Origin of the sequence: Phenylobacterium sp. (assembly GCF_030693405.1) — a bacterium.
Taxonomy (GTDB): Bacteria; Pseudomonadota; Alphaproteobacteria; order Caulobacterales; family Caulobacteraceae; genus Phenylobacterium.
Genome location: NZ_JAUYAW010000029.1, coordinates 1 through 40767 on the forward strand (window position 1 = coordinate 1; position 40767 = coordinate 40767).

Below are 40767 nucleotides of genomic sequence, written 5' to 3' on the forward strand. Positions count from 1 at the left end.
ACCGTAGAAAAAGTCGGCGCGGTACATGCCGTAGTCACCGGCCTGGAGCTTGATTACGCCCTCAGGCGTCGGACCGGCCTGCTTGGTGATGAAGTTGACCACGCCGCCCGGGGCGTTTGAGGCGAAGATCGACGAGGGACCGCCGCGAACGGCTTCCACGCGACCGATGGTCTCGTCCAGGCGGAAGGACTGGTCGGCATTGAGCCAGCCAAGGCCGCCATCATGCTGGATCGTCAGCCCATCTTCCTGGATCGTCACCGATGAATAGCCATCGGTCGGGATCCCGCGGCTGCGGACGTTGTTGGAGGCCTCGCCCCCCGACGCCTCGACCCAGAAGCCTGGGATCGCCTTGAAGGCCTCGGCGGTGGAGATCGGCGCCTGCAGACGCAGCTGCGTCTCGGTTATCGCCGACACGGCGTAGCTGGCCTCAACCCGACGGCGCTCGTTGGCGCCTGCGCGGGCGGTGACGACGACTTCGCCGACAGTCGCCACGTCTTGATCCTGCTCCTGCGCAAGAACAGACGGCGCTGAAAGTAGTAAAGTCGAAATAGAAGCGCTAGCGGCTAGAATACGCATCGCATTCATGTTTATCCCCCGTGGATTTATTCCAACTTTTGCATAAAGCTGGCGCGCCAGGGATAAACTAGCATTTCTACAGTATTATGAAATCGACCTACTTTTCTTCGATGTATACTGGGCTACCGATCAGAACGAGTTCGCCCTCTTGGTTTCTAATATTTGCTCGAACCCAGTAGGGCCGGCCGACACCTGTCAGGGTGACGGTTTGTCGACGCGAACCGTCTAGTTGCGCCAGCTCCTGAGAAGAAAGACGCAAGGCCGGCGCATTCGCGCCAGCGACCCATTCGATTTCCGCATTCTCTACGCCGTGAGTTTCGACGGTCAGGCTTGCGGTCTCCCCCTGAGCCAGCCGTAGCACCCCGCCCATTCTCACCTCGGCGTCCATACTTTTGGCCGTGAGATCCAGATGGCGACCCGGGATGGCTTCCAGATCAACGAAGACCCGGCCAGCCCGAACCGCGTCAAACAGGGCGCGTTGGGAGAGATTGGCCGCATAGACGACGGTTGTTGGTCGACCCACCGGTGATTGGCGGCCCAAATTGTCGGGGTCGTGGTTATCGCTCCCGGCGATTGCGGCGAGGCGATGCCCCTGATCGAGGAGGCCTTCCCAGAACGGGATGTGGCTGAGGGGCCCCTCCGGCGACCGCGTGAGGAGCATGCTCCCCCCGTTGACGACCTCGACCGCGGCGACTTGGCTGAAATCGATGTCTCCAACGATCCAGCCGCACCCCATGCAGGCCTCGCCTGAGGGCATTCCCGGATGGTTGATGGAGGAAAAGCCCCCCCTGCCCTCGACCTCTTTGAGCATCTGCTCGAGGCTTGGAAGGCGCGGGCTTCCAAGCTGGAAGTCCAGCTCGCCTAGGGGCCCAAACACGTTCAAGTGCCCCTTGAACGTCGTGATTTCGCGGCCGGGGATAATCAGGATGGTGTCGTAGTAGGGCTGTAGCTCGCGCAACGGCCCATGGTGCGACACCGTATTGTGCTCTGTGACCGCCACAAAATCGAGGCCGGCCCGTCGCGCCGCCTCCAAAGTCCGAAAGGCCGGACATGGAACCCGGCGCCCGGCCAGACTTTCGCATGAGCCGTCGGAGTGGCCGGTATGAGTGTGAAAGTCCCCCCTGTACCAGGCTGGGCCGGCGCGAATGGGGCCATCGAAGAAGGCGCTTTCGGGAACTTGCTCTCCCTCCGGCGTCAGGGTGATCTCCGCGCGGTAGGCTGAGCGTGACGACGCCCGAACATTGGGCGCGCCCAAGATCAGCCGCCAGGTTCCAGGGATGATCGGGCCAGGGGTGTAGGACGGCGTCGCCTCAGACGCCGAGAGCGTGAAACTCCGTCTGGCCCCGCCGCTCCAACCGCGCAAGCCGTTCGGGTCCCGAAGACCCATGTCGATGACGGTCCTATTGTCCTGGTCATAGTCGAGAGAGACGCTCACCCGCTCGATCCCCGGCGGCACCTCGAAGGGGAGCTCCAGATAGGTCTCGTGAAGCTCTCCGGTCAGCTCGCCTTCCAGGACAATGGGCGCTGGCCTTGGCCGATCATCGCTGGCCCAGGCGGGAGCGACAGTCACGGCCAGGGCCAACAGTGCAAGGCGCCAGCCCAGCAGGGTGGAGTTTCTCATGGCGTTTGGGGCTCTCGTCTGAGGATCGGGAGGTCAGAAGCTGACGGCGATAGCGGCGCGTATCGTGCGGCCGAAGATGGGGCGGGCGGTAAAGAGGCCCTGTTGGGCGTCGGCGCTCACCAGCTGCCCCGCCCGAGGATTGCCTTCGGTGAGCCCCAAGGTGTCGGTGAGATTGGCGCCTGTGAACGTCAGTCGCACCCGCTCAGACAGGGCGAGGCTGTAGTGCCCAGACAGCACGGTATAGGGCGGCAGTCGGGCGGTGTTGGCCGCATCGGAAAACCGTTCCCCAAAGTGCTCGACGACAAGGCCGGCTTCGCCGCGATGGGGGAGCGTCACGGTCGAGGCCAGGCGCAGCATGAGCTTGGGAACACGAATGAGCTGTCGACCTGAAAAATCCTGCACTTCTGGCAGCCCGTCTCGGACCACCCGCGCCTCAAACTGGTCGAAGACCGGGTTCTGAAGCGTCAGGCTCCCATCGAGCGCCAGCCAGGGCGTGGGCTCAAATCTCGCCTCCAACTCCAAACCCGTCGTCATTGATGTGGCGAAAGATGTGGTGGCTTCCACAAAGCCGGTCACTGGATTGACGAGGGTTTCGTTGAATGGAAAGCCGTTGAACGCCGTGCGAAACACCACGGCGTAAAGCGCCAGTCTGGGCCGCTCAAGCGAGAGGCCTATGTCCATTCCAACGGTCGGGGCCTTGCGAACGCTAAGTCCGCTGGGGTCTCCGTAGAACTGGGACACACTCGGCAGGCGCTCAGAGCGCGAAACTCTGGCGAACAGGTGCGTGTCGTCCGTCAGCCTTCGACGAAGGCCAAGCGTTGCGTTGAGCGTCGCGTGACGCGCGTCAAACCCACGCCGTTCACCGGTTCCTCGCAGTATGGCGTCATCGGCCACCGTGGGTCCGCCAAGATTTGCTGGCGCGGCCAATTCGACCGATCCCCACTGGTGTTGCCCCTCCCAGCGGGCGCCGAAGTCGAGCGTCCAGGCCGAGCCAAGAATAACGTCCCAGGCGCCAAAGGCGGCGAAGGTCGCCTGGCTCGCCTCGGCATTGTCATACTGAACGCCATAGCGAACCACGCCGCCCTCGGTGAGCGATCCGAGAACCGCGCCGCTGGCGTCAAGAACCACGAGGTCAAGACGGCGGGCATTCTCCTGGGCTTCCAGGAGAACCGCCGACGAGAGCCGCCGGAAGCCATAGTCGCCGTACGCGCCATAGACTCCCACGTTCCATCGAAAGTCGGCCCCCAGCGCCGCGCCCTGTCCAGAGAGGTTGAAAGACGAGAGAATTTCATCAAGCGGCGCCGAAACGGTGGAGGCGAGCCCCTGGATGACGGCCGCGCCTGGGGTCACAGGCGCATGGGACGGGCTCGAGGCGAGGCGATAACTGACCCGATCAGCCGTTGGGAACTGGACCTTGGCCTGGTCCAGAGCCGCAGATGCGCGCGTCGCCGCCGGCTGCAACCCACTCGGAAAGAGCCCGTGGCGGGCGGTGTCGGCGGTGCGCGCGCTCAGACGGAATTCGGCTAGACCATCCAGCCCCGGGTCCCAACTCGCCTTGAGGGTTGCTTGCGTCAGCTGAACCCGTGTCCCATCGGCGATGGTGAAAGGCGGAGCCTGAGGGTCTTGCCGGGCGTTCGGATCAAACCTGATGAGATCAGGACCAAGCAGCGTGCCGCGCCGAGCATCAAAGCCCTCAATCGACTCAATTCCCCCTCCGGGCCCCTGGCGCATGGGGACCGGGAGGAAAAAGGCGACGCGGTCATCAATACGCTTGAGCGCAATCTCTACATCCGCGCGCCCCCACTGGCGGCTAAAGGCCAACCGCGCGGCGCCGCCGCGATTGGCGGCGAAATTGGTGCCACGGACGCCTTCATCCTCCCGCCAGAATCCGTCAAGGCTCACCCGCGCCTCACCCCACGGGGCGCCGGCGAAGCCCTCGAACCGGATGCCGCCATAGTTGGCCGTCTGAACCCTAATCTGCGCCTCTGGCGAGTCTGGGGGTGCCCGATTGATCGCATTGATCAACCCACCAGGCGCCTGGGACGCCAAGACCGCCGCCGGACCGCCGCGGAGCACCTCGATGCGCGCCAGCCCCATGCTCGGTCGAAAGAGCTGGTCGGGATTTAAGAAGCCGACGCCTGCGTCGTGCTGCACAGGCAGTCCGTCTTCCAGAACGGCCACGGACGAGTAGCCGTCCAAAGGCACGCCCCTGGCGCGGATATTGTTGCTGGCCTCGCCACCGGATGACTCAACCCAGTAGCCTGGGGTCAACGCCACCACCCCGGCGAGGGAACTGGCGTCCATGGAGCTAAGCCGACCTTCGCTGATCACTGTCACGGCATAGGCGGTTTCGGCCTTGCGGGTGACCTCACCCGCATGCGCCCCTGTGACGACCAGTTCCGCCAAGGGCGTCGGCGTCAGAGCCGGCGGCTCTGGGCGGGTGGCTTGGGTGGTCTGGCGGCGCAGGCCAGGCTGCGGAACACCCCTCAAGGCATACGCGTTGGGCCCGACCTCAGTTACCTGGAGCCTATGGTCCCGGATGGCGCGCTCGAGGGCCTGCCGAGGCGACATCTGCCCTCGGACAGCGCTCGACCTGAGGCCCGCCACGGCCTGCGGCGTAAATAGGATCTGGACGCCTGAGATCTGCGCCACGCGCCTGAGCGCCTGATCAAGGCGTTGGGCGGGCACGTCATAATCTCTGGTTTGGGCGACAGCGGGCGAAGCGGCCAGGCAGAGGGCCACCAGCATGGAAGCCGCTACAACAGCGCGCCAGCCGAACGCTTGCCTGAATGGCCTGTTCTGCCGACTGGCCATCGCCCCCACCTCGATCTGCTCGGGGCGGCTCGCTGTCGGCTAGCTCACCTCACGACGCCCTTCCCTTAAGAACGTCAGCTTGGTGACGGCACGCCAGACGTCGCTAAAAGTTCACGGACGGGTCGGCCTCGGTCGGGGCGTGCAGCACCCAGACACGCCCTCGGCGTTCGACCCGAACGAGACCGATCGACTGCAGGGCCCGGGCGAAGGTTGCGGCGTCATCATCGGCGAATACGCCGCTAATCGGCAGGCCCGACAGGGACGGATCGGCCAGGGCGAGGGTCTCGGAACTCTGGCGATTGATGCTGGCCACCGCTTCGCCGAGTGGCGTGGCTGAGAAGTGGAGGCGCGATCCCTGGTCGGCTGGAAGCGCCTGAAGATCGGCGGCTGACAGTCTCCGGATCCCCTGGCGATCCACCAGCACCCGCTCGCCGGCGACGACATCCTCAGGGGCGTCGTTTTCGACACGCACGCGTCCCTCCCGCACCGTGAGCTCCAGTCGGTCGTCATCCAAACGGACATCGAAGATGGTGCCCACGACCTTGAGACGGGCGGCGTCCGTCAGAACATAGAAGGGTCGTGCCTGATCGCCCGTCACCTCAAAGGAAGCCTGGCCCTCCACAAGCCGCACATCGCGGCGGTGTCGTGTCATGCGCACCTTGACTTCCGAACCCGGCTCCAAAGCCAATTGCGACCCATCAGCCAGCGTAATGGAGCGCTCTGCCTCCTCGGTCACATAGTGGAGCGAGCGAGGAAGGCTTGCAGCGACGGCGACAGCCACGACCACGGCCGCCGCCATCGCCCCGGCGATCAACCCCACGGGCCAAGCCGAGGTGCGAGGCCATGATCGGCGCATCTCGGCGTTGAGGTCGGGGTCACCCCTCAGGCCATCCAGATCAGCCCATAGCGCCTCAATGGCGCGATATTCGTCCAGCGCCTGCGGCGTCCGCCGCAGCCAGATAAAGAAGGGCCGGCGGTCTGCGTCGCCCCGACTTTGGAAGCGGACGAACCAGCGGGCGGCCTCATGAACACGTCGATGATGCCCCCTCATTGATCAGACCACCCACGCTGATCGAGGTGAAGACGGCAATTGGCCAAAGCATTCATCATCTGGCGCTGCACCGTCCTCAGCGGCACACCCATCTCACGTGAAATGTCGGCCAGGCTCATGTCTTCAAACCGGTGCATTGTCAGGACGCGCCGCTGTAGCGGCGGCAGGTTCAGTATGGCGTCTTTGAGATGGTTCAGCCTCTGACGCTCTCGGGCATGGTCAAAGGGCGTTGGCGCATCCGCCGGCGTCTCGGGATCCAACTCCACACTGTCGCGGGTTCGCCGGGTGCGCCTGCGCCGCAGGATGTCAAAGACAACGGACTCAGCTGCGCGCTTGAGATAGCCCAGGCTGAAGGCGTCTGGTCCGCCGTTGCGAGCCACATGCAACAGCCGCGCATATAGCTCCTGGACCGCATCATCGGCGCCATCGACACCCAGCAATTGGGCGAAGTAGCGGCGCAATCGGCGATCATGGGCTTCCATGGCGGCCTCGACCGCAGCGGCCGCACGCGGATCGCCGAACTTCCCCCGCTCGGTCTGAGCGATCTCCAGCCGTTGTTCAGATCTCACCGGCGCGGTTCCTGACGATCAGTTACGACACCTATAGACGGTTTAGCCGTCCTCGCGCGCCATGGGGCCAGGTGGATTTCTCAGACCCTGATCGCCGCAGCCAGGCCGGACTTGAGAAAGGCGAGCGCCGCCTCGCGGGTGGTTTCGGGCGGACGGCCCACCAGCTCGGCGAGCGAGCGGCCGATCAGGCCGACCCCCATGGCCAGCGATACGGCCACCAGGATCAGATTGGTGGCCCGCTCCGGGTCGACGCCCTTTTGGGCCATAGGACCGGAGATCACCTCGGCGACGGCTTCGCGCACCAGGGTCAGACGGCGGGTTTCGCCGGTCAGTTCCAGCCAGGCGGCCAGGCGGGCGCCGCCGGCGGACTCAAACGCGTCGAACAGCACCTGCCCCACCCCCTCCAGTTGCGCCTCGGGATCATCGGGCCGCTCGGCCGCCAGGACGCGGGCGACCAACTGGCGGATCATCGCCTCGGCCAGAGCGGTCTGAACGCCGTCAATCGAGCCGAAATGGTGCAGCACCGTGGCGTGGGAGACGCCAGCGCCCTGGGCCACCTCCACCAGCTTCAAGCCCTGCGGCCCCCGCTCCAGCAGCAGGCGCTCGGCCGACTGCAGGATGTTCTCGCGGGCCGCCTCAGGCGACCGGCGAACACGGCGGGCAGGTTCTATTGACATTTTTGTCGGTAACTCTAGATTGGAGACAGGACAAGCCCCGGGGATCAGACGCCCCCGTTCCACAGGATCATGCCATGACGCGCAAGACCACGCCCGCCGATGTCGAGGTAAGCCCCCGGGACATCCATTTTGACGCCAGCCTCACCAATTCCGGCCATTGGCTGGACGGCGACCCAGTGGCCACGGCGGTGTTCAACGCCTTGTCGCTGACCTTCCCCGACGGGGAGCGCCTGTTCATGGACGCCGTGCGGCACTATCGCGACCGGGTCTCGGGCAAGCTGGCCGAGGATGTCCGGGGCTTCATCGCCCAGGAGGCGATCCATTCGCGCGAGCATCACAGCCTCAACCAGCTGATCGACCGGGACCGCTATCCCGTGGCCGAGATCGAGGCCCAGGTGCGCGAACGGGTGGCCTTCAGCCGCGGGCGCGGACCCATGGCCATGCTGATCTCCACCATCGCCCTCGAGCACTTCACCGCCATGATGGCCGAGGTGCACATCCGCCACCGGGACGAGCTGTTCCAGAAGACCGATCCGGCCATCGAGCGGCTCTGGCGCTGGCATGCGCTTGAGGAGACCGAGCACAAGGCGGTGGCCTATGACGTCTTCATGGAAGCGACCAAGGACTGGTCGCCCTTCCTGCGCTATCGCCGCCGCTGTATCGCCATGGCGCTGATCACCCTGATGTTCACCCGCAACATCAGCCGCTACGCCGCCCGCCTGCTGGAGGCTGATGGCTACTCGCCCGACGCGGCGCGCAAGGCGGTCAAGCAGTTCGTCTGGGTGAAGCCTGGCCTCTTCCGGCGCGGCTGGAAGACCTATTTCGCCTGGTACCGGCCGGGCTTCCATCCCTGGGATCAGACCTCGACCTCCCCGACCCTGGCGGCCTGGAAGGCGGAGTTCGACGCCGCGGCGCTCAAGCCCGCCTAGTCAGCCGTGACAGGCGCGCGCGCCAGCGCCGCGCTGGCGATCACCCGTTTCACCGCCGCGACGATCTCGGCGTTGTGGGCGTGGGACAGGATGGTGGCGTGGCCCGCCTCGGTGACGGCGGCATAGCTGCCGTGGTCGGAGGCCTCCACGGGGGCCAGCCGCGCCCGGCCCCATTCGCCATTGCGATCGGCTGCGGCGCCGGCCGTGACGACGGCGACGGGCCAGGCTGGATCCAGGGCGCCTGCGGCGCGCGCCATGGCGGCGCTGCCCAGCCAGTGCGAAGCTTCATTGGCCGCGTTACGGGCGTGACGCCCCGAGACGAAGGCCGCCTGTTTCTCGCGCACGGCCGGACCGGTGAGGCCGATCCGGTCGCCGAGGAAGAACAGCGGCTTGGCCAGACCCAGGCTGATGGCCACCGCCGTGCCCTGGGAGAGATTGCCAAAGGTGGTGACGAACCGGCGGACAAGGGGGATCTGCACCGCTTCGGGCGTGGCGGCGTCCACCAAGACAATGCCTGCGACCCGCTCAGGATGACGGGTGGCGAACAGGCGGACATGCTGGCCGCCCATGGAATGTCCCAACAAGACCACGGGTGCGTTCACCCCGGCGGCGGTCATCAACCGCTCGAGGTCGGTGACAATGGCCGCGCTATCGCGAGGGCTTGGGCCTGGATCGGAATAGCCGAGGCCTGCCCGGTCGTAGGCGCAGCTGCGCACCCCCTCGGCCGCCAGACCGTCCTGCAGGTCGGCGAAATCAGCGGAGAACCCGAAGGCGCCGGCCTCCAGCCAGACCAGAGGACCATCGGATGGTCCAGCGCAGACCAGTCTCAGGCGGCGGTCGCCCAGCTCGACCATCTGGCCACGGACATCCCTGGGGGCGAACAGGGCCTCAATCACCAGGCCCGCCCCGATCCACAGGATCAGAAGGGCCCCCAGCGACAGAGCGACAACCTTCAGCATGGACTCGCTCCGCAGGAACGCATGGCGTCTCTTAGCCGCCGGGTCTAGGCCGCGGAACCCACCAGTTTAAGCGCGCCCTCCAGGGCGGCGTCCAGGTTGCGCGCTACGGTCGACAGGAAGGTCTCAGGATGGATCGGCTTGGAGACGAAGTCTGTCATGCCCGCGGCGTAGCAGGCGTCCTGGTCCGACTGCATGGCGTTGGCGGTCATGGCGACAATGGGAACCTGCGAGGCGGCGCCGCCGAGGGCGCGGATCCGGCGCGTGGCCTCCAGGCCGTCCATGACCGGCATCTGCATGTCCATGAGGACCAGATCGAACAGCCCGTCTGTCATGGCCTGCACCGCCAGGGCGCCGTTGACGACGCAGACCACCTCACACCCCATGCCCTCCAGCAGGGTGCAGGTCAGCAGGGTGTTGATCTCATTGTCCTCGGCCAGAAGGATACGCACGCTCTGGGGCTCCACCGGCGCGGTCGTCTCCTGGGAGCCGGCGGAACCGACCTCAAAGGCCTGCTGATCCAGCCCAGACCATGGGCAGCGGCTGCCAAGCTGGCTCAGGGTCTCTGTCAGGACGTGTTGGCGCACGGGCTTGGTGAGAAAGCCGTCGAGGGCCGGCCAGGCCTGAAGCTCATGACCACAGGGGGCGCCCATGGATGAGGCGATCACAATACGCGGCTGCTGATGGGCTCCTAGAGCGCGGATCCGCCGCGCCACCTCATCTCCGGCCATGCCCGGCATCATGTGGTCGAGGAGCACGATGTCGAAGGGCCGCTCGGCGTCATGGGCGCAGGCCAGCTGGTCCAGCGCCGTGGGACCGTCGGCGGACTCGACCACCATCGCGCCCTCGGCCTCCAGCTGCCGTCGGAAGATGTCGCGGTTGAGGGGGATGTCGTCGACCACCAGGATACGGGCGCCGCGCAGACCATTGGGGTTCTTGGGGGCCGGACGCGCCTGGGCGAGCTCGGCGACCGGCAGCTCAAGCTCCAGCCAGAAAATGCAGCCCCCGCCGGGCCGATCATTGACGCCGATCTGGCCGCCCATCAGCTCAGCGAGCTGGCGGCAGATCGAGAGCCCAAGACCCGTGCCGCCGAACCTGCGGGTGATCGACCCGTCCGCCTGATGGAACTTCTGGAACAGGCCAAGCTTGGCCTCGGCGCTGAGGCCAGGCCCGGTGTCGGCCACCTCGATCCGCAGGGTCCTGCGGCCCTTGCCGGCGGGCTGAGACTTGACCTCGATGGCCACGAAGCCCCGCTCGGTGAACTTGACGGCGTTGGAGACCAGATTGAGCAGAATCTGGCGCAGCCGTGTGGGATCGCCCGTGAAGCCGCCCTGGGCCCCGTCATCGAGGTAGCAGGCCACTTCCAGGTTCTTTTCGGCCGCCCGCGGCGCCATCAACTCAGCCACATCCTCCACGAGGCCCGTCAGGCTGAAACCGATGGACTCAAGATCGACCTTTCCGGCCTCCAGCTTGGAGACGTCGAGGATGTCATTGATGATCGACAGGAGGCTTTCGGCTGAGCTTTGGACCGCCTCGGCGTACTTGCGCTGGTCGGGCGACAGGTCGGTGCGCAGCAGAAGGGCGTTCATCCCGATCACCCCGTTCATGGGGGTGCGGATCTCGTGGCTCATATTGGCGAGGAATTCGCTCTTGGCGCGGTTGGCCGCCTCGGCGGCGTCCCGGGCCTGAGCCATCTCCACCTCGGCGCGCTTGCGGCTGGTGATGTTCTGCAGCGCGCCCACCAGACGCAGGGGACGGCCGTTCTCGTCGGTGATCAGCTCGGAGGTGGAGTAGGCCCAGACCTCCTGGCCATCATCGCGCGCCACCCGGTATTCGACGCGATAGGGCTCGCCCGTGGCCTGATGATGCTCCCAGGCGGCCTGGGCCATGGCGCGATCATCGGGGTGCACCGAGACCCAGATGTTTCGATAGAGGTCTTCGTAGTTCAGGCGCTGGTTGAAGAAGGTGTCCTCGGCGCCGATGCTGAGCAGCTGGCGAGCCCTGTAGTCCAGCTCGTACACATGGATTTCCGACAGCTCGGTGGCCAGCCGCATCCGCCCCTCGGAGCGCTGGGCGCGGTCCAGGGCGTCCACCAGGTCTGAGATGTCCTGAGAGAGCAGCATCAGGCCGCCGATGGCGCCGTCCGGGGTCCGCCAGGGTCCGACCTCGACCCGGGCCCAGATCTGCCGGCCATCAGCGGTCTGGAATCTCACCCGCTCCCCCCTCAGGGTCTCGCCGTCCAGACAGGCGCGGACCCGCTCTCCCCACCGGACGAAGATGTCCGGCAAGAGGTCGCTCAGCGACTCCCCGTGAAGCTCCCGGCCGGCCAGGCCGAACTCCTCGCGCCAGCGGGGGCTTGAGTGCATCAGCCTCAGGTCGCAGTCGGTCACCGCCAGGGCCACCGGCGCCGAGGCCATCAGGTTGAACAGCAGCTGTTCGGCCGCGTCAGCCTCGGCCCGGGCATAGTCGCTGGCGCGGTCTGAATAGAGCCGCTCGGCGGCGGTGGCCACGCCATCGGCCAGGTCAGAGAGGATCTCCGCCAGATCGGTCTCAGCCGCAGGCGCAGAGGCGCAGGTGACGGTCAGCCGCCCCCGCCTGCCCTGCCCGCCAAACGCCACCGGGGCGCTGGCCACAAAGGGCGCCGCGCCAAAGCCAAGCTCGGCGTTCCGGTCTTTCGAACAGGACCAGAGCGGGGCCGAAAACAGGTCTTCCGAGCCGGCGTCCAGCACCAGCTCCAGAACGCCGTCGGCCCCGCAACGGAACGCATCGTCCCCATCGTGGAGGACGATCTCGACCTGATCAGCATTGAAATGCGCCCGCGCAGCCTGCGCCATGCGCCGAAGCACGGGGCGCAGGGCCAGGGCGTCAAACTTCGGGGAGGCTGCGCCGCCCCACAGCTGTACTGTCCCGAACATTCGAAAACCCACCCAACCCGATTTGGGTAAGGGTCAACCTGCGGGGGTTAACGGGACGTCAAATGCCGCTTTGATGAGCTTGTTCAGCCTAATCGGGGGGCGCCAGCGGCGCGTCAGGGCAGATCTTCGGCCAGGATCGCCATTTCGAACATGTAGGAGCCGGCCTCGTCCTCGTCTTCGAAGACCACGCCGATGAACTCATCGGCGATATAGACCTCGGCGGAGTCCTTCTGCTTGGGGCGGGGCACCAGGGTGATCCTGGCGTTGGCGAAGGCGCCGCGCAGGTGGCCTTCGACTTTACGCATGGCGCGTTCGTCCACGGGGGGCTCCTTTGGAATCTGAAGAGGCCGCGAACCTAGACGTTCGCGGCCTCCTGTAAAACCTCGATCGGACTGATTTCCGTTCAGATGACGTAGTCGTACACAGCCTCGGCCAGGGTGTGGTCCATGCTGCGGGCCGGTTCCTCGCAGGTCGGGCAGTTGACCAGACGGGCCGGCACGCCGGCCGCCGTGCAGTGGGCCGGCACAGGCTTCAGCACCACAGACCCTGAAGCCACCTTGGCGTAGTCGCCGATGGTGATATTGCCCAGCACCTTGGCGCCGGCGCCCAGCAGGACGCCGCGGCCGATCTTGGGGTGGCGGTCGCCGCGCTCGGCGCCCGTGCCCCCAAGGGTCACGCCCTGGAGCAGGGACACGTCATCGCCGATGACCGCGGTCTCGCCGATGACGATGCCGGTGCCGTGGTCGATGAAGACGCCAGACCCGATGCGGGTGGCGGGATGGATGTCCACCTGGAAAACCTCGGACATGCGGCTCTGCAGATAGAAGGCCATGGTGTCGCGGCCCTGGCTCCAAAGCCAGTGGGCGACCCGCTGGGTTTGCAGGGCGAGGAAGCCTTTGAAGAACAGGAAGGGCTGCACATAGCCCTTGCAGGCGGGGTCGCGTTCGAAGACCGCCCGCAGATCGGCCTCGGCCACATCCACCAGGCCTGGGGCGGCGGCATAGGCCTGTTCGGCGATGTCGCGCAGGCTCATGGCCCGCAGCTCCTGGTCGCCGAGCTTACGCGCCAGCTGGTAGGAGAGCGCGTCGCCCAGGCTGTGATGGCTGAGGATCACCGCGTTCAGCAGCGAGGCGAGCGCGGCCTCGTCGCGGGCGGCCCGCTCGGCCTCATTGCGCAGGGCGGCCCAGACCGGCGGGGCGTGTCCCGGATCGATAACTTCCAGCCTTGCGGCGTCTTCCCGTCCCATGGGCTCTCTCCCTAGCTTAGCAGACGGCGTGCGAGCGCCGACGGCAAGGCCCCTTCCCGAGCCATATGGTAAGCTCGAAGCAGCATCGCCACCGTGAGCATATCAGGCATATGGCCGGCAAGCGCGGTTTCGAGGGCCTCCTTGAAGGGAATCTGCGCCACAGCCAGATCCTCAGTCTCGTCCGGAGCCTGCGCCACGGGGCGAAGATCCATGGCGATGAAGCCCACGGCCCGCTCATCGGTCACCGAGTTGGACAGCTGCGCGCGCAACACCTCGCGCCAGTCGGCGGCCTCCAGTCCCACCTCTTCGCGCAGCTCGCGCCGGGCGTGCTCCAGAGGGTCGCCGTCCAGCGGCCCCCCGCCCTCAGGGATCTCCCAGCTGTAGTCGGCATGGGGATAGCGGTTCTGTCCCACCAGGGTTATGGTCCCGTCCTCATGCAGGGGCAGGATGGCCAGGGCGAGGTTCTTGAACCGCACCACCCCGTAGAGCGCCGAAGCCCCTGTCGGCGCGACCGCGTCATACTCTTCCAGGGCGATCCAGGGATTGTCATAGAGGCGACGGGCTGGACCAGCGCGCCAGGGCTGACCATGGGGCTTAAGCCAGGGCGGTTTCTGCGACATGTCTGCACCTGATGGGGTCAAGGCGGTGAGCCCGCGACAGGCTCAAGGTCGCCACTTCCATAGTCCTTCCCTTAAGCCGAGCACCACTGCGGACTGGAAGGGCTGACGCCCGCAGGTCGCTGGCGCAGGCGCTGTGCGCACCCGTCAGGCCGAGCGTTGCGCGATGGCGGCCAGGGCCCAGTCTCGCACCCAGGGTGTGAACCGGACCGCGACATTGGGGACGCCTTCGGCGGCGTGCGTGGTGATGTCGCCGTGGGCGTGTACGCCCAACAATCGGATCTTGTCCGGGGTGACCCGGAACAGGGGCGCGCCGCTCTGGGCCTTGTTGGTGTCAACCTGGTGTTCGATCAGCTGGGGCGTATGGCCGACCAACGGGCCTGCGCCCCACATCAGCTTTCCGGCGCCGTCGAGGGGATAGCCCGCCGCACGCGCCTCAGCCTTCGTCTCCACGAGCACCTGAAGCTCGTCATCACTGAAGACGTCGCTCAGGAACCTGAAGCCCGGCGCGTCCTGATCAAGACGCAGCAGGGCGACATCGTCCGCCCGCGCCCGTGTCCGCCGGTAGTCCGGATGCAGGATGTAGTGGGCTGAAATCAGCCGGCCGTCCGCCAGACGCAGCCTTGGCCGGGGACTGGCCCCAGCCTTGAAAACCACATGCGCCGCCGTCATCGCCCAGCGCTCGGAGATCAGGAAGGCCGTGCCATGGCTGACGCCCATGGCGCCGCTCACCGATAGCCGCCCGATCCCCGACCATGGCGCCGCGGTGGGATCGTTCACGGCCCTGCGGGTGTCCGTCCCAATGATCGACTTGATCGTCATGCCAGCCGACTCAGCCAGGTCTACTGGCCCGGCGGCGGCGTCAGGTGGCGCGGCATAGACCGGCTGCGACAGCTCAAAATCTGGTTCAGGACCTTCGGCGTCATCAACCGGCATCTGAGCCTCCTGTCGTTGTCTGCCGGGGTTCAGCGAGACCGGCCGGCCGCCGCCGAGACCTCGGGCTGTGGCAACTCCTGCCCGTCGCCGCCGCCCGCATCGCCTGCGTCGTTCTCGTCTTCCCCGAGCAGCGCCTTCTGCAGGGCGCCTTCACAGCTCAGCCCTATGGTGCAGGCCGCAAACCACAGCTGCGGCGCCGGCGGTGCTGGGCGCTCAGGCTTGGGGGCCGGATCCGTCTTGGCCGGGGCCGCCGGGGCCGCTGCAGGGGCCGTGGCGGCGGCAGCCGGGGCCGCCGGGGCCGCAGGCGTGGGCGGCTTGGGCGGCGTCGCGCCGCCGCTGGAACTGGCGCTTGCGGTGGTCTGGGTGGTCTGGGTGCTCTGAGCGCCCGTGGCGGCGCCCGCCGCCGGCGCAGCCGTCGTCTGGGTGGAGGTTGTGGCCGTGGTCTCAGCCTTGGCCTCTGGATAGCGCAGGTTCCGATATTCCACCCGCAGGGGGATGATCCCGCTGATCGCCTGGGTCGTCTTGCCCAGGGAGTCGATGAAGGCGTCGACCACCACCTTTGGCGCTCCAGCGACGGCAAGCGCCTGGCTGGTCTGGCTGATGGACCGGTCGCCCGCAAAGCCGTGCTCGAAATCGACCTTGTAGGTCTTGGTGGCGAACATGGCCCGCTCGACATTCAGGAGGTATTCGTCGCCGGCGACCGGAAGGTGGGCTCCTTGCCAGAGGATGGGACCGCCCGGCGCCTGCAACGCCAGCCGCCAGGCCTTTGCGACCCGCACACAGACCCCGGAGCCGTTCTGGCTGAAGTCGCACTGATTGGAGCGAGGGGCGGTCGCTGTCTCGGGCAAGAGAATAAACGGCCGGTCGCGAGCCAGGGCCGCCGCCAACGCCTTGGTGTCCACCGGGACCTTGCCCGCCGGAACCAGCGCGGCCAGGGTCGGCCCGCCCTGGCAGGTCGAGCCTTCCACCGCCGCCTCGTCGTCGCCTCCCCGAGCGTCGCGGGCGCAGTCGATCGCCTGGCGCCAACGGAGGCTGTCGAGCGTCTGGGACCAGAGGGTGAGGTTGGCCTTTTCGACCTCGACCTGACTGGTCGGATCAAGGATCGTCGTGGCCACCAGGATGGGCGCTACCCGGCGTGGAGGCTCGACCAGAGACTCCGCTGTGTCGGCCCGTGGCGCCAGGAAGCCGGGATTGAAGGCGTAGACCGCGCCAATGGAGGCGGCGAGCGCCCTCGCCGTTTCAACGCTTCGATCTTCCAGATTTAGGCTGATCTGCTGAAGAAACCCGGTCGCAGGATCGACCTTCACCTCGAACCGGTCTTCCGACGCCGCGCTGAACAACGCACCCAATGGGATGGATTCGCCCGAGGTGATCCGCGGGGTTTCAGCCGCCACCATCAGGCCGTCGGTCCCCGCCGCTTGCGCATAGTAGACCTGAACGCCCATCTCGGCCCGCGGCAGGCTGTAATAGCCCAGCGCGTTGCTTCTGACCGACTGGCTCTGCAGTGTGTTTGTCGCGCAACCGGCCAGCAGCGCGCATGCGGCGGTCGCCGCAATCGCCTTATGCAACATGATTTTCCCCGACGCAGACGCGTGTCCAGGGGACCTGCAAGGCCGCCACCTCACGCTTAAGCTTGACCATAACACACGCTTGACGGGAGTCCAGGCTGAGCGATCGTCGTTCTCTCAATCGCCCAGCGCTCGCCGCGCGGCGGGGGCCTCACCCATCAGAGGCAGGGGGCTGGCGTCAGGGCAGTTTCTGCAACATATTCTCAACTAGCGGCCGGTCGAACTGAACTCCGGCGTCAGAGCCCCTGACGCGTCCACGAAAAGGTATCCCTTGCCCCTGTCCCTGCCCGATCCCGTCCCCATGGGCGTGCCCATGCCCCAGACCGCCCGGCCCGAGGTCCTCGACTTCCTGGCCACCCGCCGCTCGGCCTCGGCCCTGACCCTGACGGCGCCGGGTCCTTCACCTGAGGACCTGAGCGTCCTGGTCCGTGTGGCCTGTCGCGTGCCGGACCATGGGAAGCTCACGCCCTGGCGGCTGATCGTCCTGGAGACCGCGCCCAAGGCGGAGTTTGCGGCGCGTCTGGAAGCCCTCGCCCTGGCCCGCGAAGACGCCAAGGCGGCCGCCAAGCTCGCCAAGTTGAAAACCCCACCCCTGTGCGTGGCGGTGGTCGCCCGGCCGCAGCTGAGCGACATTCCGGAATGGGAGCAGTTGCTGTCGGCTGCGGTGGTCTGCACCAACCTGCTCTATGGCGCCACGGCCATGGGCTACGGCGCCAACTGGATCACCGACTGGTACGCCTACGACCCTGACGCCCTGAAGATCCTGGGCCTGGAGGCCGGAGAACGGGTGGCCGGCTACATCCTGATGGGGTCGGCCAAAGAAGCGCCCCTGGAACGGGTCAGGCCAGACCCGGAAAGTCTCGTCACGCCCTGGAGCGGCTAAGCCCCATCAAAAAGACCGGCCAGCGCAGGCGCCGACCGGTCTCCGTGACACGCCCGAGGAGAGTTGGGCCCAATCTATATAGCAGTTTTACGCCCTGACCGCCAGACGGGGCCCGTATTGCCGTGCCTCGGCGTCGCCCCAGCCTGGGATGAACAAGGGAACTTCTCAACAAGCTTGGCCGTAGTCAGGGCGTTCAACTGTCGCCTGAAAGCACAAGGACTGGCCAAGACCGAAGCCCTTGAGCTAACCCCGCCCCCGATAGGGCGCGACGCCCTGATCAGGCAGCCATAGATCGGCGGGCGCAGGCCCCGACTGCCAGAACACATCTATGGGGATGCCGCCGCGCGGATACCAATAGCCGCCGATCCGCAGCCAGCGGGGCTCGGCGACGGCCATGATCTTGCGGCCGATCGACACCGTGCAGTCCTCGTGAAAGGCCCCATGGTTGCGGAACGAGGCCAAGTAGAGCTTCAGCGACTTGGATTCGATGAGCCAGCGATCGGGCGCGTAGTCGATCACCAGGTGGGCGAAGTCCGGCTGGGCGGTCACCGGGCAGAGGGATGTGAACTCCGGCGCCGTGAATCGCGCCAGATAAAGCGTGTCGGCCTGCGGGTTGGCGACTCGCTCCAAGACAGCCGCCTCGGGGCTGTCGAAGCCTCGGACATCCTGGCCAAGTTGCGTCAGATGGGTCTCTTCCATGAGCGGGCTTTAGCCGCGACGCCGCGGCTGGGCAACTGGCGCCCCCGCGACATGTGAGCCAGGCCTGGCTATGACTGAGCCCCGAGAAGAACCCGCAGGCGATGATCCTGCGCCAGGAGGAACAGCCCATGAGCGGACAGGACTTCAAGGACTATGTGGTGGTGGTGACGGGCGCCTCCACAGGGCTTGGCCGAGCCATTGCGGTGGAGACGGCGTCGCGTGGCGCAGCCGCCGTGATCATCAACTATGCCCGCAGCCGGGACGAGGCCGAGGAGACCGCCCGTCTGGTGGCCGCCCACGGCGCTCAAGGGCTGCTGGTGCAGGGTGATGTGGGCGAGGATGAGGACTGCCGGAAGATCGCCGCGGCGGCCGCGCCGTTCGGGCGGGTCGACGCCCTCTTTAACAATGCCGGGGTGACCAAGTTCGCCCCCAATCACGCCGATCTCGACGCAGTCCAGGCCCAGGATTTTCTCGACCTCTACCGGATCAATGTGGTGGGCGCCTATCAGACCCTGCGCGCCTGCCGCACCCTGCTGGAATCGGCGCCCCAGCCCGGCGCGGTGGTGAACACCTCGTCGATCGCAGGCGTCATGGGGATCGGCTCTTCGGTGCCCTATGCGGCGTCCAAGGGGGCTCTGACCACCATGACCCTGTCGCTGGCGCGGGCGCTGGCGCCCAAGATTCGGGTTAACGCCGTCTGCCCGGGCTTCATTGACACCCCCTGGTTCGAAAAGGGCCTGCCGGCTGGACGAGCGGAGAAGATGCGCCAGGGGGCTGAAGCCTCGACGCCGCTCAAGGCCGCTTCAACCGCTGAAGACGTGGCCGGCGCCACGGTGTTCCTCGCCTCTCCGGCGGCCCGCCACATTACAGGCGAGACCCTGCTGGTGGACGCCGGGACTCACCTTGGAGCGGCCCCGCTCAGTATGCGCTAGCCCTGTGGCGCAAGCGTGACAGTAGCCAGCCTTTTTTTTGGGCGCTGCCATCGAGGGGTGCTGAAATATTGGCCACGGTCTATGCAGGCGCATCTGAGCAGACAGCCCCCGTTGATCTAAGCGCCTTCACCATGAGGATGCAGAACGTCGGTCGGGCAAGGCCAGATCGGGAACTCAAGGGGATAACGAATGAAAACTCTCAAGCTTACGCTTCTCGCCGCCGCTGCGACTCTGGCCATGGGCGGCGCCGCCGCTGCGCAGGAATCGCCGGTCAGCTTCAACCTCGGCGTTGCGTCCGACTATGTTTACCGTGGCGTCAGCCAGACCGATGAAGGCCCGCAGGTCTTCGGTGGCGTCGACCTCGCCATCGGCGAAATGGGCTATGCCGGCATCTGGGCGTCCAACGTCGATTTCGGCGACGACACTGTGGGTGAAGTCGACTTCTACGCTGGTGTGACCCCGACGCTCGGCATCGCGTCGATGGACTTCGGCGTCATCTACTACTCCTACATCGACGCCCCCTCGGGCTCGGACTACAACTTCTGGGAATTCTCCGCCGCCGGCACGATCCCGGCTGGTCCGGCTGAAATCGGCGCGGCCGTCTACTATTCGCCTGACTTCTTCGGCGGCACGGGCGACGCCTTCTATTATGAAGTGAACGCCGCGGCGCCCCTGACCGAGCGCCTCAGCGTGAGCGGTGCGGTGGGTCGTCAGGAAGTCGACACCGGCCTCGACTACACCACCTGGAACGTCGGCCTCGGCTTCGCGATCAACGACACCATCGGCGTCGACGTCCGCTGGCACGACACCGATGAGTCGGGCCTGGGCAAGATCGGCGAAGGCCGTCTGGCCGCGAGCCTCACCGCCGCTTTCTAAGCGACGCTGATCTCAAATCTGAAAGGCCGTCGCCCCCTGGCGGCGGCCTTTCTCATTTTGACCAAATTCGACCGCCAAACCCTCCGACGTTGAATCGCCCGGCCAGTCTGGGTGCGCCGCCGGGGGATCGCTTCTTCCCTCAATTGAGTTTGGTTGGACGTGGGTCAGGCCCCGTCTATGTTGTCGGCTCGCAGGGAGTCGCGGAGAGCAGCCCATGATGCGGATGGCCTTCCGAGCGCAAACCGTCGTCGTCGATGTCGCCATCGCCGCTCTGGCCTTCGTATGCGCCTACCTTCTTTCGCCCTCCGCCATCCCTGATCTTGGATTTGACGGCGCCCCCTCTCTGAACATCCTCCAGCTGGCGGCGATCTACGCGGCCTTCGCCGCGGTCTTCACCAGCCTTTTCCGCGGGGAGCTGTCGCCCTGGCGCTATGCGTCGATCCCTGACGCCCTGGTGATCGCCCGCATCGCGGCCCTGACGGCAGGGCTCTTCCTGCTCACGGTCTGGATCGTCGACCGCGCCTCTACCCTGCCCCGTTCAGCGCTCGCCATGGCCGCTGTCTTCCATGTGACCGGTTGCCTGGGCCTGCGGGTATTCCGTCGGGCCATCCATGAACATGCCCTGGTCAAGATCGCGCCCCTGCGCGGCGCCGCAGGGACTCAGGCCCCGCCCCTGCGGCTGATCGGCCCGCCGGCGCTCGCCGCCACCAATTCGCGGGACGCCGCGCGGGCCAATGACCGACGCTATACGCCGGTGGGCATCATCGGCATCGACATGCGCGATGTGGGCCAACAGGTCCGTGGCGTCTGCATCATCGAGAGCCTGGACCGCCTGGAAGAGGCGCTCGACGACCTGCGCCGCTGGAACCGCTACCCGCGGGCCGTCCTGTTCCTTGAAGAGCCAAGCCAGATGAAGGGCCTTAATCCCGATCATCTGGGCCGGTTCCGGACCGATGGCGTACGCATGCTGCGACTGCCGAGCATCGTTGAGCTGCGCCACCACGAGGGCGCGGCCCTCATGCCCCTGCGCGACGTCAGTGTCGAAGAACTTCTGGCCCGCGAACCCATCCAGCTGGATCGCGCGCCCGTGGCCGCCCTCATCCGGGACCGCCGGGTGCTGATCACCGGCGCCGGCGGCAGCATCGGCAGCGAGCTGGCCCGGCAGGCGGCGGGCTTTGGTTGCGCCCACTTGACCCTAGTGGACAGTTCAGAGGCCGCCCTCTTCACCATCGACCGGGAGCTGGCCGAGGCCTATCCCGATCTCTCCCGCTCAGCCGTCCTGTGCGATGTGCGCCATGCGGGCCGCCTGCAGGGCCATTTTCAGGCTCAGGCGCCCGACCTGGTGTTCCACGCCGCGGCCCTGAAACACGTCTCCATGGTCGAGCGTCACCCGTGCGAGGGGGTGCTGACCAATGTGATCGGCACCTGGAATGTCGCCGAGGCCGCGCGCCTGTGCGGGGCGGCCCAGATGGTGCTGATCTCCACCGACAAGGCCGTCGATCCGACCAATGTCATGGGCGCCACCAAGCGGCTGGCCGAGGCCGTGATCCAGGCTCAGCAGACCAATGGGGCCAAGACCCGCTTCGCCGCCGTACGGTTCGGCAATGTGCTGGCCTCAGCCGGATCGGTGGTGCCGATCTTCAAGTCGCAGATCGAGCGCGGCGGGCCGGTGACCCTGACTCATCCGGACATGACCCGCTTCTTCATGACCATTCCGGAAGCCGCACAGCTGGTCATGCACGCCACCGCCGCCAGCGCCGAGGACCAGGACGCCCGGGCCCGCCTGTTCCTGCTGGAGATGGGTCAGCCGGTCCGCATCATGGACCTGGCCCGCCAGATGATCGCCTTGTCGGGCCGCACCCTTGGCCAGGACATCGAGATCAAAATCACCGGCCTGCGCCCCGGCGAGAAGCTCAACGAGACCCTGCTGGACGACAATGAGCACGCCACGCCGTGTGCGCCCAAGGTGATGCAGGTGGTGTCGAATTCAGCGGTGCGGATCACGCCCGGGCATCTGCAGACCCTGGAGGCCCTGGCGGAGCAGGCGGACTCCGAAGGGGTGCGCACGGCGCTGTTTGATCTGGTGGGGCAGATCCGCGGTCAGCGTCCCGGCGGCGCGCCCAAGCTCAAGGTGGTGGCAGGCGGCGGACAGGGCTGAGCCCTCGTCGCCGAAGGGCTAAGCACCCTCGTCCCTATTCAGGCCTAACCCGTATCAGTGTGGCGTCTTCAGGCCGATCCGGCTGGGGCGCGGCGGCGGCCGCCAGGAGCAGCTAGCCCGATCCAGGCCACATGGCGCATGGCGCGGTCCACGGCGGCCTTGGCGCTATCCTGGCAGGCGTCCAGACCTGTGGCGACGATCTCGCCGGCCTCGTCATAGACGCTCCAGGCCCAGCCCATAGTGTCCTGGCTCATCGAATAGGCGAAAAGTGGCTCAGACATACCCAGCCCCTGTTGCGCTGCAACATACTCAGACATCAGACGGCTCCTGAACGCGCCCTGTCAAGTTTCGATCCCTGCTCGGCTGGCCGCAGAGCCCATCCGCAGCCAAATCGATCAGGGTCTTGCGCACTATTCCGCCGCCGCCACAGCCTGGCCCCGACGCTCTGCGGCGAGGCGGGCCACCAGGGCGGCATGTTCGTCCCAAAGCGCCTTGGGCAGGCGCTCGCCGAACCGCTCATAGGCCGGCGGGATCAGGGCGGCTTCCTGCGTCCAGATGTCGGCGTCGACGGTGAGCAGCAGGTCAAGCTGGGCGTCGGTCAGGTCGAGACCGGCCAGATCCAGGCTCTCGCGGGTGGGCAAGCGACCGATCGGGGTGTCCACCGCTTCAGCGCGGCCACCGAGGCGCTCGACGATCCATTTCAGGACCCGGCTGTTTTCGCCAAAGCCCGGCCAGACGAACTTGCCGCGTTCGTCCTTGCGGAACCAGTTCACGAAATAGATGCGCGGCAGCTTTTCGGCGTCGGCCTGGGCGCCGAGCTTCAGCCAGTGATTGAAGTAATCGCCCATGTTGTAGCCGCAGAAGGGCAGCATGGCGAAGGGGTCGCGGCGCAGCTCGCCGATGGCGTTCTCGGCCGCCGCCGTGCCTTCCGAGGCCACGTTGGATGCCATGAAGACCCCGTGGCGCCAGTCGAAAGCCTCCGTCACCAGCGGCACGGCCGAGGCGCGGCGACCGCCGAACAGAATGGCCGAGATCGGCACGCCGGCGGGATCTTCCCACTCGGGCGCGATCACCGGGCACTGGTCGGCCGGGACGGTGAAGCGGGCGTTGGGATGGGCAGCAGGGGTCTCAGACGCCGGGGTCCAGGGATTGCCGCGCCAGTCGGTCAGCACCGGCGGCGGATCCTTGGTGAGGCCTTCCCACCAGACGTCGCCGTCGGGCGTCAGGGCCACATTGGTGAAGACGCAGTTGGCGTGCAGGGCGTCGATGGCGTTGCGGTTGGTCTCCAGGCCCGTGCCCGGCGCCACGCCGAAGAAGCCGGCCTCAGGATTGATGGCGTAGAGCCGACCATCCTGGCCAAAACGCATCCAGCAGATGTCGTCGCCGATGGTCTCGGCCGTCCAGCCCGGCAGGGTTGGCTGAAGCATGGCCATATTGGTCTTGCCGCACGCGCTCGGGAAGGCCGCGGCGATGTAGCGGACGTCCTTCTCCGGCGAGGTGAGCTTGAGAATGAGCATGTGCTCAGCCAGCCACCCTTCATCCCGGGCCATCACAGAGGCGATGCGCAGGGCGAAGCACTTCTTACCCAGCAGCGCATTGCCGCCGTAGCCCGAGCCATAGGACCAGATCTCCCGGGTCTCGGGGAAATGGACGATGTACTTCTCTTCGTTGCAGGGCCACGGCACGTCGGCCTGGCCAAGGTTGAGCGGCGCGCCGACGCTGTGAACGGCCGGGACGAAGAAGCCGTCTCCCCCCAGTTGCTCAAGGGCCGGCGTCCCCATACGGGTCATGACCCGCATGGAGATGGCCACATAGGCGCTGTCGGTGATCTCCACGCCGATGGCGCTGATCTTGGAGCCGAGGGGGCCCATGCAGAAGGGAACCACATACATGGTGCGGCCGCGCATGCAGCCGTCGAACAGGCCCTCGAGCTTGGCGCGCATCTCGCTCGGCTCAGCCCAGTTGTTGGTGGGGCCGGCGTCGATCTCGTTTTCCGAGCAGATGAAGGTGCGGCTTTCGACCCGGGCGACGTCGCGCGGATCAGAGGCGGCGTAGAAGGAATTGGGACGCAGGTCGGGGTTCAGGGGTTTGAGCGTCCCGCTTTGAACCAGGTCGCCGGTGAGCTTGATCCACTCGGCCTCGGAGCCGTCGCACCAATAGACGGCGTCGGGCTTGGTGAGGGCGGCGATCTCGTTCACCCAGGCGTTGAGCCCGGCATGGCGGGTCGGCGTAGCGTCCACGCTCTTGGTCGAGGTCGCATCCGTCATGAAGGTCTCCATCACCTGGCCGTCGGCCCGACGGGCCAGAGGCCGCCGGTGTTCGTTTATGAACAAGTCCATAATGCGTGACGTCGAGTGTGCAAACCGCAGGCCGTCGTAATTTTTGCTTTTTGCATGGTCCAGCTGGCGCCCGTGACGGCTCGGCGCCTCAAGGAGCCTGTCGCACATGCGCGCCCATCACGTCGTGCTCAGGAGGGACGGACCAGGCGGCGCTTGATCGTCTGCCCGGCCCAGGCCCCGCCTGCATAGATCGGGATGATGGGCAGGACGGCCAGCCATACGCCGAGCACGCCGGCAAGCTGGGCGCCGGCCCACAATTGGCGGAGGCCTTCACCCGGTGGGCGGGGGTTTGCAACGGATAGGTGACCTGGGTGCATAACGAGCTCTCCTGCAACCAGGAGAGGCGCATGCGCAGCGCAATTCAATGGCCAAGCCGCTCACCCTGGGCGCCCTCAAGCCGATAGGTCGCTTCAGGTCAACCGCCGAAGGGGCGAGCGCCTGGGCAAGGCAGGCGCCTTAACGAGAAAGAGCCGCTCGCGGGGGCCTTACCCTGCAGAGCGGCTCTCGAAGTGCTGTTCGCTAAGCCTGATCAGAAGAAGCGTTCAGCGATCCGAATGGTGTCGCCAGGGGCCACCGGCGTCATGGGGGTCAAGGGAAACTCCCGTTCATCGTCGGTGTCGCTACGCTTAATGAACACCCGACGGTTATTGGCCCGGTAGGTGAACCCACCGGCCGTGGCGACGGCGTTCAGGACCGACAGGCCGTTGGTGTAGGGGTACTCACCCGGGCTCTGGACCTCCCCAAGGATATAGAAGGGCCGATAGTTGAGAACCTCAACGCTCACCCGCGGGTCGCGCAGATAGCCTTCCTTGAGCGCCGTTTCGATGGTCGCTTGAATCTCGGGAATGGTCAGGCCCTGGGCCTTCACCTCGCCGATCAGCGGCAGGGAGATGTTGCCTGAGCCGCCCACGAAGAACTCGCCGGTCAGGCTCTCCTCCCCATAGGTGATGACCCGCACCTTATCGCCGGAGCCTAGACGGTATTCCGGCAAGATACGCACCTCAGCGACCGCCGCCTCTTGGGCGCTCACCGCTGCTGGGGCGAAGGCCGCTGCACAAAGGGCCGCCATAGCGACCAGCAGGGACAAGAACCTCTGCATCTAAACCACGCTCCACATCTCTTAAGCGTCCCCCACAACCTCCCTTCTACCGCAGTGCGGCGAAACGGGAAACTCCTATGGAGCCCTAGCCGGGCGACGGGTCCGACTAAGGATAACAAAAGCAGAATAGAACATTTACCAGGGATGAACAGCCCATTCAGATGATGTAAACCTTAACAGCACAGCAACCGAGTTTCGTAGAGATGTGTATACCCTATAACTACAGCAATGCTTAAGGCGCTTTATCGTAAACATCGCGCAACAGAACTCCAGAAGGGGTGGGTGCGGTGTTGGTCAAAAAGACTCTGTTTACTCAAGCAGCGATCGTTAGTGCTTCAATAACCCTAGCGGCGTGCGCCACGCTCCCTGAGACGAGCACCCCCATGGGCCTGGGCGTGGCCGCCTCGGCCCCGACCGGCTATCTCGACTTCTGCCAAAGGCAGCCGCAGGACTGCGGTGGAGCGCCGGCCGCGGTCGTGCGTAAGGTGGCTGAGGTCGAACTGGCGCGACGCAACGATGCTGAGGCCCGACTGGTGATGGCCGGCATCCGGACGACGACCACGGCGGCCGTCTCGGGACACAATGTGAACTGGGCCACAGCATTTGCTGAAGCTCGCCTGCGCAGAGACGCTGCTGAGCGGTCCAACGCCGCGATCGAAGAGGCCATGGTCAAGCCCGCTGGCCCGGCGGCGCCTTCCCCTGCTCTGCTACAGGTTAGTGTTGGCTCAAGTGATGCGACCCCGCGGCTGCAGCGCCTTGGGGAAGCCCCCGCCAACGTCTCGCCCCGCGCCCTCGCCCCAGAAGCCAGAGCCACGGCTGTGCGAGCCAAGCCCCCTGCCCTGACGCCGGCCTTCTGGAGTCAGCTCACCCGTATCAATGACAAGGTGAACCGGCAGATTGTCCGGCGCGCCGACATTCAGACCTATGGGGTTCTCGACAAGTGGGCGACGCCTCTGGCGCAAGGGGGCCAGTACGGCGACTGTGAAGACTATGTGCTGGAAAAGCGCCGGGCCTTGCTGGCTGAAGGCGTGCCAGAGACCGCCCTGTCCATCGCCGTCGCCACAACGAGCTGGGGGGAAAGCCACGCGGTCTTGTTGGTGTCTACCGACCAGGGGGACTATGTGCTCGACAGCCTGACGCCCTGGATCCTGCCTTGGCGCAAGGCGAACCTCACCTGGCGCGAACGCCAGGTCGCTGGCGCGCCCTTCCGTTGGGCCATGGTCAGCCTTACGCCTATCAGCGAACCGTCAGCCCATGAGGCTCCAGCAGCCGACGCCACGGGCGCCCGACTGGTCGCCGCCGAGCTTCCGGCGCCGGTTACGCCCCAGCGGCGCCTCAACGCTGAGACCTTCAACGGCCGTCCCAACGGCGCCAATCCGCAGTCGACCGCAAAAGATGAGCCTGCGCCGACAATGACCCTGGCCCTGGCGAGCGGCGCCCCCTTGCGCGGACTCCTCCACTAGGAGAAACCTCTGGCGAGCGCGGGCGCCCCGGTTCACGCCCTCCTTATCGGTGCGGCTGGGGCACGCCCCAAGGCTGCGCCGAATTGGGGCGCTGACGGTGCGGCGTTAAGGGGAAGAGGCGGCAGGTGGGCTCAGGACGCAGCGCAGGTCGATCGCGCGAGGACGAAAGTCCCCGCCGCCGTCTTTGGCCGCCGCCCGAAGGGGCTGGACTGGCGCTGGCTGGCCTTGGCCTGATCTTTCTGGCCCACCTCGCCTATGGCGCCCTGCGGATTGAGGCGAGCCTGATCACCGTGGGCGCTGCGGCCCTCCTGTTGCTCGCCTGCATCGCAATCCCGAGCGTCCGGCGCGATCTTCTGCGGGTCCGGGGGCTCGCCATTCCCGCCGTTTTGTTCGGCCTGGTGTTGCTCGCCGGGGTCTTGTCCCTAACCCCCTTTGGCCCCGCCGGTGTCCACCCTGTTTGGGCCTATGTGGGACAGACACCAGGCGCCGCCACAATCGACCGTTCGGCTACCACCTTGGAGCTGATCAAGCTCCTTGGTCTGGGCTGCATCTTTCTCGTCGGCGCAGCCACGGGCGCCTCAGACGCGCGGGCGAAGACTACGGTCAATCTGATGATCGCCTTGGCGGCTATCTTCGGCCTCTGGGCCTTTTTCAGCTTCGCCACTGGGACGCAGTATCAGACCCAAAGGGGTCGCCTCGAAGGGACCCTGATGAGCCCCAATACGGCGGGCACCTTCTTCGCCATGATGGTCATCGTCACCTTAGGCCCATTGCTGCGCGATTTGCGCGGGGTGCGTGCCGGGCAGGCTCTGCAGGCGGCGACCGGCTATTGGGCGGCCTTGATCATCCTGGTGGGCTGCCTGCTGGCCACGGCCTCAAGGGGCGCGGCCCTGGGAACGGCGGTTGGCGTTCTTGGCCTCGTCATCATTCTGTTCTTCGCTGGGCGGGTGAGCTGGAGCCGGGTCACCCTGATCATGCTCGCCGCGGTCGTGGCGGCTTTGGCCAGCCTCTACTTTGTCGGTGAGCGACTGCTGGGCCGGTTCGCCAATTTCGATCAGGACGCCAGCAGCCGCGCGGAAATGTTCGCCATGCACTGGCGCGCCTTCCTGGCGGCCCCGATCGGTGGCTATGGCCTTGGGACCTTCGACACCATTCACCGAATCTTGCTCGACGCCACGACCTTCAGCTCCATGTGGACGGTCAGAGCGACGCACAATGTCTATCTGCAGTGGCTGGAGGAAGCGGGGCTGGTCGGCGCATTGCCGATGTTTGGGGCCATCGCCGCGGTGATCGCCATCAGCCTCTGGCGGGGCTTGCGCCGCACGCGAATGACCTACGTCCTCTTCGCCCTATTGGCCGCCAATCTCGCCGTCCTGGTCCATGGGTTCACTGACTTCGCCTTGCAGACGCCGTCGGTCGCCCTGATGTGGGCCTACTTACTGGGGCTCCAGTTTTCCATGTCGCAGGGTTCGCAGCGATGAAACCCCCTGCAGTCGCCCTGAAGATCACAGGCTTGGTGCTCCTCCCCCTCACGACCCTGGGACTGGTGGCGGCAGCCCTTGCGGCCCTGTCTCCCCAGTCGAGCCCGCTTTCCTCCCCCCTGGTGTTGACCCTAGGCCAAAGCCATGCGGCCAATGCGGCGCTGGTCGCAACGCCACCGGACCAGGCGGCCGCGGCCGCGGCCAGTCAGCGGGCGCTCTCGCAAGCGCCCTATGATTCCAGCTCGCGTCTGCGGCTGGCGTATCTTGATAGTCTGGACGGAGAGCTCAGCGCCGAGGGCTTAGGGCACCTCGCGCTCTCCTATGAGTTGCTCCCGCTGGACCAATATGTCTCGACTTGGCGTGTTGGCTTCGCCCTTGAGTATTGGGGTGACCTGACACCTGAGCTGCGGAAGCAGGTCGAGACCGAGGCCACCACTTTCTTAAAAACGTCGCGTCGGCGGGAAATGGTCGCGACGCTGGAGGCTGTCACCTCGCCGGCAGGCGTGGTGCCTGCGGTATTCTGGCGTGAGCGACTGAAGCGCAGCCCCCCCAAATAGGGCACAAACGCGCGCTCGAACTTGCCTATGCCGCAAGAAGAGGCGGACCCGGTTCAATCGACGCGCGAGAATGACACAGTTTGGGGCCCTAATACTGCACCACAGCACGAACCCCCTTGAGAAACGCCGCATCTTGTGGCCATAGGAGGAGCACGGCAGCTACGCCGTTAACGTTTTTAAGGGGAGAGGCGACATGAGCCTCAAAGTGATTGGCGCCAGCGCCGTGGCGCGCGCCATGGTTGCAGTCACCGGTTTCGGTCTCGTCGCGCTCCCGGCCGCTGTGGCGATCGCCCAGACCACGACCGAAGCCGCGCAGGTTGAGGCCCTTGCCGAGGCCATCGCCGAAGCCGTCGCGGAAGCCGTGGCGGCTACCGAAGGCATGTCTGAGGAAGCTCAGGAAGCCGCTGTGGAAGCCGCCATCGCCTCGACCGTCGCGGCCAGCGGCCTGCCGGCCGACGTGGTGGCTGCCGCGGTCACCCAGTCGGCGACCATTCTTGCCGCGCAAGGCATCAGCACGCCGGCCGTGACGGCCGCGATCTCGACGGCGTCGGCCGCTGCTCAGCTCGCTGTCGCCCAGGCGCCCGCCGCCGCCGCCCCGGCTGGGGCGCCGCCGCCGCCGGCGCCGCCCACCACCATCACCGCGCCGATCTACGTGCCGCCCGGTGCGACGCCGTAAAACCTAGCTTACGCACAGAACGGCGCGCCGCTCACTGAGCGGCGCCTGCTCTGGCCCAGACCTGACAATCTCAACCTGGGCACGCGCGCTGCGCGGCCCATGAAACTAGGGGTATTCCCGTGACAGCGGACAAGAGAGTCCTCATGGCCGGGGCGGCGATTGCGATTGCCGCCGGTCTCACCAGCCCGGCGGCCGCTCAGTCCGCTGGCCGTATGGCGGCAGCAGCTGACGCCCAAACGAATTTCGCTCGCGACCGCAATGTTTCGGTGATGCAGCGCCCGCGCGACGGCTACCAAGCTGTTGGTCTGCGCATGGGCGCCTTCATGGCCTATCCGAAGCTGTCCTTGGGCGTTGAGCACAACGACAACATCTACGCCACCGACGGCGGCGAGACCGATGACCTGATCTGGCGGGTCGCCCCGGAAATCTCGATCTCCTCGGATTGGTCTCGGCACTCTCTGAACGCCTATGCGCGCTCCTCGATCCTGCGCTACCAGGATTTCGACACCGAGAATTCCGAAGACATCTCGGTCGGCGCCGCGGCGCAGATCGACATGCAGCGCAACAGCTTCATCACGCTTGGTTTCGATTGGGCCGATCTCGTTGAGCCGCGGACCTCTCCGAACGCGGTTCTGGGCGCCGTCGAGCCGACTGAGTACGAAACGACGGCGGCCCGCGCAGCCGTCAGCCATGAGCTGAATCGACTGCGGCTTTCTGGAGGCTATGCCTTCAAGAGCTTCGACTACGAAGACGGTCGCAACCCCGCTGGCGGCCCGATCACGCAGCAATATCGCGACCGCGATGAGCATGTGATCACCGCGCGCGCTGACTATGCGGTGAGCCCAGCGACGGCGATCTTCCTCGAAGTCAGCCGCAACGTGCGCGACTATCGTCTCGCCCGCCCCGCTGTGACGCTGGTGCGGGATTCTGAAGGCACCCAGGCGCTGGTCGGCTCGAACTTCGAACTTGGCGCCACTGCGCGGGGCGAAATCGCCGTCGGCTATCTCAGCCAAGAGTATGATGATCCGACCCTGAGCGACATCGATGGGTTCGGCGCCCGGGCGCAGGTGGAGTGGTTCCCCACCCAGCTCACGACGGTGACATTCACCGGGTCTCGGACCATCGAGGAAAGCGCCTCCCCCGGCTCGGCCGGTTACACCTCGGCCAATCTGGGCGTGAAGGTTGACCACGAACTCATGCGTAACGTCATCCTCACGGGCAATGTCTCGAAGGGGAAGGATGACTATCAAGGCATCACCCGGGAAGATGATCGTTTTAACGCAGGGGTCGGCGCTACCTATCTGCTGAACCGTCACGTCGGCGTGACGCTCGCCTACAGCCACATGGAGATGGATTCCAGCGGCGTCGGCGGGCAGGACTTCAAGGTCAACAAGGTCGGCGCGACGCTCGCTCTCCAGTTCTAGTTTGATCGGCCGGATCCAATCGGATCCGGCCGTTTTCCTCCCGGCGTCTTTCGGCCTTCACTGGCCTCTGGCTTGCAGACCGGCAAAGTGGCAAGGCCTGTTTCGGGACAACAATTTCCATGAATGCTTTCTCCCATCCCTCCGCCGACCCCAACTTTGAGGAGGCCGGAGGAATGCCGGGCGGCCATCGCGCCAGCGGCGGGCTGGCCGATCAGTTTGATCTGCGCCGGCTCTTCAACATATTCCGGCGCCGTGTTCGCCTGTTCGCCGCCGTCGCCGCCCTCGTCTTCTTGGCGGCCATCTTCATCACCTTCACGGCCACGCCGATGTATACGGCGACCGCGAATGTGATGCTCGATACGCGTCAAGAGCGGGTAGTCAGCGCTGAGGCTGTGCTATCGGGTCTATCGGCCGATTCAAGCGTCGTCGACACCGAGGTAGAAATCCTGAAGTCGCGTCGCCTCGCCGAGCGCGTCGTCAATGCGTTGCAGCTCTCGCAAGACCCGGAGTTTAACGCTGAGCTGGCACCGCCGAGCGTCCTTTCGAACATCAAGGATTCTGTCCTAGGCGTGTTCGGCGCGGCGAAACCCAGGGATATCCCGGACGACCCGATCGCGCAACAGAAGGCTCAAGAGCGCATTGTGGACGCGGTGCTCAGCCGACTGTCAGTGCGTCGGGCGGGCCTCACCTATGTGATCAATGTCAATTTTGAGTCGGCGAGCGCGACCAAGGCTGCCACCATCGCCAATAAGTTCGCCGAGCTTTACTTGCTCGAGCAGCTTGAGGCAAAGTTCGACGCCACACAGCAGGCTAATACCTGGCTGAATTCGCGCCTTGAGGGGCTGCGCCAGCAGGTCCTCACCGACGAGGCGGCAGTCCAGAACTACCGCATCGCCAACAACCTCCTGAGCGCCGCCGGCACGAACCTCACTGAAACTGAAATCTCCAACTACAACATGACGCTCTCGCAGGCTCGCGCGCAGGTGGCTGAAGATGAGGCACGCTTGAGCACAGCCCGGAGCCAACTGGCCCGCGGGTCCTCTGGCGATGACCTCGGGGAGGCGCTGAGCTCGCCGGTTATCCAAAAGCTGCGGGAACAGCGGGCAACCGTCTCTGCGAAGGTCGCAGATTTGCAGGGCCGCTATGGGGAGCGACATCCTGAAATGCTCACGGCTAACCGGCAGCTGACTGATATCGACGCTCAGATTCAGGCCGAAATCCAGCGCATCATCTCCAACCTTGAAGCCAAGGTTCAGGTCTCGCGCCAACGCGCTGGAGCAATTTCTGGCAGCCTGTCGAACGCGCGCGGCACGCTGGTGGGCAACAACCAAGCCCAGGTCCGGCTGAACGAGTTGGAACGTACCGCAGAGGCTAGCCGCACCCTCTATGAGAGCTACCTGAACCGCTACAAGGAGACGAGCTCGCAGCAGGGCATCGAGCAGTCCGACGCGCGCGTCGTCTCCTCCGCCACCATCCCGACCGGCCAAAGCTCGCCGAAGGTGCCCTTGAACCTCGCCTTGGGTCTGGTGCTAGCCATGGGTTGTGGCCTTGGTGCTGTGGTTCTCGCCGAAATGCTCGACTCTGGCCTGGCGACGGCGGAGGATGTGGAACATCGCCTCGAGGTCTCCTACCTCGGCGCCGTGCCGCTCCTGGCCTCGGTCGCCGAAGGCAAGGCCAGCTCGCCCATCGACTATGTGATCGAAAAGCCGCTCTCTAGCTTTGCTGAAGCCTTCCGAAACCTGCGGGCTTCTGTGATCTATTCCAGGCTTGGTGAAGGCGTGAAGGTGGTTGCCATCACCTCCTCCCTGCCCGGTGAAGGCAAGACCACGACCTCGGTCTGCCTGGCCCGCTCTGCGGCCCAGCAGGGCCTCAAGGTCATCCTAGTCGACTGCGACTTGCGTCGACGCTCAGTGAACCGCTTGTTTGGCGCAGAGCCTGCCCGCGGCCTGATCGAGGTCCTGGCCGGCGAAGCGACGCTGGACGAGGTCCTGACGGTCGATCAGACAACCGGCGCTCGCCTGCTGCCGCTCGCCAAGTCCAGCATGACGCCCAAGGACGTGTTCGGTTCGGCGGCCATGGACCGCCTCCTGGAAGAGCTCCGTCGCACCTACGATCTGGTGATCCTGGACACGGCGCCCGTACTTCCCGTCGCGGACACCCGGGTTCTCGCCCCGAAGGCAGACGTGGTGGTGTTCCTGGCTCATTGGCGCAAGACGCCGCAGCACGCGATTGAAGCGGCCTTCCGGCTTCTGTCTGGGACAGGCGCCCATCTGGCAGGCGTTGCGCTCACTCAGGTCGATATGAAGCAGCAGGCCAAGTATGGCTATGGCGACCCCGGCTACTACTACGCAGAGTACAAGAAGTACTATGTGAGCTGATCCAGATCGGCGGTCCGCGAGCTCAGCCGAGCGCGCGGGCCACCAGCTGGAAGAGTAGCGCTGTGGCGATCCAGAAGGCGCTGCAGGTTGCGACCACAAAGGCCAGGGTTCTGCGGGCCGACCAGTTATCCTGCGGCGCCGCCTCGAGCGAGCGGCGCAGATGGTCCTGGAGCCGCAGGGCCGGACTTTCGGCGCCGAGATCACTCGGCGAAGCCAGTCTGGCCGACCAGAGCGCAGGCTCCGGCGAGGCAGCGTCAGGTGTTGCGACCGCTTCTGCGGTCAAAGGCTTGAGTTTGGCGCCCACGTCCGGTTCCTCCCGAAGGTCCAGGAGGTGATAACAGGTGGCGGCTAACAAACTCTCTCTGCGCGAAGACTCTCCTGATCTTTGCGGCTTGGGCTCACAAGTGGACGCTCGCGGACTTCGATCGCCTTCGCGCCGCATGGGAATCACGACGACTCATCACGCCCTCGCCCGAAGAGCGGCCCTCTCAAATTTGTCTTGGTCCTGTCGTCATGGCGAGCGGACCGGCGGCTAAACGGCCTAGGGGTGAAAGTGGAAAGTAGCATGCCGACGGTCTTGGTCACGGGAGGCGCGGGCTATGTGGGCTCGCACACCAGTCTTCGCCTGGCGGAGGCCGGGTTTCTCCCCGTCGCCTATGACAATCTCAGCAATGGGCATGCCGAGTTCGCCCAATGGGGCCCGCTGGAGGTCGGCGACATCCGTGACGCCGCGCGCCTGGACGAGGTCTTCGCCAGGCACAGACCCGTGGCCGTCCTGCACTTTGCGGCCCTGATCGAGGTCGGCGAGTCGGTGCGTCACCCCGACCGCTTCTACGACAACAATGTCTCCGGCGCCCTGACCCTAATCGACGCCGCCCGCCGGGCCGGCGTCGGCGCTATGGTCTTCTCCTCGACCTGCGCCACCTATGGCGACCCCCAGCAGATCCCGATGGACGAGACCCATCCGCAAGTCCCGCTCAGTCCCTATGGCCGCACCAAGCTGATGGTCGAGCAGGTCCTGAGCGACCTGGACCGCTACAGTGGATTTCGGTCGGTCTGCCTGCGCTACTTCAACGCCGCCGGCGCCGATTTTGAGGCTCGCATCGGCGAGTGGCACGATCCGGAGACCCACGCCATTCCGCTGGCCATCGCTGCGGCCATGGGCGCAAACGCCGGCTTCAAGGTTTTCGGCCGGGACTATCCGACCCGGGATGGGACGGCGGTTCGCGACTATATCCATGTCCTGGATCTGGCCGACGCCCATGTTCGTGCGCTGAAGCATCTGCTGGCGGACGGCGAAAGCGCCGCCTTCAATCTGGGCACCGGGACCGGCTGCACGGTCCAGGAACTGGTCGACGCCATAAGCGCCGTATCGAGCCGCCCGTTCGAGGTCACCGACGCCCCGCGTCGGGAGGGCGACGCCCCTGCCCTCGTCGCCGACAACCGCAAGGCCCGCGAGGTGCTCGGCTGGGCGCCGCAATATGGGCTGAACGACATCCTCGACAGCGCCTGGCGATGGCATACGGAAGGCCTGCCCAGGCTCAGGAGCGCCGCAATATGATGAATTCTTGCCGCACCGCACACTTTGGGCGCCTGCCTAGCTGGCGCCTGGCGCGTTGAGCGCCAATAAGTTCTTTCCACCTCGCGTTGAAAGGGCTGGATGGCCCTAAATTCGCAGGGTAAAGACCGCGACAACCGTAGGGGGCTGCATCGTGTTTCTTTCCGGGACGAAGGACATCGCTCTTGAGAGTACGGCCCTTCCAGGCCTGGGGGAGTATGGGCGGTATTCTGCGACCAAGCCGCGCAAACTAGCTCATCAGCTCAGCCTCGATCTGTGTCGGTTTCTTGACATCCTTATCGCCCTGTCTGTTTTGATCTTTATCGCACCACTGATGCTAGCCATTGCGATGATGATCCGCGCCCAGGACGGTGGCCCTGCGCTCTTCCGCCAGAGCCGGATCGGCGAAGGCGGCAAGGCCTTTAAGTGCCTTAAGTTCCGCACCATGGTGATCGACGCCGAAGCCCGGCTCAACGCCCTGCTGGCCCGCGATGTTGAAGCCCGCAAGGAATGGGAAGCCGACCACAAGCTGCGCAATGATCCGCGCATCACGTCGCTTGGGGCCTTCCTGCGCAAGTCTAGCCTCGATGAGCTGCCGCAGCTTTTTAACGTGCTGAAGGGCGAGATGAGTCTGGTGGGACCTCGGCCCATCGTGGCCGCTGAGGTTCCGCGCTATGGTCGTTGGTTCCCATATTACTGCGCGGTCAAGCCGGGGGTCACAGGCCTATGGCAGGTGAACGGCCGCAACGATGTCTCCTATCACCGCCGGGTGGCCTTGGACGTGTTGTACGCCAAGACCATCGGTGTCCGTCGCTACGTCCAGATCATGGCCGCCACGGTGCCGGCCGTGCTGATGCGCAGCGGTTCCTACTAGGCCAACTTATCTCACCTGTTTTATGCGACTTGGCGAAACCTATCGCCAGCGCCTCAAGTATCGCCGGGAGGAGCCTGGCTTCTGATGTCGCAAGCGTACAGCCTATCGGATGACGCCCGTCTGGCCAGCGCCCTGGCAAGTCAGGCTGGCCAGCTTCTTCTGTTGGCCCGAAACCAGACTATGCTGACCGGCAAGTTCCTCGGTGGGCTTGGCGACGCCGTCGGCCAGGGGTTCCTGAGCCATAGCCTTTCGGCACTTCGCCCCCACGACGCGGTCCTGTCCGAGGAGGCCGCCGACGACGAGAGCCGCCTGGGCCGCTCCCGGGTCTGGGTTATCGACCCCCTAGACGGAACCCGGGAGTTCTCCGAGGGTCGCGACGATTGGGCGATTCACGTAGCCCTGTGCATCGACGGTCATCCAACCATCGGCGCCGTCGCCCTCCCCGGCCTGGGCATGGTGCTCGACACCGCCACCCCACCACCCATGCCAGACGCACCGGACGGCCTGAAGATCCTGGTTAGCCGCTCTAGGCCCCCTGAGGTCGCCAGCCGCGCAGCCGAGATCCTGGGCGCCGAGCTCGTCCCCATGGGCTCCGCCGGTGCCAAGGTGATGGCCGTGGTCCGCGGCGAAGCCCACGCCTATGTGCATGCCGGCGGCCAATACGAGTGGGATTCAGCCGCCCCCGTGGCGGTCGCGCTGGCGGCAGGCTTCCATGTCTCACGGCTCGACGGCGCGCCCATGGTCTATAACCGCAAGGACACCTATCTCCCCGACCTGGTCGTCTGCAGAGCAGAGCTGAAGGACCGGCTCATGGCGGCGGTGGGCTGAGCCATGAAAAGCCACCTCACTGCTGGCGTCGTCTTCGATAGCTTCAGAGTTCAATCATGCGCATAGCGGTCCACGATTACGCAGGGCACCCGTTCGTGTTTGAACTCTCACGTCAGCTCGCACGCGATGGGCATGAGGTCATGCACCTCTTCTTCGAAGGGGATCCAGGCCCAAAAGGCGCAACTCAGCGCAAAGCATCGGATCCCGATAATCTCTCGATTGCACCGGTTCAGATTAGGAAGCCCTACAGAAAAGACAAAATGTTAGTGCGCCGCGCTCAAGACATTGAGTACGGACGAAATTGTGGCGACGCTATAATTTCATTCAAGCCAGACATCATTATATCTGGAAACACCCCGATTGAGAGTCAGAAACGGTTGGTTTCAGCTGCGAAAAAAATCGACTCTGCATTTGTATTCTGGATGCAAGATTTCTATAGCCTAGCAATTCGCGAGCTGATTGGGAAGCGAATGCTTGGTGCTGGAGTGGTCGTCGCAGCTATCTATGAACGACTTGAAAGGTCTCTCCTTAGACGTAGCGACGCTGTCGTCATCATCAGCGATGACTTCATCTTTGGGCTCGATAAAATCAATGTTGATCACCGTAAATTTCACATAATAAACAACTGGGGAGCAATTAGTGAAATACCTATTGTCGAAAAGAACAACCCCTGGTCAAGGCGGATGGGACTGGATTCTGAATATGTAATTCTCTATTCAGGGACGCTTGGACTAAAGCACGACCCCATGGCAATTTGTGCTATAGCCGACCATTTCGCAACAGATAAGAGTGCTAAGGTGGTCGTATCGGCGGTTGGCGCTGGCTTCGATGCTCTCAGGTCAGAGCTACATTTAAATCCACGACCAAATTTGATACTCAACGGGCTGGAGCCAATAGAGAATCTCCCAGATATGCTCGGAACAGCAGACGCATTCATCGCTCTTCTAGAGAATGACGCAGGAAGATACTCTGTCCCATCTAAGGTCTTGAGCTACCTTTGCGCTGGAAGGCCAATTATACTCTCAGCCCCTGCATCAAATCTTTCCGCAAAGATCGTCCTGGAAGCAGGTGCCGGTCGAGTATTTGAGCCTGGAGACCATCAGGCCCTTGTGGCTGCGGCCGAAGACCTAAAGCGCGACGCGCACATCCGGCTGGCCATGGGCGCTGCCGGCCGCCGTTACGCGGAGAATTCATTCGATATAGAAGCCATAGCAAAACGGTTCACCAGCGTCTTCGAGGCCGCGCTTGAACATCGCCATCCGCGGAAGCTGGCTCCAACGGAATGAAATTCCTTGTATCTAATTTGATCCTGACTTGAGGACGAGATGACTGAAACTTCTAAGTCGAAACGCAAGGTCGCCCTGATCACGGGTGTCACCGGGCAGGACGGCGCTTATCTGACAGAGTTACTCTTGTCCAAGGGCTACGTCGTGCACGGGCTGAAGCGGAGATCGTCTTCGTTCAATACTGGGCGGATAGAGCAATTCTATCAGGACCCACATGAGGAGGACCAGCGCCTGATCCTGCACTACGGCGATCTGACCGACTCCACAAATCTGATCCGCATCGTCCAGCAGGTGCGTCCCGACGAGATCTACAACCTCGCCGCCCAGAGCCATGTGGCGGTCAGCTTCGAGACCCCGGAATACACCGCCAACGCCGACGCCGTCGGCACCCTGCGCCTGCTCGAGGCCATCCGGATCCTGGGCCTGGAAAAGACCACCCGCTTCTACCAGGCCTCTACATCCGAACTTTACGGCCTGGTGCAGGAAGTGCCGCAGAGCGAGACGACGCCCTTCTATCCCCGCAGCCCCTATGGGGTAGCCAAGCTCTACAGCTACTGGATCGTGGTGAACTACCGCGAGGCTTATGGCATGCATGCTTCCAACGGCATCCTGTTCAACCATGAGAGTCCCCTGCGCGGGGAAACCTTCGTAACCCGTAAGATCACGCGCGCGGTGGCAGCCATCAAACTGGGCTACGAGGAGCGCCTCTATCTCGGAAACATCGACGCCAAGCGCGACTGGGGCCACGCCCGGGAATATGTCCGCGGCATGTGGATGATGCTGCAGCAGGACGAGCCGGACGACTATGTCCTGGCCACTGGCGAGACCACGGTGGTCCGCGACTTCGTCACCGAGGCCTTCGCCCAGACCGGCGTCACCCTGCGCTGGGAGGGCGAGGGCGTGAACGAGCGCGGCCTCTGCGCGGAGACTGGCCGGGTCTATGTGGAGATCGACCCCCGCTATTTCCGCCCCACCGAAGTCGATCTGCTGATCGGCAATCCGGCCAAGGCCAAAACCAAGCTCGGCTGGACCCACAAGACCAAATGGCAGCAACTATGCGCCGAGATGGTCGCCGCCGACCTGATCACCGTCGCTAAGGAGCAACGCCGAAATGCCGAGTGAGGTGATCTACCCCCTCAAGGGCAAGCGTATCTGGGTCGCCGGGCATCGGGGCATGGTCGGCTCGGCCGTAGTGCGGCGTCTGGCGTCGGAGGACTGCGAGGTCCTGACCGCCGGCCGCGACCAGCTGGACCTGCGCCGCCAGGCCGAGGTGGAGGCGTGGATGGACCAGGCCCGCCCCAACGCCGTCATCCTGGCCGCGGCCAAGGTGGGCGGCATCCTAGCCAACGACACCTATCCCGCTGACTTCCTGTATGAAAACCTGATGATCGAGGCCAACATCATCCACGCCGCCCACCAGGCCGATGTGGAGAAGCTATTGTTCCTGGGCTCATCCTGCATCTATCCCAAGGAAGCACCCCAGCCGATCCCCGAGAGCGCGCTGCTTACCGGTCCCCTGGAGCCGACCAATGAGTGGTACGCTATCGCCAAGATCGCCGGCATCAAGCTGGCCCAGGCCTATCGCCGCCAGCACGGCCGCGACTTCATCAGTGCCATGCCCACCAACCTCTATGGCCCCGGCGACAATTTCGACCTGAACACCAGCCACGTGCTGCCGGCCCTGATCCGCAAGGCCCATGAGGCCAAGATGGCCGGTGCCGACCACATCACGATATGGGGGACTGGCACGCCGCGCCGGGAATTCCTCAATGCTGATGACTGCGCCGACGCATGCATATTCCTTATGAAGACTTATTCGGATTTTGAGCACGTCAATGTCGGCTCGGGTGAAGAGCTGACGATCTTGGAGCTAAGCCAACTAGTTTGCGATGTTGTCGGCTTCAAAGGTAAAATCATTATCGACGCATCAAAACCAGACGGGACACCACGCAAACTAATGAGCGCCAATAAGCTTAGAAGAATGAACTGGTCGCCACGCATAAGCCTGTATGACGGCGTGACTGACGCATACCGTTGGTTTCTTAAGTCGGGCACAAGCCAGTTGAGGTGACGATCAGCTCCTCAAGCCGATCTCCAAAGCACGATTTTGCTGCGCTAGAATTTTCCGCGCTGCCACCTTGCCGCCGACCTTAGACCGGCTGGGGCCGGGCCTTCTTTCCTGTTCAGATCTACTCCCAGAAGACTGAACCGGTTCTCCGAGAGCCAGCGAGGATGCATTACGCCGCTGAGCCCTATCGCTCAGCGCTTGACCGACGAAGGATCACGCCGTCGATGAGCCTGCTGCTGGGACAACGCTCGGATGGAGAACTGCTCCCAAGCGCTCTGACCTTGCCCCAACCTTGGACCAGGCCGGGCCGGGATTTCTCGCCGGTCAGGCGTCGGGTGGGCCATGGGTCCCGGCGCCCTTCATCAGCTCGATCGGGCACTTGTCGCCAATCGCGCTGTGGGGACGATTTTCGTTGTAGTCCCTACGCCAAGCCTCGCATTTTGATCGGGCGTCGTCGAGGGACATGAACCAGGCGGTGTTCAGGCATTCGGCCCGGACCTTGCCGTTGAAGGACCCCGCAAAGGCGTTGTCCGTCGTACGCGTCCGCTGATGACCGCCTGTTGAGGTCGAGGGCTGGGGTCTAAGTTCCGGGCGTGGGCGGCATGGTGTCCATTGAGGGCTTAGTGGACACGATGTCGGCGTTGGTTAGCGTGGATCCTGATGCGACCGGCAAGGCCCGCAGAAGGCGGCGTCGCACATGGAGCGATGAGGAA

At 65.0% G+C, this 40767-nt stretch carries 36 protein-coding genes and 1 pseudogene; 17 read left to right on the forward strand and 20 right to left on the reverse strand.

From position 1 onward, the window contains the following. From Q8N19_RS05440 to Q8N19_RS05465, 6 genes are all read right to left on the reverse strand, one after another. The coding region (locus Q8N19_RS05440) for a TonB-dependent receptor plug domain-containing protein (protein ID WP_305588581.1) at positions 1-492 on the reverse strand (492 nt) is incomplete at its 3' end. A gap of 181 nt (positions 493-673) precedes the next feature. Further along, a complete protein-coding gene (locus Q8N19_RS05445) occupies positions 674-2197 on the reverse strand; it encodes a CehA/McbA family metallohydrolase (RefSeq protein ID WP_305588582.1) in 1524 nt (507 codons plus the stop codon). A 33-nt stretch (positions 2198-2230) separates the two neighbouring features. Beyond that, positions 2231-4687 (reverse strand): TonB-dependent receptor, encoded by a 2457-nt coding sequence (locus tag Q8N19_RS05450; RefSeq protein WP_305588583.1) that lies wholly within the window; start codon positions 4685-4687, stop codon positions 2231-2233. A gap of 427 nt (positions 4688-5114) precedes the next feature. After that, positions 5115-6062, reverse strand: coding sequence for a FecR family protein (locus tag Q8N19_RS05455; protein WP_305588584.1), 948 nt, complete (start codon positions 6060-6062; stop codon positions 5115-5117). Further along, entirely contained in the window at positions 6059-6631 is a 573-nt protein-coding gene (locus Q8N19_RS05460; RefSeq protein ID WP_305588585.1) for an RNA polymerase sigma factor, read from the reverse strand. The genes Q8N19_RS05455 and Q8N19_RS05460 overlap by 4 nt, the downstream gene beginning before the upstream one ends. An 80-nt stretch (positions 6632-6711) precedes the next feature. Beyond that, the gene (locus Q8N19_RS05465; protein WP_305588586.1) at positions 6712-7308 is read right to left on the reverse strand and encodes a TetR/AcrR family transcriptional regulator; all 597 of its coding nucleotides are present in this window, start codon (positions 7306-7308) and stop codon (positions 6712-6714) included. A 74-nt stretch (positions 7309-7382) separates the two neighbouring features. Here Q8N19_RS05465 and Q8N19_RS05470 point away from each other — a divergent pair, with 74 nt between their 5' ends. Next, entirely contained in the window at positions 7383-8237 is an 855-nt protein-coding gene (locus Q8N19_RS05470; protein ID WP_305588587.1) for a metal-dependent hydrolase, read from the forward strand. On the opposite strand, the gene Q8N19_RS05475 is transcribed toward Q8N19_RS05470, so the two are convergent. The 7 genes from Q8N19_RS05475 to Q8N19_RS05505 form a co-directional block, all read right to left on the reverse strand. Continuing rightward, positions 8234-9196 carry an alpha/beta fold hydrolase gene (locus tag Q8N19_RS05475; RefSeq protein ID WP_305588588.1) on the reverse strand — a complete coding sequence of 321 codons (963 nt, stop codon included), beginning with the start codon at positions 9194-9196 and terminating at the stop codon, positions 8234-8236. The two genes, Q8N19_RS05470 and Q8N19_RS05475, sit on opposite strands and share 4 nt — an antisense overlap. Positions 9197-9240: 44 nt before the next feature. Continuing rightward, positions 9241-12108: a response regulator gene (locus Q8N19_RS05480; protein ID WP_305588589.1), complete on the reverse strand. Its 2868-nt coding sequence runs from the start codon at positions 12106-12108 to the stop codon at positions 9241-9243. Between the two features lie 113 nt (positions 12109-12221). Beyond that, positions 12222-12428 carry a DUF3126 family protein gene (locus Q8N19_RS05485; RefSeq protein WP_305588590.1) on the reverse strand — a complete coding sequence of 69 codons (207 nt, stop codon included), beginning with the start codon at positions 12426-12428 and terminating at the stop codon, positions 12222-12224. A gap of 83 nt (positions 12429-12511) precedes the next feature. Beyond that, positions 12512-13354: a serine O-acetyltransferase gene (gene cysE, locus Q8N19_RS05490; protein WP_305588591.1), complete on the reverse strand. Its 843-nt coding sequence runs from the start codon at positions 13352-13354 to the stop codon at positions 12512-12514. Positions 13355-13365: 11 nt separating this feature from the next. Then, entirely contained in the window at positions 13366-13974 is a 609-nt protein-coding gene (locus tag Q8N19_RS05495) for an NUDIX hydrolase (RefSeq protein ID WP_305588592.1), read from the reverse strand. 144 nt (positions 13975-14118) lie between these two features. Next, positions 14119-14907 carry a serine protease gene (locus tag Q8N19_RS05500; protein ID WP_305588593.1) on the reverse strand — a complete coding sequence of 263 codons (789 nt, stop codon included), beginning with the start codon at positions 14905-14907 and terminating at the stop codon, positions 14119-14121. Between the two features lie 29 nt (positions 14908-14936). Then, positions 14937-16478, reverse strand: coding sequence for a hypothetical protein (locus tag Q8N19_RS05505; protein WP_305588594.1), 1542 nt, complete (start codon positions 16476-16478; stop codon positions 14937-14939). A gap of 268 nt (positions 16479-16746) precedes the next feature. Here Q8N19_RS05505 and Q8N19_RS05510 point away from each other — a divergent pair, with 268 nt between their 5' ends. Next, positions 16747-17358, forward strand: coding sequence for a nitroreductase family protein (locus Q8N19_RS05510; protein ID WP_305588595.1), 612 nt, complete (start codon positions 16747-16749; stop codon positions 17356-17358). A 243-nt stretch (positions 17359-17601) separates the two neighbouring features. Here the strand turns inward: Q8N19_RS05510 and queF are convergent, their stop codons facing one another. Then, entirely contained in the window at positions 17602-18057 is a 456-nt protein-coding gene (queF, locus tag Q8N19_RS05515; protein ID WP_305588596.1) for a preQ(1) synthase, read from the reverse strand. Positions 18058-18185: 128 nt separating this feature from the next. On the opposite strand from queF, the gene Q8N19_RS05520 reads away from it, so the two are divergent. From Q8N19_RS05520 to Q8N19_RS05530, 3 genes are all read left to right on the forward strand, one after another. Beyond that, entirely contained in the window at positions 18186-18989 is an 804-nt protein-coding gene (locus Q8N19_RS05520; RefSeq protein WP_305588597.1) for an SDR family NAD(P)-dependent oxidoreductase, read from the forward strand. Between the two features lie 189 nt (positions 18990-19178). Then, positions 19179-19865 carry a TorF family putative porin gene (locus tag Q8N19_RS05525; RefSeq protein ID WP_305588598.1) on the forward strand — a complete coding sequence of 229 codons (687 nt, stop codon included), beginning with the start codon at positions 19179-19181 and terminating at the stop codon, positions 19863-19865. Between the two features lie 214 nt (positions 19866-20079). Continuing rightward, complete coding sequence (locus tag Q8N19_RS05530; RefSeq protein ID WP_305588599.1) at positions 20080-22023, forward strand: UDP-N-acetylglucosamine 4,6-dehydratase family protein; 1944 nt, start codon at positions 20080-20082, stop codon at positions 22021-22023. A 68-nt stretch (positions 22024-22091) separates the two neighbouring features. Here the strand turns inward: Q8N19_RS05530 and Q8N19_RS05535 are convergent, their stop codons facing one another. From Q8N19_RS05535 to Q8N19_RS05550, 4 genes are all read right to left on the reverse strand, one after another. Beyond that, positions 22092-22304, reverse strand: coding sequence for a hypothetical protein (locus tag Q8N19_RS05535; RefSeq protein ID WP_305588600.1), 213 nt, complete (start codon positions 22302-22304; stop codon positions 22092-22094). 129 nt (positions 22305-22433) lie between these two features. Next, positions 22434-24290, reverse strand: coding sequence for a phosphoenolpyruvate carboxykinase (GTP) (locus tag Q8N19_RS05540; RefSeq protein ID WP_305588601.1), 1857 nt, complete (start codon positions 24288-24290; stop codon positions 22434-22436). Between the two features lie 200 nt (positions 24291-24490). Then, positions 24491-24619 carry a hypothetical protein gene (locus Q8N19_RS05545; RefSeq protein ID WP_305588602.1) on the reverse strand — a complete coding sequence of 43 codons (129 nt, stop codon included), beginning with the start codon at positions 24617-24619 and terminating at the stop codon, positions 24491-24493. Between the two features lie 272 nt (positions 24620-24891). Continuing rightward, a complete protein-coding gene (locus Q8N19_RS05550; protein ID WP_305588603.1) occupies positions 24892-25461 on the reverse strand; it encodes a polysaccharide biosynthesis/export family protein in 570 nt (189 codons plus the stop codon). Between the two features lie 383 nt (positions 25462-25844). Here Q8N19_RS05550 and Q8N19_RS05555 point away from each other — a divergent pair, with 383 nt between their 5' ends. The 6 genes from Q8N19_RS05555 to Q8N19_RS05580 all read left to right on the forward strand — a co-directional run bounded on the left by Q8N19_RS05555 (position 25845) and on the right by Q8N19_RS05580 (position 33440). After that, positions 25845-26924 carry a transglutaminase-like cysteine peptidase gene (locus Q8N19_RS05555; RefSeq protein ID WP_305588604.1) on the forward strand — a complete coding sequence of 360 codons (1080 nt, stop codon included), beginning with the start codon at positions 25845-25847 and terminating at the stop codon, positions 26922-26924. A gap of 125 nt (positions 26925-27049) precedes the next feature. Then, positions 27050-28405, forward strand: a complete 1356-nt coding sequence (locus Q8N19_RS05560) for an O-antigen ligase (RefSeq protein ID WP_305588605.1) — start codon at positions 27050-27052, stop codon at positions 28403-28405. Between the two features lie 32 nt (positions 28406-28437). After that, positions 28438-28962, forward strand: a complete 525-nt coding sequence (locus Q8N19_RS05565) for a hypothetical protein (RefSeq protein ID WP_305588606.1) — start codon at positions 28438-28440, stop codon at positions 28960-28962. A gap of 193 nt (positions 28963-29155) precedes the next feature. Continuing rightward, the gene (locus Q8N19_RS05570) at positions 29156-29638 is read left to right on the forward strand and encodes a hypothetical protein (protein ID WP_305588607.1); all 483 of its coding nucleotides are present in this window, start codon (positions 29156-29158) and stop codon (positions 29636-29638) included. Between the two features lie 143 nt (positions 29639-29781). Beyond that, entirely contained in the window at positions 29782-31062 is a 1281-nt protein-coding gene (locus Q8N19_RS05575) for an outer membrane beta-barrel protein (RefSeq protein ID WP_305588608.1), read from the forward strand. 119 nt (positions 31063-31181) lie between these two features. Continuing rightward, positions 31182-33440, forward strand: coding sequence for a polysaccharide biosynthesis tyrosine autokinase (locus Q8N19_RS05580; RefSeq protein WP_305588609.1), 2259 nt, complete (start codon positions 31182-31184; stop codon positions 33438-33440). Between the two features lie 22 nt (positions 33441-33462). On the opposite strand, the gene Q8N19_RS05585 is transcribed toward Q8N19_RS05580, so the two are convergent. After that, positions 33463-33744: a hypothetical protein gene (locus Q8N19_RS05585; protein ID WP_305588610.1), complete on the reverse strand. Its 282-nt coding sequence runs from the start codon at positions 33742-33744 to the stop codon at positions 33463-33465. 261 nt (positions 33745-34005) lie between these two features. Here Q8N19_RS05585 and galE point away from each other — a divergent pair, with 261 nt between their 5' ends. From galE to Q8N19_RS05615, 6 genes are all read left to right on the forward strand, one after another. Further along, entirely contained in the window at positions 34006-35001 is a 996-nt protein-coding gene (galE, locus tag Q8N19_RS05590) for a UDP-glucose 4-epimerase GalE (protein WP_305588611.1), read from the forward strand. Between the two features lie 151 nt (positions 35002-35152). Next, positions 35153-35872: a sugar transferase gene (locus Q8N19_RS05595; protein WP_305588612.1), complete on the forward strand. Its 720-nt coding sequence runs from the start codon at positions 35153-35155 to the stop codon at positions 35870-35872. An 84-nt stretch (positions 35873-35956) separates the two neighbouring features. Beyond that, positions 35957-36700 carry a 3'(2'),5'-bisphosphate nucleotidase CysQ gene (locus tag Q8N19_RS05600; RefSeq protein ID WP_305588613.1) on the forward strand — a complete coding sequence of 248 codons (744 nt, stop codon included), beginning with the start codon at positions 35957-35959 and terminating at the stop codon, positions 36698-36700. 56 nt (positions 36701-36756) lie between these two features. Continuing rightward, a complete protein-coding gene (locus Q8N19_RS05605; protein ID WP_305588614.1) occupies positions 36757-37986 on the forward strand; it encodes a glycosyltransferase family 4 protein in 1230 nt (409 codons plus the stop codon). A gap of 39 nt (positions 37987-38025) precedes the next feature. Next, on the forward strand, positions 38026-39108 hold the full coding sequence (gene gmd, locus Q8N19_RS05610) for a GDP-mannose 4,6-dehydratase (RefSeq protein WP_305588615.1): 1083 nt from the start codon (positions 38026-38028) through the stop codon (positions 39106-39108). Beyond that, positions 39098-40057, forward strand: a complete 960-nt coding sequence (locus tag Q8N19_RS05615; RefSeq protein WP_305588616.1) for a GDP-L-fucose synthase — start codon at positions 39098-39100, stop codon at positions 40055-40057. The genes gmd and Q8N19_RS05615 overlap by 11 nt, the downstream gene beginning before the upstream one ends. Positions 40058-40378: 321 nt before the next feature. Here Q8N19_RS05615 and Q8N19_RS05620 read toward each other — a convergent pair. Continuing rightward, positions 40379-40594: pseudogene (locus Q8N19_RS05620) on the reverse strand (transposase); the annotation flags it as partial. Between the last annotated feature and the right edge of the window lie 173 nt (positions 40595-40767).

Excerpts from the sequence above, each read along its gene's own strand:
- Q8N19_RS05445 (WP_305588582.1), bottom strand. The coding sequence starts at position 2,197 with ATGAGAAACTCCACCCTGCTGGGCTGGCGCCTTGCACTGTTGGCCCTG.
- Q8N19_RS05455 (WP_305588584.1), bottom strand. The coding sequence starts at position 6,062 with ATGAGGGGGCATCATCGACGTGTTCATGAGGCCGCCCGCTGGTTCGTC.
- Q8N19_RS05465 (WP_305588586.1), bottom strand. The coding sequence starts at position 7,308 with ATGTCAATAGAACCTGCCCGCCGTGTTCGCCGGTCGCCTGAGGCGGCC.
- Q8N19_RS05470 (WP_305588587.1), top strand. The coding sequence starts at position 7,383 with ATGACGCGCAAGACCACGCCCGCCGATGTCGAGGTAAGCCCCCGGGAC.
- Q8N19_RS05475 (WP_305588588.1), bottom strand. The coding sequence starts at position 9,196 with ATGCTGAAGGTTGTCGCTCTGTCGCTGGGGGCCCTTCTGATCCTGTGG.
- Q8N19_RS05480 (WP_305588589.1), bottom strand. The coding sequence starts at position 12,108 with ATGTTCGGGACAGTACAGCTGTGGGGCGGCGCAGCCTCCCCGAAGTTT.
- cysE (WP_305588591.1), bottom strand. The coding sequence starts at position 13,354 with ATGGGACGGGAAGACGCCGCAAGGCTGGAAGTTATCGATCCGGGACAC.
- Q8N19_RS05495 (WP_305588592.1), bottom strand. The coding sequence starts at position 13,974 with ATGTCGCAGAAACCGCCCTGGCTTAAGCCCCATGGTCAGCCCTGGCGC.
- Q8N19_RS05500 (WP_305588593.1), bottom strand. The coding sequence starts at position 14,907 with ATGCCGGTTGATGACGCCGAAGGTCCTGAACCAGATTTTGAGCTGTCG.
- Q8N19_RS05505 (WP_305588594.1), bottom strand. The coding sequence starts at position 16,478 with ATGTTGCATAAGGCGATTGCGGCGACCGCCGCATGCGCGCTGCTGGCC.
- queF (WP_305588596.1), bottom strand. The coding sequence starts at position 18,057 with ATGGAAGAGACCCATCTGACGCAACTTGGCCAGGATGTCCGAGGCTTC.
- Q8N19_RS05520 (WP_305588597.1), top strand. The coding sequence starts at position 18,186 with ATGAGCGGACAGGACTTCAAGGACTATGTGGTGGTGGTGACGGGCGCC.
- Q8N19_RS05525 (WP_305588598.1), top strand. The coding sequence starts at position 19,179 with ATGAAAACTCTCAAGCTTACGCTTCTCGCCGCCGCTGCGACTCTGGCC.
- Q8N19_RS05530 (WP_305588599.1), top strand. The coding sequence starts at position 20,080 with ATGATGCGGATGGCCTTCCGAGCGCAAACCGTCGTCGTCGATGTCGCC.
- Q8N19_RS05535 (WP_305588600.1), bottom strand. The coding sequence starts at position 22,304 with ATGTCTGAGCCACTTTTCGCCTATTCGATGAGCCAGGACACTATGGGC.
- Q8N19_RS05540 (WP_305588601.1), bottom strand. The coding sequence starts at position 24,290 with ATGACGGATGCGACCTCGACCAAGAGCGTGGACGCTACGCCGACCCGC.
- Q8N19_RS05550 (WP_305588603.1), bottom strand. The coding sequence starts at position 25,461 with ATGCAGAGGTTCTTGTCCCTGCTGGTCGCTATGGCGGCCCTTTGTGCA.
- Q8N19_RS05555 (WP_305588604.1), top strand. The coding sequence starts at position 25,845 with ATGGGCCTGGGCGTGGCCGCCTCGGCCCCGACCGGCTATCTCGACTTC.
- Q8N19_RS05570 (WP_305588607.1), top strand. The coding sequence starts at position 29,156 with ATGAGCCTCAAAGTGATTGGCGCCAGCGCCGTGGCGCGCGCCATGGTT.
- Q8N19_RS05575 (WP_305588608.1), top strand. The coding sequence starts at position 29,782 with ATGGCCGGGGCGGCGATTGCGATTGCCGCCGGTCTCACCAGCCCGGCG.
- Q8N19_RS05580 (WP_305588609.1), top strand. The coding sequence starts at position 31,182 with ATGAATGCTTTCTCCCATCCCTCCGCCGACCCCAACTTTGAGGAGGCC.
- galE (WP_305588611.1), top strand. The coding sequence starts at position 34,006 with ATGCCGACGGTCTTGGTCACGGGAGGCGCGGGCTATGTGGGCTCGCAC.
- Q8N19_RS05600 (WP_305588613.1), top strand. The coding sequence starts at position 35,957 with ATGTCGCAAGCGTACAGCCTATCGGATGACGCCCGTCTGGCCAGCGCC.
- Q8N19_RS05605 (WP_305588614.1), top strand. The coding sequence starts at position 36,757 with ATGCGCATAGCGGTCCACGATTACGCAGGGCACCCGTTCGTGTTTGAA.
- gmd (WP_305588615.1), top strand. The coding sequence starts at position 38,026 with ATGACTGAAACTTCTAAGTCGAAACGCAAGGTCGCCCTGATCACGGGT.
- Q8N19_RS05615 (WP_305588616.1), top strand. The coding sequence starts at position 39,098 with ATGCCGAGTGAGGTGATCTACCCCCTCAAGGGCAAGCGTATCTGGGTC.